This is a genomic window from Lonsdalea iberica, from assembly GCF_002111585.1.
GTDB lineage: Bacteria > Pseudomonadota > Gammaproteobacteria > Enterobacterales > Enterobacteriaceae > Lonsdalea > Lonsdalea iberica.
In genome coordinates, this window is record NZ_LUTP01000015.1 from 1 (window position 1) to 57671 (window position 57671).

General features: G+C 56.4%; 45 protein-coding genes and 1 pseudogene (1 of these 46 running past the window's edge). 23 read left to right on the top strand and 23 right to left on the bottom strand.

Annotation, left to right across the window (positions count from 1 at the left end; genetic code table 11):
• A partial coding sequence (locus AU511_RS07765; protein ID WP_139829358.1) for a hypothetical protein occupies nucleotides 1-185 on the top strand: 185 nt, incomplete at its 5' end.
• Between the two features lie 61 nt (nucleotides 186-246).
• On the opposite strand, the gene rsmS is transcribed toward AU511_RS07765, so the two are convergent.
• From rsmS to miaE, 3 genes are all read right to left on the bottom strand, one after another.
• Nucleotides 247-411: a pleiotropic regulatory protein RsmS gene (gene rsmS / locus AU511_RS07770; protein ID WP_072000193.1), complete on the bottom strand. Its 165-nt coding sequence runs from the start codon at nucleotides 409-411 to the stop codon at nucleotides 247-249.
• 72 nt (nucleotides 412-483) lie between these two features.
• Nucleotides 484-1017 carry a primosomal replication protein PriC gene (gene priC / locus AU511_RS07775; RefSeq protein ID WP_094109307.1) on the bottom strand — a complete coding sequence of 178 codons (534 nt, stop codon included), beginning with the start codon at nucleotides 1015-1017 and terminating at the stop codon, nucleotides 484-486.
• A 47-nt stretch (nucleotides 1018-1064) separates the two neighbouring features.
• Complete coding sequence (gene miaE, locus AU511_RS07780) at nucleotides 1065-1826, bottom strand: tRNA isopentenyl-2-thiomethyl-A-37 hydroxylase MiaE (RefSeq protein WP_094109308.1); 762 nt, start codon at nucleotides 1824-1826, stop codon at nucleotides 1065-1067.
• 155 nt (nucleotides 1827-1981) lie between these two features.
• Between miaE and AU511_RS07785 the strand changes: the two genes are divergently transcribed.
• From AU511_RS07785 to hemH, 8 genes are all read left to right on the top strand, one after another.
• Nucleotides 1982-2350, top strand: coding sequence for a DUF454 family protein (locus AU511_RS07785; protein WP_094109309.1), 369 nt, complete (start codon nucleotides 1982-1984; stop codon nucleotides 2348-2350).
• A gap of 175 nt (nucleotides 2351-2525) precedes the next feature.
• Entirely contained in the window at nucleotides 2526-3071 is a 546-nt protein-coding gene (apt, locus tag AU511_RS07790) for an adenine phosphoribosyltransferase (RefSeq protein WP_094099571.1), read from the top strand.
• A 74-nt stretch (nucleotides 3072-3145) separates the two neighbouring features.
• Nucleotides 3146-5155, top strand: a complete 2010-nt coding sequence (dnaX, locus tag AU511_RS07795) for a DNA polymerase III subunit gamma/tau (RefSeq protein WP_094109310.1) — start codon at nucleotides 3146-3148, stop codon at nucleotides 5153-5155.
• 37 nt (nucleotides 5156-5192) lie between these two features.
• Nucleotides 5193-5522 carry a YbaB/EbfC family nucleoid-associated protein gene (locus AU511_RS07800; protein ID WP_094099573.1) on the top strand — a complete coding sequence of 110 codons (330 nt, stop codon included), beginning with the start codon at nucleotides 5193-5195 and terminating at the stop codon, nucleotides 5520-5522.
• A complete protein-coding gene (recR, locus tag AU511_RS07805) occupies nucleotides 5522-6127 on the top strand; it encodes a recombination mediator RecR (RefSeq protein WP_094099574.1) in 606 nt (201 codons plus the stop codon). The genes AU511_RS07800 and recR overlap by 1 nt, the downstream gene beginning before the upstream one ends.
• A gap of 163 nt (nucleotides 6128-6290) precedes the next feature.
• Nucleotides 6291-8174: a molecular chaperone HtpG gene (gene htpG, locus AU511_RS07810; RefSeq protein WP_167372008.1), complete on the top strand. Its 1884-nt coding sequence runs from the start codon at nucleotides 6291-6293 to the stop codon at nucleotides 8172-8174.
• 172 nt (nucleotides 8175-8346) lie between these two features.
• Nucleotides 8347-8991, top strand: a complete 645-nt coding sequence (adk, locus tag AU511_RS07815) for an adenylate kinase (RefSeq protein ID WP_094099576.1) — start codon at nucleotides 8347-8349, stop codon at nucleotides 8989-8991.
• A 251-nt stretch (nucleotides 8992-9242) separates the two neighbouring features.
• Nucleotides 9243-10214 carry a ferrochelatase gene (gene hemH, locus AU511_RS07820; RefSeq protein WP_094109312.1) on the top strand — a complete coding sequence of 324 codons (972 nt, stop codon included), beginning with the start codon at nucleotides 9243-9245 and terminating at the stop codon, nucleotides 10212-10214.
• A 98-nt stretch (nucleotides 10215-10312) separates the two neighbouring features.
• On the opposite strand, the gene ybaL is transcribed toward hemH, so the two are convergent.
• The gene (gene ybaL, locus AU511_RS07825; RefSeq protein ID WP_094099578.1) at nucleotides 10313-11995 is read right to left on the bottom strand and encodes a YbaL family putative K(+) efflux transporter; all 1683 of its coding nucleotides are present in this window, start codon (nucleotides 11993-11995) and stop codon (nucleotides 10313-10315) included.
• Nucleotides 11996-12642: 647 nt separating this feature from the next.
• On the opposite strand from ybaL, the gene ushA reads away from it, so the two are divergent.
• On the top strand, nucleotides 12643-14295 hold the full coding sequence (gene ushA / locus AU511_RS07830; protein WP_094109313.1) for a bifunctional UDP-sugar hydrolase/5'-nucleotidase UshA: 1653 nt from the start codon (nucleotides 12643-12645) through the stop codon (nucleotides 14293-14295).
• 75 nt (nucleotides 14296-14370) lie between these two features.
• On the opposite strand, the gene ybaK is transcribed toward ushA, so the two are convergent.
• The 8 genes from ybaK to ubiG all read right to left on the bottom strand — a co-directional run bounded on the left by ybaK (nucleotide 14371) and on the right by ubiG (nucleotide 24208).
• Nucleotides 14371-14850, bottom strand: a complete 480-nt coding sequence (gene ybaK / locus AU511_RS07835) for a Cys-tRNA(Pro)/Cys-tRNA(Cys) deacylase YbaK (protein WP_094109314.1) — start codon at nucleotides 14848-14850, stop codon at nucleotides 14371-14373.
• Nucleotides 14851-14871: 21 nt separating this feature from the next.
• A complete protein-coding gene (locus AU511_RS07840) occupies nucleotides 14872-15675 on the bottom strand; it encodes a TraB/GumN family protein (RefSeq protein WP_094099581.1) in 804 nt (267 codons plus the stop codon).
• A 327-nt stretch (nucleotides 15676-16002) separates the two neighbouring features.
• The gene (locus AU511_RS07845; protein WP_094099582.1) at nucleotides 16003-16458 is read right to left on the bottom strand and encodes an NfeD family protein; all 456 of its coding nucleotides are present in this window, start codon (nucleotides 16456-16458) and stop codon (nucleotides 16003-16005) included.
• Entirely contained in the window at nucleotides 16458-17372 is a 915-nt protein-coding gene (locus AU511_RS07850; protein WP_026742827.1) for an SPFH domain-containing protein, read from the bottom strand. The genes AU511_RS07845 and AU511_RS07850 overlap by 1 nt, the downstream gene beginning before the upstream one ends.
• A 456-nt stretch (nucleotides 17373-17828) precedes the next feature.
• A complete protein-coding gene (gene yfaE / locus AU511_RS07855) occupies nucleotides 17829-18092 on the bottom strand; it encodes a class I ribonucleotide reductase maintenance protein YfaE (protein ID WP_094109315.1) in 264 nt (87 codons plus the stop codon).
• Between the two features lie 2 nt (nucleotides 18093-18094).
• Entirely contained in the window at nucleotides 18095-19225 is a 1131-nt protein-coding gene (gene nrdB / locus AU511_RS07860) for a class Ia ribonucleoside-diphosphate reductase subunit beta (protein ID WP_094099724.1), read from the bottom strand.
• A gap of 187 nt (nucleotides 19226-19412) precedes the next feature.
• Nucleotides 19413-21701 (bottom strand): class 1a ribonucleoside-diphosphate reductase subunit alpha, encoded by a 2289-nt coding sequence (gene nrdA, locus AU511_RS07865; RefSeq protein WP_094109316.1) that lies wholly within the window; start codon nucleotides 21699-21701, stop codon nucleotides 19413-19415.
• Nucleotides 21702-23482: 1781 nt separating this feature from the next.
• Nucleotides 23483-24208: a bifunctional 2-polyprenyl-6-hydroxyphenol methylase/3-demethylubiquinol 3-O-methyltransferase UbiG gene (ubiG, locus tag AU511_RS07880; RefSeq protein ID WP_094099586.1), complete on the bottom strand. Its 726-nt coding sequence runs from the start codon at nucleotides 24206-24208 to the stop codon at nucleotides 23483-23485.
• A 244-nt stretch (nucleotides 24209-24452) separates the two neighbouring features.
• Between ubiG and gyrA the strand changes: the two genes are divergently transcribed.
• Both gyrA and rcsC read left to right on the top strand, forming a co-directional pair.
• Nucleotides 24453-27092 carry a DNA topoisomerase (ATP-hydrolyzing) subunit A gene (gyrA, locus tag AU511_RS07885; RefSeq protein ID WP_094099587.1) on the top strand — a complete coding sequence of 880 codons (2640 nt, stop codon included), beginning with the start codon at nucleotides 24453-24455 and terminating at the stop codon, nucleotides 27090-27092.
• Between the two features lie 131 nt (nucleotides 27093-27223).
• A complete protein-coding gene (rcsC, locus tag AU511_RS07890; protein ID WP_094109319.1) occupies nucleotides 27224-30085 on the top strand; it encodes a two-component system sensor histidine kinase RcsC in 2862 nt (953 codons plus the stop codon).
• A gap of 134 nt (nucleotides 30086-30219) precedes the next feature.
• On the opposite strand, the gene rcsB is transcribed toward rcsC, so the two are convergent.
• Genes rcsB through AU511_RS07905 form a run of 3 tightly spaced genes read right to left on the bottom strand, consistent with a single transcriptional unit; the run spans nucleotide 30220 to nucleotide 34733 of the window.
• Entirely contained in the window at nucleotides 30220-30870 is a 651-nt protein-coding gene (gene rcsB, locus AU511_RS07895) for a response regulator transcription factor RcsB (protein ID WP_026738877.1), read from the bottom strand.
• Between the two features lie 6 nt (nucleotides 30871-30876).
• Complete coding sequence (gene rcsD / locus AU511_RS07900) at nucleotides 30877-33546, bottom strand: phosphotransferase RcsD (protein ID WP_094109320.1); 2670 nt, start codon at nucleotides 33544-33546, stop codon at nucleotides 30877-30879.
• A gap of 5 nt (nucleotides 33547-33551) precedes the next feature.
• Nucleotides 33552-34733: an MFS transporter gene (locus tag AU511_RS07905; RefSeq protein WP_094109321.1), complete on the bottom strand. Its 1182-nt coding sequence runs from the start codon at nucleotides 34731-34733 to the stop codon at nucleotides 33552-33554.
• A gap of 281 nt (nucleotides 34734-35014) precedes the next feature.
• Here AU511_RS07905 and menF point away from each other — a divergent pair, with 281 nt between their 5' ends.
• The 6 genes from menF (at nucleotide 35015) to menE (ending at nucleotide 42098) form a co-directional block, all read left to right on the top strand.
• Complete coding sequence (gene menF, locus AU511_RS07915; RefSeq protein WP_094099592.1) at nucleotides 35015-36340, top strand: isochorismate synthase MenF; 1326 nt, start codon at nucleotides 35015-35017, stop codon at nucleotides 36338-36340.
• A gap of 107 nt (nucleotides 36341-36447) precedes the next feature.
• Nucleotides 36448-38130 (top strand): 2-succinyl-5-enolpyruvyl-6-hydroxy-3-cyclohexene-1-carboxylic-acid synthase, encoded by a 1683-nt coding sequence (gene menD / locus AU511_RS07920; RefSeq protein ID WP_094109323.1) that lies wholly within the window; start codon nucleotides 36448-36450, stop codon nucleotides 38128-38130.
• Nucleotides 38130-38900, top strand: coding sequence for a 2-succinyl-6-hydroxy-2,4-cyclohexadiene-1-carboxylate synthase (gene menH, locus AU511_RS07925; protein ID WP_094109349.1), 771 nt, complete (start codon nucleotides 38130-38132; stop codon nucleotides 38898-38900). Before menD ends, menH begins: the two co-directional genes overlap by 1 nt.
• A 5-nt stretch (nucleotides 38901-38905) precedes the next feature.
• Nucleotides 38906-39763, top strand: coding sequence for a 1,4-dihydroxy-2-naphthoyl-CoA synthase (gene menB, locus AU511_RS07930; protein WP_094099594.1), 858 nt, complete (start codon nucleotides 38906-38908; stop codon nucleotides 39761-39763).
• Nucleotides 39763-40731, top strand: coding sequence for an o-succinylbenzoate synthase (gene menC, locus AU511_RS07935; RefSeq protein ID WP_094109324.1), 969 nt, complete (start codon nucleotides 39763-39765; stop codon nucleotides 40729-40731). Before menB ends, menC begins: the two co-directional genes overlap by 1 nt.
• Complete coding sequence (gene menE / locus AU511_RS07940; RefSeq protein ID WP_094109325.1) at nucleotides 40719-42098, top strand: o-succinylbenzoate--CoA ligase; 1380 nt, start codon at nucleotides 40719-40721, stop codon at nucleotides 42096-42098. Before menC ends, menE begins: the two co-directional genes overlap by 13 nt.
• A gap of 53 nt (nucleotides 42099-42151) precedes the next feature.
• On the opposite strand, the gene katA is transcribed toward menE, so the two are convergent.
• Complete coding sequence (gene katA / locus AU511_RS07945) at nucleotides 42152-43591, bottom strand: catalase KatA (protein WP_085653682.1); 1440 nt, start codon at nucleotides 43589-43591, stop codon at nucleotides 42152-42154.
• A 276-nt stretch (nucleotides 43592-43867) separates the two neighbouring features.
• Here katA and AU511_RS07950 point away from each other — a divergent pair, with 276 nt between their 5' ends.
• Both AU511_RS07950 and AU511_RS07955 read left to right on the top strand, forming a co-directional pair.
• Nucleotides 43868-44407: a YfaZ family outer membrane protein gene (locus tag AU511_RS07950; protein ID WP_094109326.1), complete on the top strand. Its 540-nt coding sequence runs from the start codon at nucleotides 43868-43870 to the stop codon at nucleotides 44405-44407.
• 236 nt (nucleotides 44408-44643) lie between these two features.
• Nucleotides 44644-45834: a nicotinamide mononucleotide deamidase-related protein YfaY gene (locus tag AU511_RS07955; RefSeq protein ID WP_094109327.1), complete on the top strand. Its 1191-nt coding sequence runs from the start codon at nucleotides 44644-44646 to the stop codon at nucleotides 45832-45834.
• A 49-nt stretch (nucleotides 45835-45883) separates the two neighbouring features.
• On the opposite strand, the gene AU511_RS07960 is transcribed toward AU511_RS07955, so the two are convergent.
• The 3 genes from AU511_RS07960 to tesA form a co-directional block, all read right to left on the bottom strand.
• Nucleotides 45884-46744 carry a co-chaperone YbbN gene (locus AU511_RS07960; protein WP_094099599.1) on the bottom strand — a complete coding sequence of 287 codons (861 nt, stop codon included), beginning with the start codon at nucleotides 46742-46744 and terminating at the stop codon, nucleotides 45884-45886.
• 62 nt (nucleotides 46745-46806) lie between these two features.
• Entirely contained in the window at nucleotides 46807-47583 is a 777-nt protein-coding gene (locus tag AU511_RS07965) for an SDR family oxidoreductase (RefSeq protein WP_094099600.1), read from the bottom strand.
• 29 nt (nucleotides 47584-47612) lie between these two features.
• Complete coding sequence (gene tesA, locus AU511_RS07970; RefSeq protein WP_139823873.1) at nucleotides 47613-48251, bottom strand: multifunctional acyl-CoA thioesterase I/protease I/lysophospholipase L1; 639 nt, start codon at nucleotides 48249-48251, stop codon at nucleotides 47613-47615.
• Between tesA and ybbA the strand changes: the two genes are divergently transcribed.
• Nucleotides 48219-48905 carry a putative ABC transporter ATP-binding protein YbbA gene (ybbA, locus tag AU511_RS07975; RefSeq protein WP_094109328.1) on the top strand — a complete coding sequence of 229 codons (687 nt, stop codon included), beginning with the start codon at nucleotides 48219-48221 and terminating at the stop codon, nucleotides 48903-48905. The two genes, tesA and ybbA, sit on opposite strands and share 33 nt — an antisense overlap.
• Nucleotides 48902-51334, top strand: coding sequence for a putative ABC transporter permease subunit YbbP (gene ybbP / locus AU511_RS07980; protein ID WP_094109329.1), 2433 nt, complete (start codon nucleotides 48902-48904; stop codon nucleotides 51332-51334). The genes ybbA and ybbP overlap by 4 nt, the downstream gene beginning before the upstream one ends.
• Before the next feature lie 791 nt (nucleotides 51335-52125).
• Here ybbP and speG read toward each other — a convergent pair.
• Entirely contained in the window at nucleotides 52126-52695 is a 570-nt protein-coding gene (gene speG / locus AU511_RS07985) for a spermidine N1-acetyltransferase (RefSeq protein ID WP_094099607.1), read from the bottom strand.
• A gap of 609 nt (nucleotides 52696-53304) precedes the next feature.
• Here speG and AU511_RS07990 point away from each other — a divergent pair.
• Nucleotides 53305-53733, top strand: coding sequence for a hypothetical protein (locus AU511_RS07990; RefSeq protein WP_026738895.1), 429 nt, complete (start codon nucleotides 53305-53307; stop codon nucleotides 53731-53733).
• A gap of 204 nt (nucleotides 53734-53937) precedes the next feature.
• Here AU511_RS07990 and AU511_RS07995 read toward each other — a convergent pair.
• From AU511_RS07995 to AU511_RS08005, 3 genes and pseudogenes are all read right to left on the bottom strand, one after another.
• Nucleotides 53938-56060 (bottom strand): annotated as a pseudogene (locus AU511_RS07995) (TonB-dependent siderophore receptor).
• Entirely contained in the window at nucleotides 56053-57171 is a 1119-nt protein-coding gene (locus AU511_RS08000) for an ABC transporter substrate-binding protein (protein ID WP_094099610.1), read from the bottom strand. The pseudogene AU511_RS07995 and the gene AU511_RS08000 overlap by 8 nt, the downstream one beginning before the upstream one ends.
• 285 nt (nucleotides 57172-57456) lie before the next feature.
• Nucleotides 57457-57671 carry the 3' end of an amino acid ABC transporter permease gene (locus AU511_RS08005; RefSeq protein ID WP_167372007.1) on the bottom strand. Its footprint extends 571 nt past the window's final position, so 215 of the gene's 786 nt are visible here — the last part of the coding sequence; its start codon lies beyond the right edge, outside the window; the stop codon is at nucleotides 57457-57459.

Sequence of the window (57671 nt, forward strand, 5' to 3'; positions counted from 1 at the left end):
ATGTGCGGGAGTTACGCGATCGCAGCTACACAGTGGATGAGCTGAACCGCACGATCGACCGTCTCTGTCGGGAAAATGACATTAATATCGCTTTTAATCAGTTGGACGTGTATTTGCATAACGAGCAGGGGAAGGAAGTGAAAGAAGTGTCGCGTCAGCTGCCGGACAATCCATCGTTTTTGTAAGTTTCGACGGCGGGAATGACCGGAACAGACGTTTAAAACGTCTGTTCCGGCTGCACAACCGCTAATCGGTTGAGAGATCGCCCTGTCCCTGGGTCTTGTGCAGATAGTCCTTACGTACAATGTCGAGTGCGGCGAGTACCACCTCAGGTTCAATCTGGTTGGTCTCAAGCAACATGATGAGATCCACCGCCAGTTTGACTTCGGGCGCTGCATTTTCCAGTGACATAGTGGGTTCACCTTCCCGTTCGCTCGGAATCAACGTGTAGATATAGCAGATATCGCCGCGAGCAACGAGTTTTTAGGAACCTTGTTCCCGTCTTTCAATCTGACGATCCAAACGCGTGAGCGCCTGGCGACAGCGCGCCAACCGGCCTTCCAGCGCCGCCAACTCTTTCTGCAACCGCTGTTTTTCGTCAAACGCCGTCTGCTGGGTAAGTAAACTTTCCCGATCCTGAATCATTGCAATCAAACGGCGTTCATAGCCCTGATGTTCGGCCAGCTTGTGGTAGAGGTCGGGCGGTGTGGGGGCGGCGGGGCTCTGCTGCCGCATTTTCCAGGTCCCCAGCTCACGCTGTAGCGCCGTAATCTGAGCCAGCAGTTTCTCTGCCATAAAGGCTACCCGATCGGTGCGATTCTCGGCGACGTATTGTTGCAGGTGATGATGATTTTGTTTCACTTCGGCCAGATAGTCGCCGAAGCGTGTGCCATAACAGCCAAACAGCTGGCGGTCGAAACGGGAGCGGGCTGTCGTCATCCCGATAACCGGCGCTATTTGCTCGGCCAGGCTGGCGATCTGATGGTCTAGCGCTTGCAACAGCGTAGAGGTGCTCATTCGGTTGCCTCAGTGATTAAGCGGTGAAACAAAGAGTCGGGCTGCCATCAAACACGGGGCTTGCCGCTATGAAATTTAAAATCGTTATCAGGCGAGACGATCAAATTGGCCTCTAAATCAGCAAAGAATGCGATCCTGGGGGAAATGTCCTGGTCGGCAATTTCACGGGCCAGCGTCAGATAGTCCTGATAGTGACGGGCCTCAGATCTCAGTAGGGAGAGATAAAACTTCTGTAATTGCGCGCCCAGGCACGGGGCCAGTTTAGCAAAGCGCTCGCAGGAGCGGGCCTCAATAAATGCGCCGATAATCAGTTTATCGACCAGCATGTTCGGCTCGTGCGTTATGACGTGTTGCAGCATACCTTTGGCATATCGGCTGGCTGGCAGGCGCTGATACACGATCCCCAGCGAACCCATAATTTCCAGCACCTGATGAAAATGGTGCAGCTCTTCTTTTATCAACAACACCATCTTGTCGATCATCTCCTGCCCATAGCGGCAGCCTGCTCGGATACCTATCTGCTTGGACACCGGGCTTTTTGTTTCCAGTTCAGCGAATTCGCCGCGGTGGTGATAAGCGAAGTTTTCATAGGGCGTGAGCCAGTCCATCAGCTGTTGCTGCCCGGGCTCATCGACGGCGTAGCGCCGCAGAAGATGCGCCGCGTTTTGCGCCGCTTTCAGCTCGCACAGCGCATGGTCGCGTAAAATGGTCGGTAGATTATCGACCTTTTGTGCTTCGACAACCCACTCATTAGGCGTTTCAGCCGTCAAAAATTGAGAGATTGGGGTAAGGATAGCGCGATCGAACATGAATTAAGCAAGGAACGACGGTAGGTTGAACGTGACGCCATGATACCTGCTTTGCCGGCATTTGCGATCCTGTTCCGCGATGGTCAAATCAGCGTGATACCCGTTACTATGTACGGGCAAGGGTTCGGCGACATCTATCAGCGGGGGAGTGGTGTATGTATCGTGTGGTCTTGATCGTGTTGGGATGGATTGCCGTCGTGCTGGCAACGCTGGGCGTCGTGCTTCCGCTTTTGCCCACCACGCCGTTTCTGCTGCTGGCCGCCTGGTGCTTCGCCCGATCGTCGCCGCGTTTTCACTATTGGTTGCTGCATCGGTCATGGTTCGGCGGCTATTTGCGGCATTGGCAGCAGCACCGGGCTTTACCGCCGGGCGTCAAAGTCAAAGCGCTCGTGGTGATCGTCGCCACCTTCGCCTTATCAATATGGATGGTCAATATTCCGTGGGTGAGGGGATTATTACTCGTGGTGATGGCCTGCCTGCTGATCTTCATGTGGCGGCTGCCGGTGGTTGATCGGGAGCAATAAAAGTAGGCGACCAGATGCAGGGCTGTTGCATTTGTCAGTCAGTTTGACTAGATTTGAGCGTTTTCGTGCGCGTCCCGCCTCTATTCCTTTCCCGGCGAAGGGCGCGTGATGGCCGCCAGAGCTACAGCGGGCGTCCGTTATTCACTGAACAGATTGTTTTATCAGGCACAGGATTATGACCGTAACACAGCCAGAATTAATTAAAAACAGTATCAAGAGCGTTCCCGACTACCCAAAGCCGGGCATACTGTTCCGTGACGTCACTAGCCTGTTGGAAAATCCGCAGGCCTACGCGGCCAGCATTTCCCTCCTGGCAGAGCGTTATCGTCATGCTGGCATCACCAAAGTCGTTGGAACCGAAGCGCGTGGCTTTCTGTTCGGTGCGCCGGTGGCGCTGGCAATGAACGTAGGCTTCGTACCGGTGCGTAAGCCCGGAAAATTGCCGCGCAAGACGCTGAGCGAAAGCTATGAGCTGGAATACGGCACCGACACGCTGGAAATTCACGAAGACTCCATTACTGCCGGCGACAAAGTGCTGGTTATCGACGATCTGCTGGCGACCGGCGGCACCGTCGAAGCAACAGTAAAACTGATTCGTCGTTTAGGCGGTGAAGTCACTGACGCTGCCTTTGTCATCAACCTGTTTGATCTCGGTGGTCAGCAGCGTCTGGAAGCCATGGGCATCCAGTGTTTCAGCCTGGTCGACTTCCCCGGTCATTAAGCACAACAGTCTCGCCGATGGCGGCGAGACTGTGTTAGCATCACCACCTCAATAACTCAACTGTTGCGGTATTGATGAGCTATCAGGTTCTTGCCCGTAAGTGGCGCCCTCAAACCTTTGCCAATGTCGTCGGTCAGGAGCATGTCCTGGCCGCGCTGGCTAATGGTCTTTCGCTAGGCCGAATTCACCATGCCTACCTGTTTTCCGGCACCCGCGGGGTGGGGAAGACCACTATCGCGCGCCTGCTGGCGAAAGGACTTAACTGTGAGGCTGGCATCACGGCAACGCCCTGCGGTAAATGCGAGAACTGCCTTGAGATCGAGCAAGGCCGCTTCGTCGATCTGATCGAGATCGATGCCGCTTCCCGCACTAAAGTCGAAGACACCCGCGACTTGCTGGATAACGTGCAATATGCGCCGGCGCGGGGCCGCTTCAAAGTGTATCTCATCGATGAAGTGCACATGCTTTCCCGCCACAGCTTCAACGCGCTGCTCAAAACGCTGGAAGAGCCGCCGTCACACGTTAAATTCCTGCTGGCGACCACCGATCCCCAAAAGCTCCCGGTCACGATTCTGTCGCGCTGCCTACAGTTCCATCTCAAAGCGTTGGACGCGGAGCAGATCCGCGCTCATTTGCAGCACGTCTTGCAGGAAGAGCAACTGTCCGCCGAGGCGCGCGCGTTGCAACTGCTGGCGCGTGCGGCGGAAGGCAGCTTGCGCGATGCGCTCTCGCTGGCCGACCAGGCTATAGCCATTGGGCAGGGGCAGGTCACAACCGAAACGGTCAGCCAGATGTTGGGAACGCTGGACGATGAGCAGCCGCTGGCGTTGATAGAGGCGTTGGTGAAAGCCGACAGCGCGCAGGTGATGACCTTGCTGCAACAAGCCGCGTCGCGCGGCGTGGATTGGGAATCACTGTTGGTGGAAACGCTCACCTTGCTGCATCGTATCGCCATGGTGCAAATGCTGCCTTCGGCGCTGGGCGATGAATACAGCAGCGTAGCGCCTCGCCTGCGGGATCTGGCGCGTGCCGTTCCCCCTGCTGAAGTACAGCTCTATTACCAGACCCTATTGATTGGCCGCAAAGAGCTGGCTTATGCGCCCGACCCGCGAATGGGTGTGGAAATGACGTTGCTGCGCGCGCTGGCGTTTCATCCCCGCCAGATCATCGAAGCGCCCACGCCCGTTACCGTCGCTGCACCGATAGCCGCTCCACCAGCGCCGTCAGCACCGACGAGCACGGCGGTGCCTCCGGTACGTCAGTCCACGGCTGTGCCGTCCGATGAGGCGCCTCAAGCGCCTCCACAGCAGGCTGAGCCTCCACGGCCACCGGAGTCCGCTCCGCCGTCGGCGAACCATTTACCGGACACGACCGCACAGCTGTTGCAGGCCCGTAGCCAACTGTTGCAGAAACAGGGATCGTCTCCACCAAAAAAGTCTGAACCGGCAGCGTCAGGAAAAACGCGGCCGGGTACGTCAGCGCTGGAGCGACTGGCCTCAGTGAGCGAGCGCGGTCAGCAGCGGCTGGCGTCTAAGGCGGAAGAGAAGCGTGAACCGAAGAAGCCGGAAGCCTACCGCTGGAAGGCGCAGAATACGGTTCCACAGGAACAAAAAGCGGAAGTCGCGACGCCCAAGGCGCTGCGTTCCGCACTAGAACATGAGAAGACGCCGGAGCTGGTCGCCCGGTTGGCGGAAGAAGCCAAAACGCGCGATGAGTGGGCGGCTGAAATAGACCATCTGCCGCTACCGAAATTAGTGCAGCAGTTGGCGTTGAATGCGTTCAGAGAAAGACCGACGGAGAGCGAGATTCATCTCCATCTGCGTTCTTCTCAACGTCATCTCAACACCAGCGCGGCGCAGCAGGCGCTGGCATCGGCGTTATCAGCTTATCATGGGCGTGATATCGCGCTGACGGTCGCTGAAGATGATAATCCGGCGGTTCGGACGCCGCTGGAGTGGCGACAGGCCATCTATGAAGAAAAACTGGCGCAGGCGCGTCAGTCGATCATGACGGATAATAACATTCAGACGCTGCGCCGATTCTTCGACGCGGAGCTGGATGAAGACAGTATCCGACCCGTTTAACTGCTGCTGTAGCAGCCCGAGTGATAGAGAGAACGATATGTTTGGTAAAGGCGGAATAGGCAATCTGATGAAGCAGGCTCAGCAGATGCAGGAAAAAATGCAGCAGGCTCAGGAAGAAATTGCCAATGTGGAAGTCACTGGGGAATCCGGTGCCGGTCTGGTTAAAGTCACCATCAACGGCGCCCACAACTGCCGTCGCGTCGAGCTGGATCCTAGTCTGCTCGAAGATGACAAAGACATGCTGGAAGATTTGATCGCGGCTGCGTTCAACGATGCGGCGCGTCGCATTGCGGAAACCCAGAAAGAGAAAATGGCGGCGGTTTCCGGCGGGATGCAGCTGCCGCCGGGCTTCAAGATGCCGTTCTGATGCAAACCAGTCCGCTTCTTGAATCATTGATGGAATCCCTGCGCTGTTTACCCGGCGTAGGGCCCAAGTCAGCCCAGCGAATGGCCTTTCATCTGCTGCAACGCGATCGCAGCGGCGGGATGAAACTGGCACAGGCGCTGACCCGAGCCATGTCTGAAATTGGCCATTGCGAAGACTGCCGTACCTTTACCGAACAGGACGTCTGCAACATCTGCGCAAATGCCCGTCGTCAGGAAAACGGTCTGATCTGCGTTGTGGAAAGTCCGGCTGATATTCATGCCATCGAGCAAACCGGTCAGTTCGCCGGGCGCTACTTTGTCTTGATGGGACACCTCTCGCCGCTGGACGGCATTGGTCCGGATGATATCGGTCTGGGGCGGCTGGAAGAGCGTCTAGAAACGGAAAACATCCAGGAAGTGATTTTGGCGACCAACCCGACGGTCGAAGGCGACGCCACCGCGAACTACATCGCCGAGCTGTGCGCCGAGCATGGCGTGATGGCGAGTCGTATCGCCCACGGCGTGCCTGTCGGCGGCGAGTTGGAAATGGTGGACGGCACGACGCTGTCGCATTCACTGGCTGGGCGCCACCCCTTCAAGTTCTGACTCTCTGACTGCCGAAAAATCGGCAGTCGCACCTCATTCCTCTTTTTTTCGCCTATGAGCGCCACCGACTCCCCTTGAAATCTCGGCGTCTGACCCCACATCTTGCTTATCTGAGAATAAAACAGCCTGAATAAAACACGTTTTGAGGTAAGTCATAATGAGTATGAAAGGCCAAGAGACCCGCGGCTTCCAGTCTGAAGTGAAGCAATTACTGCACTTGATGATCCATTCGCTGTATTCCAACAAGGAAGTGTTCCTGCGTGAATTGATCTCCAATGCGTCAGATGCGGCGGACAAACTGCGTTTTCGCGCGTTGTCCACGCCCGATCTGTATGAAGGCGACGGCGACCTGCGTGTACGCGTCTCTACAGATAAAGAAAAACGTACGCTGACCATCTCCGATAACGGTATCGGGATGTCGCGCGAAGACGTTATCGAGAATCTTGGTACTATCGCCAAATCTGGCACCAAAGCGTTTCTGGAATCGCTGGGTTCCGATCAGGTAAAGGACAGCCAGCTAATCGGCCAGTTTGGCGTGGGCTTTTACTCCGCATTTATCGTCGCTGACAAAGTCACCGTGCGTACCCGTGCTGCGGGCGCCAGCGCCGACCAGGGCGTTTTCTGGGAATCCGCGGGGGAAGGCGACTACACCATCGCCGATATCGACAAGCCGGAACGTGGCACTGAGATCACGCTGCACCTGCGCGAAGGCGAAGACGAGTTCCTTGATACCTGGCGCGTACGCTCCATCATCAGCAAATATTCTGACCACATCGCGCTACCGGTAGAAATTGAAACCGAAACGGAAAGCGAAGAAGAGGGCGGGGAAAAAACCGTCGCCTGGGAAAAAATCAATAAGGCGCAGGCGCTGTGGACGCGTAATAAATCCGATATCAGCGACGAAGAGTATGTGGAGTTCTATAAACACATTTCTCACGACTTCGCCGATCCGCTGACCTGGAGCCACAACCGTGTAGAAGGGAAGCAGGAGTACACCAGCCTGCTTTATATCCCTTCTCAGGCCCCGTGGGACATGTGGAACCGCGACCATAAGCACGGTCTGAAACTGTACGTTCAGCGGGTGTTCATCATGGATGACGCAGAGCAGTTTATGCCGAACTACCTGCGTTTCGTGCGCGGTCTTATCGACTCCAACGATCTGCCGCTGAACGTATCGCGTGAAATCCTGCAGGACAACCGCGTCACTCACAGCCTGCGTACCGCGCTGACCAAACGCGTGTTGCAAATGCTGGAACATTTGGCGAAAAGCGACAGCGAAAAATATCAGACGGTGTGGCAGCAGTTCGGTCAGGTTCTGAAGGAAGGTCCTGCGGAAGACGGCGGCAATCGAGAAACAATCGCTAAACTGTTGCGCTTTGCTTCAACCCATACTGACAGCGCGGCGCAGACCGTCTCGCTGGAAGACTATGTCAGCCGTATGGTGGAAGGTCAGGATAAGATCTATTACATCACGGCCGATAGCTATGCCGCTGCGAAGAGCAGCCCGCATCTGGAGCTGTTCCGTAAGAAAGGTATTGAGGTGCTGCTGCTCTCCGATCGTATCGACGAGTGGATGATGAGCTACCTGACCGAGTTCGACGGCAAATCCTTCCAGTCCGTCAGCAAGGCTGACGAAGCACTGGATAAGCTGGCGGATGAAGCCGACGAAAGCCAGAAAGAAGCGGAGAAAGCGCTGGAGCCGTTCGTCGATCGCGTGAAAACGCTGCTGGGCGATCGCGTGAAAGAGGTGCGTCTGACACATCGTCTGACCGATACCCCGGCAATCGTCACCACCGGTGCTGACGAAATGGGAACGCAGATGGCGAAGCTGTTTGCCGCCGCCGGCCAACAGGCCCCGGAAGTGAAATACATCTTCGAACTGAACCCGGACCATGCGCTGGTCAAACGCGCTTCCGACACCACCGATGACGCTCAGTTCGGCGAGTGGGTTGAGCTGCTGCTGGATCAGGCGCTGTTCGCTGAACGCGGCACGCTGGAAGATCCTAACCAGTTCATCCGTCGTATGAACCAGCTACTGACGGCATAATCTCTTATCTTTCCCGCCCCGGTTCTCCGGGGCTTTTTTTTGCAGGCGCGACCGCCATTTATTTCCGTCAGGATGATGGCTGAACCGAGCCCGTTCCTTGAGGATGGCGATACGGAATGGTATGGTTTAGCGTTTTTTCAATTTTGTTCAAATTTTCGAGGGGATCTACGCGATGCGTATTATTCTGCTGGGCGCTCCGGGCGCAGGCAAAGGCACTCAGGCTCAGTTCATCATGGAAAAGTATGGCATTCCGCAGATTTCCACGGGTGACATGCTGCGCGCTGCGGTGAAAGCCGGCAGCGAACTGGGTAAACAGGCCAAAGAGATCATGGATGCGGGTAAACTGGTGACCGATGAATTGGTCATTGCCCTGGTCAAAGAACGCATCGCACAGGACGATTGCCGCAACGGCTTCCTGCTCGACGGATTCCCGCGCACCATCCCTCAGGCCGATGCCATGAAAGACGCCGGCATCAACGTGGACTACGTGCTGGAATTCGCCGTACCGGACGAGCTGATCGTCGAACGCATCGTCGGCCGTCGCGTCCACGCGGCGTCGGGGCGCGTTTACCACGTTAAATTCAACCCGCCGCAGGTGGAAGGCAAAGATGACGTCACCGGTGAAGATCTGACTATCCGCAAAGACGATCAGGAAGATACCGTACGTAAACGTCTGGTCGAGTACCATCAGCAGACGGCTCCGCTGGTGAGCTACTACCAGAAAGAAGCCGATGCTGGACACACTCAGTACCACAAATTGAATGGCACCCGCAGCGTGAGCGAAATCAGCGCGGAGCTGGCTCGCATTCTGGGTTAAGTCGCAGCCTCTGCCAAGGCGAGCGCAAAAAGCACTATGCCAGACTTTGTCTGGCATTTTTTATGCCCGGCGTTCAGCGCGATCTCGCACGTTGCATCGGCTATTTCGTCGGCATCGCTCCCGGCGATTGCTGATATCGGCACGAACCTCGCTACCAGTCCCAATTCAGACTAATTTTTTAGCTACAATAAGCGCCTGATCCAGAATGAATGGCGGAACTTTAGCCCGCCGTCGGAATGAGGAATGCATCAATGAAAGAAGAAAAACACGGTGTGCTGTTGGTCAACCTGGGCACGCCTGATGCGCCCACCCCCCAGGCGGTGAAGCGTTATCTGGCCGAGTTCCTCAGCGACAGGCGCGTTGTGGACGTGAACCCTTTGCTGTGGGCGTTGATCCTGCGAGGCGCTATCCTGCCATTCCGCTCGCCGCGCGTGGCCAAGCTGTATCAGTCCGTATGGATGGAGGGCGGTTCCCCGCTGTTGGTCTTCAGCCGCCGTCAGGAAAAAGCGTTGGCTGAACGTCTGCCTAGCACGCCGGTGGCGTTGGGGATGAGTTACGGTTCCCCCAGTCTACGTTCGGCGTTGGATAGCCTGATGGCGCAAGGGGTGACCTCTCTGACCGTCCTGCCGCTGTACCCGCAATACTCCTGTTCCACGACGGCCGCGGTGTGGGATGGCCTCGCTAACCTGATGAAATCCACTCGCCGGATGCCGGGCATCCGCTTTATCCGTGACTATGCCGAACATCCCGCTTATATCGCGGCGCTGAAACATAGCGTAGAAGCCTCGTTTGCCAAGCACGGCGTGCCTGAGCGGTTGGTCATGTCATACCACGGTATTCCTCAGCGTTATGCTAATGAGGGCGATGATTATCCGCTTCGCTGTGCGGCCACGACGGCGGCGCTGACGGCGGCGTTGGGATTACCTCAGGACAAGGTGATGATGACCTTCCAGTCGCGTTTCGGACGTGAGCCTTGGCTGACGCCGTATACGGATGAAACCATGCAGGCATTGGGCGCTCAGGGCGTGAAGGATATTCAAATCATGTGCCCCGGATTCGCCTCCGACTGTCTGGAAACGTTGGAGGAAATTCAGGGAGAAAACCAGGAGATCTTCCTGCATGCGGGGGGGGAGCGGTTTAACTATATTCCTGCGCTCAACGACGACTCGTTGCATATCGACCTGCTAGCTCAGCTGGTCAGCGCTCCGGAGGATGTTGAATAGGACTTCGTGGGGCGGACATAAAAAATGCCAGACAGAGTCTGGCATTTTTTTTTGCTCTCGTCGGTGTCGTGCGTGGGCTAGCGCCGACATCATATCCGTCAAATCGGGCATTCTCTCGCGGGCATATCCGGGGTGATGTTCAGCATGGTAATCATGGAGTCTGCGATTTCCCTTTCTCCCATCACCACATGATCGGCGCCGTGTTCGGCAATGTAGCTGACTTCATCGTCGTAGTGCGCGCGCGCGATGATTTCAAGATCCGGACGCCGGGCGCGGGCGGTGGCGACGATTTCACCGGCCTCGTAGCCGTTGGGAATGGTTAGCAGCAGCCAACGTGCGCAGTCGAGACGAGCGATGTCCATAATCTCCGGCTTGGTGGCGTTGCCCAATACCGCTTTGATGCCCTGTTCTCGCAGGGCGTCGACGCGTGCGCGGGAGGTTTCAATCACCACCATCGGTATACCGGCCTCATGCAGTTGTGCGCCGATCAGGCTGCCGACGCGGCCGTAGCCCACGAGGCAGGCGTGGTCGCACAGGTCCACCGGGATCTGTTTTTCCTCCTCGATAGCCTCTTCCACAATCTGTTCTTCGATGGTTTCGTTCTTGGCCAGATAGCGCTCCAGCAGCGAGAACAAGAGCGGGTTGAGCATGATGGACAGAATCGCCCCGGCCAGCACCAAATGGCGGCCGTCTTCAGTGAGCAGCCCGAGGTAGATCCCCAATCCCGCGAGAATAAAGGCGAACTCGCCGATTTGAGCCAGGCTGACGGAAATGGTTAGCGCCGTGCGTTTCGAATGACCGAACAGTCTAACGATGGCGAAGGCCGCCAGCGATTTGCCGAAGACGACGATCAGGAGCGTACACAGGACGGCCAGCGGTTCGTTTATCAGGATCATCGGGTCGAACAGCATCCCAACGGAGACGAAGAACAGCACGGCAAAGGCGTCCCGCAGGGGCAGGGTATCATGGGCGGCGCGCTGACTCAGTTCGGATTCGTTCAGCACGACGCCGGCGAAGAAGGCACCGAGAGCAAAGGAGACATCGAACAGTTTGACTGCGCCGAAAGCGATACCCAGCGCCATAGCCAGCACGGCTAGCGTAAACAGCTCGCGGGAACCGGTACTGGCGCTTTTCGCCAGCACCCAAGGGACCAGGCGACGACCGACGACCACCATCAAGGTAATGAAGGCAACGACTTTACCCAGAGTGAAAGCCAGATCCTTGAGTAGCTTGTTGGTATTGGCCGTTTCCGAACCCAGCATATCGCTGAAGGCGGGCAATAGTACCAGCGTCAGCACCATCGCCAGGTCTTCTACTATCAGCCAACCGATGGCAATCTGACCGCGCTGACTGTCGATAAGCTGGCGCTCTTCCAGCGCGCGCAGCAGCACCACGGTGCTGGCGGTGGACAGGCACAGCCCGAACACGAGCCCGCTTTGCAGGCTCCATCCCAGCAGCGAGGAGAGTCCTAGCCCGAGCAGCGTCGCGACGACGATCTGGACGATAGCGCCGGGGATGGCGATCGATTTGACGGCCATCAGATCGCGCAGGGAGAAGTGCAGGCCAACACCGAACATCAATAGAATTACGCCCAGCTCTGCGATTTCCGGCGCCAGCTTGGTGTCCGCAACGAAACCGGGTGTGAAAGGGCCCAACAGAACGCCCGCCAGCAGGTAGCCGACCAAGGGGGAAATACGCAGGCGATGAGCCAAAATACCCAAAAGAAAGGCTAGGACCAGTCCTGCGGCCATTGTGGAGATTAACGGGGTGGTATCATGCATTCCGACTCCTTTGCTAGGGTAAAGTGAGTGAGCGGATGTTCCTGAGCCTTGCTTGGTCAGGGCGGGAGCCTGCGACTCTTGAACTCTGGCGGCCCTTATTATCGTGGGCTCTACCTCTATACTTATGCGCTTGTGTGACAAGCAGATAACTCAATTTATATAAATAAAGCCAGCGTGAGGCAATGAGTATGTCTGTGAAAATATCGGGCCCCGTCCTCTTATGAAGCGGAATGTGCCTTTTTTTATGATAGTTATGTTTTATATTTGATATAAAAGAATAAAAATCACGATAAAAAGCATAAATGTCGGGTTTGAGGCTAATGGGTGCGGCGATCAGCCTGTTTATATTTGCCTGATGTATCTACTATGCCACAAAATAGTCACTTATGGGGGGCGACGGAGAAAATTTCATCTAAAACGTCTTTTTTGCAAAATACAAAACTGACGGGTGCTACTCCCACAACGTCTCACCACCGACATCAACGACTGTTATAACGAGTATTTCCTTAGCAAATGACGAAGGTCAAAAGCTAAAACTTAACTTATGTTAATGTATTTATCGGCTGTTAGCAGTAAATAACGTCAAAATGACGATAAGTACACTTTTGTTATAAGTATTTTTAATGTTTAAATTGTGGAGATTTGCCATGGATTTTTCTAAAAAGGCATTGGGCTGTGCGATCGCACTGACGCTGGCGCTAACGTCGCCTTTTGCTCAGGCATGGGAAAAAGATAAAACCTATAACATCACTATTCTGCATACCAACGATCATCATGGTCGCTTCTGGCAAAATGATGCCGGGGAATACGGGTTGGCCGCGCAAAAAACGGCGGTGGACGCTATCCGCCGCGAAGTACAGCGCAAAGGCGGCAGCCTGCTGTTATTGTCCGGCGGCGATATCAACACCGGCGTGCCGGAGTCCGATCTGCAAGACGCCGAGCCCGATTTTCGCGGTATGAACCTGGTCGGCTACGATGCGATGGCCATCGGCAACCATGAATTCGATAATCCGCTTTCCGTCCTGCGTCAGCAGGAAAAATGGGCGAATTTCCCGCTCCTATCCGCCAACATTTACCAGAAAAGCACCCAGCAGCGTTTGTTTACGCCTTATCGTCTATTCGACAAACAAGGTGTGAAAATCGCGGTTATCGGCCTGACGACTGACGATACCGCCAAAATCGGCAACCCGGCGTTCTTTACCGATATGGAATTCCACAAACCGGCCGCAGAAGCCAAGCAGTTGGTGGAAGAACTACGCAGCCAAGAGAAACCGGATGTCATTATCGCCACAACGCATATGGGCCACTACGACAATGGCGAACACGGCAACAACGCGCCTGGCGATGTTGAAATGGCGCGCAGCCTGCCAGCCGGTTACCTGGATATGATCGTCGGAGGACACTCACAAAACCCCGTGTGCATGGCGAGCAGAAACAAGAAAAACTGGGATTATGTGCCAGGCACATCTTGCACGCCGGATCGTCAGAATGGCGTATGGATCGTGCAGGCGCATGAGTGGGGGAAATATGTGGGTCGCGCCGATTTCACGTTCCGCAACGGCAAACTGACGCTGAAACACTATCAACTGGTCCCGATCAACCTGAAAAAGACCGTGACGCAAGAAGACGGTTCGACCCAAAGTGAGTACTACACCCAGGAAATCAAGCAAAGTCCTGAAATGCTGCAGCTGTTGACGCCGTTCCAGGAAAAAGGTCATGCCCAGCTGGAAGTGAAAGTCGGCAGTACGCTGGGACGTCTGGAAGGGGATCGCAGCAAAGTCCGTTTTGAACAGACCGATTTGGCCCACGTGGTGCTTTCCGGCATCGTGGACCGTACAAACGCTGATTTCGCCGTGATGAGCGGCGGCGGCATCCGGGATTCCATCGAAGCGGGGGATATCACCTATAAATCGATTCTGCAGGTACAGCCCTTCGGCAACACGGTCGTGTATGTCGAGATGAAAGGCAGCGACGTCGAGCAGTATCTGGCGACGGTGGCGAACTTCAAGGTGGATGCCGGCGCTTACGCCCAGTTCCTTAACGTGAGCCTGGAAGCCGACGGCACCAGCGTTAAAAACGTCAAGATCAAAGGCGAACCGTTGCAGGCGGAAAAGGTCTATCGTATCGCGATGCTGAGCTTTAATGCGGACGGTGGGGATGGCTACCCGGTAGTGAGTAAGCGCTCGGATTACGTGAATACCGGCTTTGTCGACGCTGAGGTGCTTAAAGAGTACATCACGCAACATTCACCGTTGAATCCGGCGGACTATGCGCCGAAAGGCGAGATCGTTTATCACTAAGACCGTGATGCGTTAGAAGACGGGCGACGTGGGTGAAACCGGCGTCGCCCGTTTTGTTATGACTTTTTGCGGATGTCAGTCTCGTTTGGCGATATCGGCGAAGTCGGCGTTGAGCAGCGAAGCCAAATCCGAGGCCGCCAGTTCAATGTCCAGTCCACGTTTGCCGCCGGAGATAAAAATGGTGTCGAAAGGCTCTGCGGCGATGTCGATGGTCGTCGGCAGGCGCTTTTTCTGTCCGAGCGGGCTGATGCCGCCGACCAGATAGCCGGTCACACGTTGGGCAAGCTGAGGATCGGCCATCTCCGCTTTTTTGGCGCCGAACGCCTTAGCGATTTTTTTCAGATCCAATTGTCCCGCCACCGGGGTCACGGCAACGGCCAGATTTTTAGCGTCGCCGTTTAGCGCCACGAGCAGCGTTTTGTAGATTTGCTGCTTATCGACTCCAAGTTTACGCGCCGCTTCCTCGCCGAAATTGGTTTCATCGGCATCGTGATGATAGCTGTGCAAAGTGAAGGTGATCTTGTGCTTTTCAAGCAGCTTGACTGCGGGTGTCATGATTTCTGTCCTTACGTACTGTCAAAATGCGTGCGCCCGCAATAAGGCGGGCAAATTATCATCCCCAAACAGGTGCAGCGCGCCTACCGAGATGACGTAGTTTCCCTCCGGTAATGACGTTAGCTGTTGCCGCCAGCGTCGATTGCGCTGCTGCATCAATATTTCCGACATGACGTTGCCGAAGCTGTCGGGCAAATGGTCGATGCACAGGGTTTTATAATCCAGCCATCCGTTAATCATGGTTTGCAGCAGGCGTGCGTTGCTGTGCCAGTGGGTCAGGGTATCTTCAAGCAGCGGCAGTCCGCCGCGGGGCAGTTGCTGGAGGAGCTCCACCTGTGCCTGCTGACCCTCGAGTTCAATGATGGGCAAGCCTCGCTGCCGTGCGATGTTAATCAGCTGATAATCGATACCGTACTGAGGGCGCAGGCCCAGCGACGTCGCCTGTTTGGCCTGCAACACCAACGCGATCTGCCAGGCAGGGAGGCGGTCGAGGCTGTCATAGCTGAGCGCCAGTGAACGGCAACACTGTTGCAGTTGAGTGAGCGCGTTGGCGTCCAGTCGTTCAGACAGCGGCGGCGCCTCTTCCAGCGGAGGGAAGGGCGAGCGGCTGTCTGAAATATCCGCCTCCACGACCAGCGCCGTCGCCGTGTCCATCTGCTTGAGCAGCGCGTCCGGCAGCGGCGACATGTCCACCGTCCCCATGTGAATACTGCCGACCAGATGATAGCGATGACCTGCGAGTTCGATATCGACCGCGGGATAGCAGTAGCTGCGCGGAGAGATCAAGCCGAGGAACGTAGCGATGCGGCGTAATATAGGCTTCATAGCGTCATCTCCGGGGATCAATACGTTATGCTAAACGCTTCGCGGGCAAAGTTGTATCGGTAATTGCGGTGAGCGATGGCATGCGACGTGAAGCCGAAGGTGGATGTAGCGCGGGGGCGTAAGTTTCCTCAGAATTGGAATGAAAGGCAGTTCACAACCTGCGGAACCTGTGGGGAACCGCGGGGGATTACGCGCAGGCTGCGTGGGATAAGGGGGGAGGATCAATATCATCGCCGATAGACGAGGGCGGCGGTTTTCAAGAGCGTCTGACGTCCTCTTGTCGCGCGGCTAGCCTATAAGCGACCGCACGATAAGAGGAGCGTAACGTCAATGATTCTGCGGACGAACGCGAAGCGTAATCCCTTCTATTGCGATGATCTCGACCGGCGTTCCTGCGGGCAGGTCGCCGTCAGCTGTGACTCGCCAACTGCTATCGCCAAGGGTGATGCGACCGAGGCCATTGACGACCGGCTCGCTCAGGTAAGCCTTGCGCCCCACCAGCTGTAGCCCGCGCTGATTGAGCGTCGAAACCGGGCTGCGCAGCGTACGCTGACGCAGCCAATACCACCACAAACACGCCGTCAGCACGGTGAGGAGTGCGAAAGCCACACCTTGCGCCGGTAGCCCCAATGGCAGCAGCCAGACCAGCACGCCAACCAACAGCGCAGACACGCCGCTCCACAACAGATAACCGCCTGCGCCCAGCATTTCCGCCGCGAGCAGCAGTCCGCCGAGCGTCAGCCAGAACCAGCGTGCATAGGTCATCAGTAGATCGGTCATCATTATGCTTTCCGGCCGGACTGGCTTTCTTTAATCAGTTCGCTAATTCCGCCAATGGCGCCCATCAGGTTGCTGGCATCCAGCGGCATCATGATGACTTTACTGTTACTGGCTGAACCGATGTTTTGCAATGCGTCGGTATATTTCTGCGCGACGAAGTAGTTGATAGCCTGGATATTCCCGGCGGCGATAGCTTCAGACACCATCTGGGTCGCGCGGGCTTCGGCTTCGGCGGAACGTTCGCGGGCTTCCGCTTCCAAAAAGGCAGACTGACGCTGTCCTTCAGACTTCAGGATCTGCGACTGCTTTTCCCCTTCCGCTTTCAAAATGGCGGCCTGACGCACGCCTTCGGCTTCCAGAATATCGGCGCGTTTGTTCCGTTCGGCTTTCATCTGCGCATTCATGGCTTCAATTAGCTCTGCAGGCGGACGAACGTCGCGGATCTCGATACGGGTGACCTTGATTCCCCAAGGGTTGGTGGCTTCATCCACGATGTGCAGCAGACGCGTGTTAATGCTGTCGCGCTGAGACAACATTTCGTCCAGCTCCATCGACCCCAATACGGTACGAATATTAGTCATCGTCAGGTTGATGATGGCCAGTTCCAGGTTGCTGACTTCATAGGCGGCCTGCGCGGCGTCGATGACCTGAATGAAGCATACGGCGTCGATGGTCACGTTGGCGTTGTCTTTAGAAATGATCTCCTGCGACGGGATTTCCAGCACCTGTTCCATCATGTTGATCTTACGACCCACTCGGTCCATGAACGGCACCATCAGGTTGAGGCCGGGCATCAATGTGCGGGTATAACGACCAAAGCGTTCTACCGTCCATTGGTAGCCCTGAGGAACGATTTTGATGCCTGACCAAACGATGATCAGCGCAACGAGAATAATGACAGAAATAAAAGTTAGCATTGAGTTCACTCTCCCTGATGTTTTATCCGAACAGTGTAACCCATGTTATCTGGCGATATAGGGGATGAGGCGTGATTCACGTCGCTTTATCATGGACCCGACGGAGCTGGTCATGAGGTTGAAGCCGATCGTCGTGAGCGGGGCGATAAGACGAGGTTATCGAGTGACTATGCACATTTTCGAGGTGATGTAATGAGATGGGTAGGCTGGCCGCTATAGCTGTGCGGAGCTGGTTTTATGATATCGCGGCGTCACGCTGAAGCCAGAGTAAATGGCCGCGAAGGCCGAACGACTGACGGAGTGGGGTGAAGCGTCACGCATCCATCCCTGGAAAGTGTGCGTCGGTCTGGCGCTAACCATCAGGAACAAAAACATCAGGAACAGAAGGGGACGAACGCGATAACAAGGCTGGGAGGGCTGGTGGGGGGGAAAGAGCCAGCGGCTCGAGCCGGCTGGCTAGATGTCTAACTCTACATCGCTGAGCGGTTTGCAGCAGCAGGGCAGAATTTCGCCCGGCAGAAAGAATGCCAAGGGCGTCTGCGCATAGCTGACCTCGCCTTTGAGAAGGCGCATGCGACAGGCGCCGCAGTACCCGGAACGGCAGTGGAACTCCACGTTGACCCGCTGGGTTTCTAACGCCTCGAGCAAGGTGGCGTCTCCCTCTTCGCTGTACTCAAACTGCGCACCGGACGTGCGCAGGGTAATGGTGGGCGTACTCATGATTACAGCTGGAAGTCGCTCAGGTCGTCAGCATTGATTTCCGAGTCGATTTGTCCGACCAGATAGGAGCTGACTTCCACTTCCTGCGGGGCGACCTGCACGTTGTCCGAAACGAGCCAGGCGTTAATCCACGGAATCGGGTTGGTGCGGGTTTCAAACGGCAGCGGCAGTCCGACAGCCTGCATGCGGATATTGGTGATGTACTCAATGTACTGGCACAGAATATCTTTGTTGAGTCCGATCATGGAGCCGTCGCGGAACAGGTATTCCGCCCACTCTTTTTCTTGCTGCGCGGCCAGTACGAACAGGTCGTAGCTCTGTTGCTGGCACTCTTCCGCCACCTTCGCCATTTCCGGGTCATCGTGGCCCGAGCGCAGCAGATTCAGCATGTGCTGCGTTCCGGTCAGGTGCAGCGCCTCATCGCGGGCGATCAGCTTGATGATTTTGGCGTTGCCTTCCATCAGCTCGCGCTCCGCGAAAGCGAAAGAGCATGCGAAGCTGACGTAGAAGCGGATCGCTTCCAGCGCGTTGACGCTCATCAGGCACAGATACAGCTGTTTCTTCAACTGGTACAGGCTGATCTCGATGGTTTTACCGTTCACCTGATGCGTGCCTTCACCCAGCAGATGGTAGTAATTGGTCATTTCGATCAGATCGTCATAGAACCCGGAGATGTCTTTGGCGCGCTTAAGGATCTCGTCGTTGGTAACGATATCGTCAAATACCAGAGAGGGATCGTTGACAATATTTCGGATGATATGGGTGTAAGAGCGGGAGTGAATTGTTTCGGAAAATGCCCAGGTTTCCACCCAGGTCTCCAGCTCGGGAATTGAAATCAGCGGCAGCAGCGCCACGTTCGGGCTGCGGCCCTGAATGGAGTCCAGCAACGTCTGATACTTCAGGTTGCTGATGAAAATATGCTTCTCGTGATCCGGCAGCGCCTGATAATCGATACGATCGCGAGAGACGTCGACTTCCTCCGGACGCCAGAAAAAGGAGAGCTGTTTTTCGATCAGTTTTTCGAAAATCTCGTATTTCTGCTGGTCGTAACGCGCCACGTTAACCGGCTGGCCGAAGAACATCGGCTCCAGCAGCTGATTATTTTTGTTCTGTGAAAAAGTGGTATAGGCCATGGTATCTCCAAAAAAATGCCGAAGCATTTTTCAACGCCGTTTGCGGCGACCTCGGACGGAGTGCGTATCCGTCATAGAAAAATCAGAAAACTGCCGTCCCGAAGACGGCAGTTTCTATTGAGTTTACTGATAACTCGGCGATGACGAAACGGTCATTCGACAGAATGAAAATCCTTTCGCGCGCGGTTTAGATTTTGCAGGCGCCGCCCTCACAGCCATCATCCTGCGCGGCGACGTCCAGCAGGTCGTCCTGAGAGTCCTCGGCGCCGTCACGGGTATTTTGATAATAGAGCGTTTTAACGCCGAGCTTATAGGCTGTCAGCAAATCTTTCAGCAGCTGTTTCATCGGCACTTTGCCTGATGGGAAACGCGACGGATCGTAGTTGGTGTTGGACGAAATCGCCTGATCGACGAATTTCTGCATCAGTCCCACCAATTGCAGATAGCCATCATTGTTCGGCATTTCCCACAGCAGTTCGTACTGACCTTTCAGGCGCTCATATTCCGGCACGACCTGACGGAGAATCCCATCCTTCGACGCTTTCACGCTGATATGACCACGCGGCGGCTCGATGCCGTTGGTGGCGTTGGAAATCTGCGACGACGTTTCGGACGGCATCAGCGCGGACAGCGTGGAGTTACGCAGACCGTGGGTTTTGATGTCCTGGCGCAGCGTTTCCCAGTCGAAATGCAGCGGTTCGTTACTGATGTTGTCCAGATCGCGTTTGTAGGTATCGATCGGCAGCATGCCCTGTGAGTATGTGGTTTCATTGAACCACGGGCAGGCGCCCTGTTCGCGCGCCAGCACGTTGGAGGCCTTCAACAGATAGTACTGAATGGCTTCAAAGGTGCGGTGCGTCAGATTATTGGCGCTGCCGTCGGAGTAACGGACGCCGTTTTTCGCCAGATAGTAGGCGAAGTTGATCACGCCAATGCCGAGAGTTCGACGTCCCATCGCGCCACGTTCCGCCGCGGGGATAGGGTAGTCCTGATAGTCCAGCAGCGCATCCAGTGCGCGTACGGCCAGTGTCGCCAGCTCTTCCAGATCGTCGAGGCTATCAATCGCGCCAAGGTTAAAGGCGGACAGCGTACACAGCGCGATTTCGCCGTTCTCGTCATTCACGTCGTTCAGCGGTTTGGTCGGCAGCGCGATTTCGAGACACAGGTTTGACTGGCGTACCGGCGCGATCTGCGGATCGAACGGGCTGTGGGTGTTGCAGTGATCGACATTCTGAATGTAAATACGGCCGGTGGACGCGCGCTCTTGCATCATTAGCGAGAACAGTTCGACCGCTTTGATACGCTGCTTGCGAATGTTGTCGTCCTGCTCGTACTTAACGTACAGACGTTCGAACTCTTCCTGATTGACGAAGAAGGCGTCGTACAGGCCGGGAACGTCGGACGGGCTAAACAGAGTGATGTCTTCACCCTTGAGCAGGCGCTGATACATCAGCTTGTTGAGCTGCACGCCGTAGTCGAGATGGCGAACACGGTTGCCTTCAACGCCACGGTTGTTTTTGAGTACCAGCAGGCTTTCGACTTCCAAATGCCATAGCGGGTAGAACAGCGTCGCCGCGCCGCCGCGAACGCCACCCTGAGAGCAGGACTTCACCGCGGTCTGGAAGTGTTTGTAGAACGGAACGCAGCCGGTATGGAACGCTTCGCCGCCGCGAATCGGGCTGCCCAACGCACGGATGCGCCCGGCATTGATGCCGATGCCCGCACGCTGAGACACGTATTTCACGATAGCGCTGGAGGTGGCATTGATGGAATCCAGACTGTCGCCGCATTCGATCAGTACGCAGGAGCTGAACTGGCGGGTAGGAGTGCGGACGCCGGACATGATTGGGGTCGGCAGAGAAATCTTGAAAGATGATACCGCATCATAGAAGCGTCTGACGTAATCCAGTCGCGTCTCACGGGGGTAGCCGGAAAACAGGCAGGCTGCCACCAGCATGTACAGGAACTGGGCGCTTTCATAGATCTCGCCGGTCACACGGTTCTGTACCAGATATTTGCCTTCCAGCTGTTTCACGGCGGCATACGAGAAGTTCATATCGCGCCAGTGATCGATGAAGTCGTTCATCTGGGCAAACTCTTCCGGCGTGTAGTCGTCAAGCAGATGGCGGTCATATTTGCCCATGTCGACCATTTTCACGACGTGGTCGTACAGCTTGGGCGGCTCGAACTGGCCATACGCTTTTTTGCGCAGATGGAAGATAGCCAGGCGGGCGGCCAGATATTGATAATCCGGGCTTTCTTTAGAGATCAGGTCTGCTGCGGCCTTGATGATGGTCTCATGAATGTCGGCGGTTTTGATGCCGTCGTAAAACTGGATATGGGAGCGCAGCTCAACCTGTGAAACCGACACATTGTGCAACCCTTCGGCGGCCCAAGTGATAACCCGGTGAATCTTATCCAGATTGATACGTTCTTTACTGCCATCGCGTTTGGTAACGAGCAGACTCTGGTTCATGTGGAGGAGTACCTATTTGAGTTCTTGGCAGCCCATCGCCTGCATTTTCGCATGCGGAAAATAGTGTCTGACACATAAGGTAAACACTATATGTAGGGGGCTGGGTTGGTTTTGATAACAAGATAGTGAGAAATACATGTTAATGCAAGTAAGCGCATCGTGCAGAATTTGACCCGGACATTGAGATGGAATGGAGTGAAACCAGCCGCAATGCGGCTTTGTTTTATGTCAACCGCTTCCACAAAAAATAAAAAAAATTGATCGACCGCTGGATTCTTATTCGAACGGAAAAAACAACTTTTTGATCTGGTCCTGTGTTTGGTTGTTTGGCCGCCAGGAGACGCGCTTTTGTAAAGTGCTTCTTTTCCCTTCCGCTCCGCTCTTTGCTGTTTACCTGTTTCTGGCTTGCAGGAAAGTCTGTTTCCATGGCGATCGCTGGTCGTAAACGGGGGGCTGACGCTGTGGGGCATGGGGGACTTAACATGGGGCGCGTGAGCAAGATCCGCCGTGCAGGAAAATCAATGGCGCGCGTAGGGTGGCATTGTCTGGTTATTGTGCGGGAATGGTATTTGGTGAACCTGTCTTTATTAATGGAATGTATAATAAATGTTTACATCTCGATGAGTGATTAAGAGATGGACTTTATTTTAAACGTTGATTTCTTGGTTTTGGTTGGGAGTAATAAATAAATAACCAAATACACGCTAGGTTATTTTTTATTCCAACAAAAAATAGAACTAAGTAATAATGGGTTGTTGTAATTATCTCGGTAAGAATAAGTTTGGGTCGTTTGTTTTACTCATATCGCGTTACATTTATTACGCTATGTTTATTTTTTATTATTTCCTATTGGGTTAATGTTTAAATGGTTTTATTAAATCCATGAATAAGGAAAATTCAATATGCAATATAGAAAAGTCTCTATTTTACTGAGTTCCATTACTGGTTTGGTAATGTCTATGGCGTCTTTAAGTGCCTATTCCGGCACTGATGTTATTGATTACGCGCCTGTGAATAACGATAGCCACGTCAGAGCGGCCGGCCATCAGCCTCATTGGGTGCTGGCGTCTAGTTCGGCAAGCAGCCGCAGCGCGAGTCCTTCGCAGGGCAGTACGAGCGGCAAATCAACCGGACGTAGTAGCAAAGGAAGTAATGACAATAGAAATGGTCGATTCTAAAAGAAGCAGGCTAATTTTCCTGAAGGGATAATTACCTTTCCGGAACCGCTCGCCGTATTCAATAATCCTCTGCGTTAAAAACCATTGGTCATAGCTACGCTATTATGGGAATGGTTTTTGTGCATATGGATTAATTTTAGTGGTTACCTAAGGGGTACCCATTTGTTATGGCGGTAGCGATGTACAGGGGCGAATTTTTCGCCCCTATATTTTAAGGGGAACGGGTGCGGTATTAAATAAAAAACTTTTTAGGAATAATCTGGAAGAAATAATGAGGATATCGAAAATACTTCTACTGCATTTAGGTATTAAAAATAGTGAATATTGAAGGCGGCATCATATTCATCTGCCGTGGACAGACATCAAGTTAGCGATCAAGTTATCGATAGTTTTGCCTTGTCCTCGACTGAATGATGGCGCCACCATCAGTCAACGAGGAGGAAGGGCAGTGGTAGCGGCAAGTTGGAAAGCAGTACTCAGGCAAGAACAGGAGGGACGGCGTGGTTTTCCCCCCAATCATGCCGTCCTCCCGAATCGATGATGAGAGCGTATGCGATGCGGAAGGAACAAGGAGAGCTCAAACGCCTGGCCTGGCTCGTCAGTCTATTCGGCGTTTTCACGCTGTGTATGCAGCATATAGTTAACGTCTACACTCCCGCCCAGTCTGAATGTGTCGAACAGCGGATTATAGTGCAGCCCAGTGATGTGCTTTTCCCGCAATGGCGTCGAATCAAGCCATCCCAGCAGTTCGGCAGGGCGTATAAACTTCTTGATGTCGTGCGTTCCTCGCGGCACCATCTTCGCGACATATTCGGCACCCACGATCATCATCAGCCACGCTTTAGCGTTACGGTTAATCGTGGAGAAAAATACCTGGCCTCCAGGCCTAACCAAACGGGCGCAGGCTTCGACTATGGAGCGCGGGTCGGGCACGTGTTCGAGCATTTCCATGCAGGTCACCACGTCGTATTCTCCAGCGTGAGCCTCGGCATGGGCTTCTACGGTTTCCTGAACGTAGTGCACGTCGACCCCGCTTTCCAGAGCATGAAGGCGCGCAACCTGCAAAGGTTCGCCCCCCATATCCAGACCCGTGACCATGGCCCCTTCGCGCGCCATGCTTTCGGACAAGATACCGCCCCCGCAGCCGACATCCAGGATTTTCTTGCCGTACAGACCTTCGGCGTGGCGGGAGATATATCCCAAACGCAGCGGATTAATGCGGTGTAGGGGTTTGAATTCGCCTTCCAGGTCCCACCAGCGTGAGGCGACGGCTTCGAATTTGGCGATCTCGTCGTGGTCGACGTTTTGGGTATGGGAATCAGCCTTCATGTGCATGTCTAACCTTATCGTCAATTTTCGCTGTTAGTGAGTATATCCGCCCTGCCGCGGTTGTTGTAGTAAAGCCGACCATTGGGGACCACCGTGTGTCGGCGCAGGCAATAAAAATCAGTATCCTGACTGGGCGGTAAAAACCCGGCGCGGGGCGCGGAGTTTTCCCCGAAACGCCGCTTTGTGATATACTTTTTCACCTTTTGAACTCGGGTAGATGCATTAATAGAGGGATAGCGGCTCCATGAGCGACCTTGCCAGAGAAATTACACCGGTTAACATCGAAGAGGAGCTGAAAAGCTCGTATCTGGACTATGCCATGTCTGTTATTGTCGGACGTGCGTTGCCAGATGTTCGCGATGGCCTGAAGCCGGTACACCGTCGCGTACTGTTCGCGATGAACGTACTCGGGAATGACTGGAACAAACCTTATAAAAAATCGGCCCGTGTGGTCGGGGACGTCATCGGTAAATACCACCCTCACGGTGACAGTGCGGTTTACGACACCATCGTGCGTATGGCGCAGCCATTCTCGCTGCGTTACATGCTGGTGGATGGACAGGGTAACTTTGGCTCGATCGACGGAGATTCCGCTGCCGCCATGCGTTACACCGAAGTTCGCATGTCGAAAATCGCCCATGAATTGCTGTCCGACCTGGACAAAGAAACGGTCGATTTCGTGCCGAACTACGACGGCACGGAACAGATTCCAGACGTCATGCCGACGCGCATCCCCAACCTGCTGGTCAACGGATCTTCCGGTATCGCGGTGGGGATGGCGACCAACATTCCACCTCACAACCTGTCTGAAGTGATTGACGGCTGTCTAGCCTACATCAACGATGAAAACATCAGCCTTGAAGGCTTGATGGAGCATATCAAGGGACCTGATTTCCCTACCGCCGCCATCATCAATGGCAAGCGCGGCATCGAAGAAGCGTATCGCACAGGCCGCGGCAAGGTGTATATCCGCGCTCGCGCCGAGGTCGAGGCGGATGCGAAAACCGGCCGTGAAACCATCATCGTCCATGAAATTCCTTATCAGGTGAACAAAGCCCGCCTGATAGAAAAAATGGCCGAGTTGGTGAAAGACAAGCGTATCGAAGGCATCAGCGCGCTGCGCGATGAGTCCGATAAGGACGGGATGCGCATCGTTATTGAAATTAAACGCGATGCGGTCGGGGAAGTGGTCCTGAACCACCTCTACTCCCAGACGCAGATGCAGGTATCGTTCGGCATCAACATGGTGGCGCTGCATCAGGGCCAGCCTCGTTTAATGACGCTGAAAGAGATCCTGTCCGCATTTGTTCGTCACCGCCGTGAAGTGGTGACGCGCCGCACGATTTATGAGCTGCGCAAAGCGCGCGAACGCGCCCACATTTTGGAAGGTCTCGCCATTGCGCTGGCGAACATCGACCCGATCATCGAGATGATTCGTCAGGCGCCGACGCCTGCGGAAGCGAAAGCCGCGCTGGTGTCGCATGCCTGGGAGCTGGGTTCCGTCGCCGCCATGCTGGAACGCGCCGGTGACGATGCCGCGCGTCCGGAGTGGCTGGAGCCGGAATTCGGTATTCGGGATGGTCACTACTACCTGACCGAGCAGCAGGCTCAGGCCATTCTGGATCTGCGTCTGCAGAAACTGACCGGTCTGGAACATGAAAAACTGCTGGACGAATACAAGTCGTTGCTGGAACAAATCGCTGAACTGCTGTTCATTCTTAATAGCCCGGATCGCCTGATGGAAGTCATTCGCGAAGAGCTTGAAGCGATTAAGGAACAGTACAACGATCCGCGTCGCACCGAAATCACCGCGAATAGCGCCGACATCAACATCGAAGACCTGATCAACCAGGAAGATGTGGTTGTGACGCTGTCTCATCAGGGTTACGTGAAGTACCAGCCGTTGACCGACTATGAGGCGCAACGTCGCGGCGGACGCGGCAAGTCTGCCGCCCGCATCAAGGAAGAGGACTTCATCGATCGTCTGCTGGTGGCGAACACCCACGATACGATCCTGTGCTTCTCCAGCCGTGGTCGTCTGTACTGGATGAAGGTCTACCAGCTGCCGGAAGCCAGCCGAGGCGCCCGTGGACGTCCAATCGTCAACCTGCTCCCGCTGGAGCCGAATGAACGTATCACCGCCATTCTGCCGGTACGTGAATACGAAGAAGGGCTGAACATCTTTATGGCGACGGCGAGCGGTACGGTGAAGAAAACCGCGTTGACCGAGTTTAGCCGCCCGCGCAGCGCCGGCATCATCGCCGTCAACCTGAACGACGGCGACGAACTGATTGGCGTCGACCTGACGGATGGCAGCAACGAAGTCATGTTGTTCTCCGCTTCAGGAAAAGTCGTACGCTTCTCCGAGCAGGCGGTACGTGCGATGGGTCGTACCGCGACCGGTGTACGCGGTATCAACCTACAGGACGACGACCGTGTGGTTTCGCTGATTGTGCCTCGCGGCGACGGCGATATCCTAACCGTCACGCAGAACGGCTTCGGTAAGCGTACTGCGGTGGGTGAATATCCGGTGAAATCTCGCGCCACCAAAGGGGTGATCTCCATCAAGGTGAGCGAGCGTAACGGACAGGTCGTCGGCGCGGTGCAGGTCGATACAGCCGATCAGATCATGATGATTACTGATGCCGGAACGCTGGTGCGTACCCGTGTATCCGAGGTGAGCATCGTGGGTCGTAACACCCAGGGCGTCACGCTGATCCGTACTGCTGAAGACGAAAATGTCGTCGGTTTGCAGCGCGTCGCCGAACCGGTGGAAGATGAAGAACTGGACGGCGTCGTTGATGTCGACGGTGAGATCATTGAAGAGGAAGGCGATGAGCACGAATCTGACAATGACGATGATGAAGCTGTAGACGACGAGTAATCCGAGGAAATTTCTCCGGATGCGATAACTAAGCCAGCGTGTGATGCGCTGGCTTTTTTTATGCGGGATCGGTACTGTGGTAGCCGCTGGTTCAGCGGCAGTTTGTTATCCCATAACCTGACGGTATTCCCTTGAAATTTGTAGCTTCATTTCAGACTACACTGAAATTTTCCCGGTATTTGTTCCGGGCGCTGGCTCTGGCGCTGTGGCTCCTGGGAGCGCTGATCTCATTGTTTTATATCAGCAAGGCGCTCAACGAACGCGAGTCTCAGCTGAGACATCTGTTTACCCTGAACGCCGACCAGTCTTTGGGATATATTCGCCGCGCGACCGATGTGGCCCGCGAGCTTAAATATATGGCGACCAACCGGCTGAGCGTGACCAATCCTGGCCGGGAGCATCTTACGGAAGTGCAGGAGAAGGCCTACTCGATTTACGGTATGTCGTCGTCGGTCAACTGTGCCGCAGAGTATGAAAAAAATGTCTCCCAGCTGACGCCTCTCATCCACTTCTTTGAGCAGTGGCACCACGATTTCTCTTCCGTCTACGATCTGAACCGTATCTTCTTTGTCGACCGACGCCAGCAATGTCTGGTGGATTTCGGCATCCGTAACCAGTCGCTGGACAGTGAGAGTCTGGTGAGAAACGTGCAGGAACGCCTGCAGGGACAGCGCAACAGCAAACTGTCGACCCGCCGCGACGACAGCCTGTTCTGGGTCAGCTCCGGCCTGACCTCTGAGACCGGCTACTTCTATGCATTGATGCCGATCTATGTGGAGAACCAGCTGGTGGCGGTGATGGGAATCGAACAGCCTATCCGGTTGGATGATTTCATGCTGAGCAGCGATCTGCCGTTCAGTGTCAAACTGCTCGACCAAAACAATCGCACGTTGATGCAGTTCAGCGATGCGGCGCGCAATAATATCAACGGGCCTTACCCAGACACCAGCGCCTACTTCGGTTACATCAATAACTACAAAGCCTTAATTCTGAAGAAGACGTTGCAGCCGACCACGCTGAGCGTCGTGTACGCGCTGCCGCTGGAGGTCATTCTGGCGGCGCTCAACTCCTTGATCATGAACATGGCGCTGCTGAATTTGCTGTCGGCCATCGCGTTGTTTGTCATTACCCGCGTGCTGGAGCAGCGCATGTTTTTGCCCGCGGAACGAAACGCGTTTCAGCTGGAGGAGAACGAACAGTTCAACCGCAAGATCGTGGCCTCTGCGCCGGTGGGAATCTGTATCCTGCGGATTAGCGACGGCGCCAATATTCTGAGTAACGAGCTGGCCCATAACTACCTTAGCCTGCTGACCTACGAAGACCGTATCCGTGTAACCAAGATTATCTGCGAACAGCAGTCCAAGTCCGTGGATGTATTGACTAGCCGTAACCACCATCTGCAAATCAGCTTCGTACATTCACGTTATCGCAACGAAAACGTCGCGATCTGCGTCCTGTTAGACGTCAGCGCCCGCGTCAGAATGGAAGAGTCGTTGCAGGAAATGGCCAATGCGGCCGAGCAGGCCAGCCAGTCCAAATCGATGTTCCTGGCGACGGTCAGTCATGAATTACGCACGCCGCTATACGGCATCATTGGCAACCTGGATTTGCTACAGACCAAGACACTGCCGAAAGATGCGAACCGGCTGGTGACGGCAATGCACAATTCGTCTGAACTGCTGCTGAAAATCATTAGCGACATTCTCGACTTCTCCAAAATCGAGTCCGAGCAGTTGAAGATCGAAAACTGCCAGTTTATCCCGCGCGAAGTGATCAGCCATGTGGTGAGCAACTATCTGCCGTTGGTGGTTAAAAAGCGCCTGACGCTCTACTGTTTTATCGAACCCAAAGTGCCGTTGAGCCTGTCGGGCGATCCGGTGCGTTTGCAGCAGGTGCTGTCCAACCTGCTGAGCAACGCCATCAAGTTCACTGATACCGGCTGTATTGTGTTTCAGGTGCGCTGTCGCGACGGGTATATCGAGTTTCTGGTGCGGGATACCGGCGTCGGGATCAATACGCGCGAAGTGATGAAACTGTTCGATCCCTTCTTCCAGGCGGGAACCGGCGTGCAGCGGCATTTTCAGGGCACCGGTCTGGGGCTGGCGATTTGTGAGAAGCTGGTCAACCTGATGGATGGCGACATCACCATCGAGTCGGCTCCGGGGCTGGGCAGCCAGTTCGGCATTCGTATCCCGCTGTATCAGGCCCAGTATCCGCTCACGGTGATTAATCCACTATTGCAGGGGAAAAACGCCTGGCTACGTATTCGCAACGCGTATATGGGAAATTACCTGCGTGCGTTCCTGCAGGAGCACGGCCTGAATGTGCAGGACTATAGCGGGCAGGCGGTGGCGGCCGATGAGATCGTCATCAGCGACTATCCGTTGAGTCAGAACCTCGGCGCGCGAGCGCACATTCTGATCAGCGGTTCGCATACGGGGTCGGCGCAGGAAGTGTCGCCCGGATGCTGGGAGCACAGCACTTCTGCCCCGCAGGATCTCCCGCAACTGCTGCAACGCATTTATCGCGGCAAAGACGCGTTGCCGGCCCCAACGTCCGCCGCTCCGGCTTCGGTGAGCTATAGCCGCGACAACGACGATATCCACATTCTGGTCGTGGACGATCACCCGATTAACCGCCGTTTGCTGGCGGATCAGCTGGGGTCGTTGGGTTATGAAGTCGTTACGGCTAACGACGGGTTGGACGCGCTCGACGTGTTAAGCAAACTATCCGTAGATATCGTGCTGACGGACGTCAATATGCCGAATCTGGATGGGTACGGATTTACTCGCCGGATGCGCGAGATGGCAATGACGCTGCCGGTAATTGGGGTGACCGCAAACGCGTTGGCGGAAGAACGGCAGCGCTGTTTAGAAGCCGGTATGGATAACTGCCTGTCGAAACCGGTCACGCTGGATACGCTGCAACAGTCTTTGGCGTATTACGCCAATCTGGTACGGCAAAACAACGCTGCGCAGCCCAAGGATCGCTGACCCTCGTCCTTGCCTCGATATCGGTGGGTTGCAAGTCAGACTTGCGATGAGTCGGGGGAGTGGAAACGAAAAAAAAGGCTCTGAAAAGAGCCTGAGTGCGGAATGCCCGCCGAGATCATCGGCGGGGGACGGCATTACTCTTTTTCTGTCGACGCCACGCCGACGGAGGAGAGGTAGTTCAACAGCGCAATATCGTTATCAACCCCGAGTTTGGTCATGGCTGATTTCTTTTGGCTGCTAATGGTCTTGATGCTGCGGTTAAGCTTTCTGGCAATCTCTGTTACCAGGAAACCTTCCGCGAACAGGCGCAGCACTTCGCTTTCCTTCGGCGACAGGCGTTTGTCGCCATAGCCGCTGGCGCTGATTTTTTCCAACACCTTGCTCACGCTTTCCGGCGTGAATTTCTTGCCTTTCTGCAACGCGGCCAATGCCTTAGGCAGATCCGTCGGCGCGCCTTGTTTAAGTACGATCCCTTCGATGTCCAGCTCCAGTACGGCGCTAAGAATCGCTGGGTTGTTGTTCATGGTCAGAACAATAATTGACAGCTGCGGAAAGTGACGCTTGATATATTTGATCAGCGTAATTCCGTCGCCGTATTTATCCCCTGGCATGGATAAATCAGTAATAAGAACGTTGGCGTTGAGCTTTGGTAAATTATTGATTAACGCTGTTGAGTCTTCAAATTCCCCAACGACGTTCACCCACTCGATTTGTTCCAGCGATTTTCTGATGCCGAAAAGAACGATTGGATGGTCGTCTGCAATAATTACATTAATGTTGTTCATTGTTGTTTACTCATATTGTTGGCCACCTTGCTGTAGTAATGCACTGACAAAACGTTCAATCTGTTGAAGGTTATCCTTTATCTGCACACTATCCTGCGAGGTTATTAGTTGTTCCAGGACTTCACACAATTGTTTGCCCGGATGCAGATTCAGCATGGCAAACACGCCTTTGAGCCGGTGGGCTGTCTGAGCCAGTGACACAAAATCGCCACCTTGGATTTCAGTATACAGCCTGTTCATATCCTCCGGTACTGTCTCTACGAACAGTGAAAAGTAATCGCTGCTGCGCAGTTGGCGAGCGTAAAAACCGATGTCGTCATCCGTTGCCGGATGGCTGTCGTCGGTTGACGTTTCCAACTGCTGTTCGATCAGTTTTAGCAGAGCATCCAGCATCAGCGGGCTGATGTTGTAGCTGGTGCGCAGCCGCCGCTTGCCCAGAGAAACGCATTGGGTATCTTCTCCGGTCACTAACAGCGTGTCGTCTGCGACTTTTCCTGCGTTGTCCGTAATCGTAAGGTCCGCTTCCTGATTAATCAGTCGTTCGTCATAAATGACGAAGTCCGCACCCCACTGGCTGACCATGCGGCTAACTATCTGCCGTACTTCATCCGAGGTGATATCCAGTAACACCGTAATACCATCCAGCAGCTTTTCCTCTTCCTCCTTCGGAAGCTCGACGGGGTCCATTTTCAGCGTCAGCGTATATTGCGTACCTAAATCCGGCAGTCGGTTGATTTGCAATTGACCGCCCAGTTTGTGGCAAAGCTGCTGACATAAAAATAAGGTTAATCCGGAATTTTGGCTGAATCGATCAGAAAGCGCCGGCGCGGCGAACGGATGCTGTACATTATCGAGTTCTTCGACGGAAACATCTGTACCCGTATCGTTAATTTGTATGACCAATTGTCCTGAAGACTTTCCAGGGTGTTTTAGCGTCAGCGTAATTTTGCCGTAGTCCGTATTGGTAACGGTATAATCCATTAATAAAGAAAGCGTTTTCTTTAATAACTCACCGTCGCCAAGATAGGTCTGTCGAATATCCAGCTGGTAATGATTAAACAGGCTGATTCCTTTCTGCTGGATGCGAGGCAATATTGTCAGCAGTAAATCGTCGACGAGCGCGAGCGGCGAAAAAGGCGCGTACGCCATTTCCCACTCGTCGGTTTCCAACTGAGCCTGCAGAGCGATATTTTCCATCAGGCTCAGGGCGCAGGCGGCCTCGCTGATCAGCAGTTGCAGCGACTGCTGCCGTTCGTCCTGCGTCTGCTCGTTGCGCAACGACAGCGCCAGCTGATGCACGGCGCTGAGCGGTTGTTTGAACTCTTCGCTCAGGTTATGGAACAACTGCTTACGCACGGCGATGTTCTTGTCAAACTCCTGCTGCGCCAGCTGTAGTTTCTTGTTGATGACGATTTCCTGCTCTTGTTCGCGTAGTAAAAACAGGCAGTAGTCCGGCACGAACAGGCTGTAGAACAGCCTCACTTCATACATCTCGTTATCGACGGTCGCCTGAATCACGCCCTGATGCTCTTCCGCCAGCGTCGCAATTTTCTTCAGACTCAGGTGAGGATACAGGCGTTCCGCCAGCGCGTTCGCCACCACCACTTTATTGACGCTGAAGTCATAGACCAACACGCCCACCGGCAGGTGACCGATGATTTCGGTGTACATGTTCTGCTGCTTCTTCAGCCGGTACGACAGGTCTTCCCGGGGACGGGAAAAGTGGCGTCGAAAAGCGTAAAAACCCATCAGTGCGATTAGCAGCAGCGCCAGATTGAGCAATATCATCCAGACATTGGTGCGCAGCATGTCTGCTACGAGACGGTCCAGCGGGATGCTATAGACCATTTTCAGCGGCGCGTTAGTCAGCTGGGCGGACACTTCCACCATCGTGCCTTCCAGGCGGACATCGGTCGGCGTTTCATTATCGGTGCCGGTTTCCATGCTCATCGGCAGCGTTTGCTGACGCAGCATGAGATTTTCCCGCTCCATGTTGCGCGGGATTAAATCATTGATCGACAGGTCGAAGGCAATCACGGTCGCGAGATGCCCCGGTTGGTTGAAGGTAGTGCGCAGGGTGAAATAGTAGTTGTTATAAAAGCGCAGCTTGCGCAACGGCGAGAAGCTTTCGCGTTCATCCAGCGCATTCGCCTGCTGTAGCATTTCCGCCTTGCGGGCTTCAATCAGCGCGGCGATATAGCTGCCGCGAAACTGGGAAGAGACGTCCTTCAGCGGTTGGGTGGAGATCATCGTCAGGCTGTTATCGGTGCCGTTGAGATAGTACATCGAAAATACGTCGGTCTTCGCGCCCCACAGTATGTCCAGGTACTGCGAAATTTTGTGCATCGAGTAGAGGGTGCTCTTCTCGTGCTGGCCGAAGATCAACGTATCGGTTTTCTGACCGCGCTGCTCGACGTAAAACACGTTCGGCACCAGCGTAATGACGTTTAACGCGCCTTCGGTCGGGGGCGGGGCGTCCACGAGCAGATTTTTATAAATCTGGTCGGTAAAAAAGCGATAAGTGTCGATCCGCTTCTGCATGCTTTCAGCGATATCGGTCAGAGCATACTTCTTCTCCGTCATCCAGCCGTTGATGTAGTTGTAGCTGAACGCCCCGAACACCAGCAGCAGCAGTAAAACAAACAGAGAGAAATAACGCATGATGATGGCGGGCATGTCAATCAATCTCCAGACGAACGGATGATGGCGCGAGAGCTGGCGCAGACGGCCAGCAACAACATAACGATCACGCCCAGCGCCAGCGACAGGCTGCTGACCTGGGCGACAAATCCTAACAGCGTCGGACCAAGCAGAGAACCGGCATAGCCCATCGTGGTAATGGATGCGAGAGCCAGATGCGGCGGCATCATCGTCTGATTACCGGCGGTAGTAAACAGGATGGGCACGACGTTGGCCGCGCCAAGACCGACTAACGCAAAGCCGCCGATGGCGGTGAAGGGATTATCGATGGTAATCGTCATCAGCAGTCCCGCCGCGGCGCATAGGCTTCCGCCGGCGATGACGGCAAAGCGGCCAAGACGGTTGACCACCCGATCGCCATAGAGCCGCCCCAGCGTCATCGTAATGGAAAAGGCGGCGAAGCCGATACCCGCCTGACGCGCATCGATGCCGCGAAATGCAGTCAGATACAGCGCGCCCCAGTCCAGAACGGCGCCCTCAGTCAGAAACATGATGAAGCACAGAATGCCGATGAACAGCACCCATCCTCGAGGTATCGCCAGTAAAGGCCCCCCGCCGGCCCGCGACGTGGCGCGCACCATATGGCGCTGGGACCAGAACAGCGGGAGCCAGATCAGTAACGCCATCGCCACTGTCGCCAGCAAGGGCGACAGTCCTAGCCACAGCAGCAGGCTGATGCAGCCAGCGCCGACGATCCCGCCAACGCTATAAAAGCCGTGAAAGCTGGACATCAGGGCCCGTTGACAGGCGCGCTCCACCTCAACGGCCTGGACGTTGATGGCGACATCCATCAATCCCAGCATCGCGCCCAGCAAAGCCAGCATCAGCGCCATCACCGGAAACGTTTCAGGCAAAGTTAATATCGGCAGCAGCACGCACAGCGCCGTGCCGGAGGCGAAAATGACCCGTCGGCAGCTAAACCGGGCCGTCAGAAACCCGGCCATCGGCATGGAGATGAGCGAGCCGATGCCGATGCACAATAGCAGCACGCCGAGCGTGGCGTCGTTGATATCCAGCCGATGCTTGGTATAAGGCACTAGCGGCGCCCAACAGGATATGGCCGTGCCGGAGATCAAAAAACCAATTCGTGTGGCGACCTGAACGGCTTTATCCGCCAGGGGAGAATCGAGGGAACAGGGCTTGGTGCCGACGGTTGAATGCATGAGAGACAGAGACCGCGTCTGGAATCAGAAATATGGGTTACTTTTACCATAACTCGGGCCTTTTATCGAAAGGGGATCTGCTTTTCCTCTCTGATATGTCGTCTTTTTCAGGTGGCGATTACGCGCCTAAATAGGTTCAACGGCAGCCTGCCTCAGGGGGACGTTAGGGCGATAAAAACGGGCGAGCAGCAGACAATCTTCGTCCAAAAGGCTCCCGGCGTTTTTTTTCCAGAACTGCCCCCGTATAATCCCACACTTTCAGTTAGGATACCGGGGGCGACGTGAAGCAACTTTCAGGCCTGTTGCAGCGTATGGAACGGGCGCTCGGAGCGCCGTTGCCAGATAAGGCGGGCTTTCGCACTTTCACGCTGTCGGCGGAAAGAAGGGAAGATGCAGAACTGACGGCCTGGCTGGCCGCTCAGACGTTGTATCCGCAGTTTTACTGGCAGCACCGGCGAGATCCGGAAGAGGCCGCTGCATGCGGCGCTGTCTGTACCTTTGCTTCCGCCTCTGAAGCTGAAGCCTTTCTGCAACGCGAGGATCTCGATGATGACGTGCGGCTGTGGGGGTTGAACGCTTTCGGTTACCCCACCTTGGCTCAGGCGGAGCCTCTCGACGGCTATCTGTTTTTACCGCGGATTACGCTGTTGCGTCAGAGCGAACGCATCGTGCTGCGTGTCAATCTTTTCAGCGCCGTCTCGTTGCGTCAGGATGCTGACAACGCGTTGAAGGCGCTGCGTCAGTTGTCAATGGCGCATCCGTTGCCGCCGTTAGCGGCGACCGTCAAACTCACGGCGCACCATCCCGAAAAACAGCCATGGACCGATCTTATCGCGCAGGCGTTGGCGGAGATTGAGGCCGGAGCTTTGCAAAAGGTGGTCTTGGCGAGGACGACCCGGTTGACGCTGGATCGTCCGCTGGCGGCAGCTGCCCTGATGGCGGCCAGCCGCGCGATCAATCATGACTGCTACCACTTCATGCTGGTTTTCACGCCGCAACGCGCCTTCCTGGGCTCCAGCCCCGAGCGACTCTACCGCCGTGAGGGAAATCGTCTGGAGACCGAAGCGTTGGCCGGCACCGTCGCCAACGATCTCGACGATCGGCGTGCCGACGAGCTGGCGCAGTGGCTCATGCAGGACGCCAAAAATCAGAACGAGAACCAGCTGGTGGTAGACGATATCCGCCAGCGTTTATCTCAGGCCGCGACGGCGTTGGAAGTCATGCCGCTGGAAACCATCCGTTTGCGTAAGGTGCAACATCTGCGCCGATCGATCCGCGCGGAACTGCACGAAGCTAAAGATCGTGCTTGTTTGCAGCTGTTACAGCCGACGGCGGCGGTGGCGGGGCTGCCTCGCGCCGCCGCCCGAGACTATCTCGCGTGCTACGAACCGTTCGATCGCGGCTGGTACGCCGGATCGGCCGGTTACCTGTCACGTCAGATATCGGAGTTCTGCGTTTCCCTGCGTTCGGCGGATGTCGAAGGGGATCGCCTGACGTTATATGCCGGCGCGGGAATTGTCGCCGGTTCGGATCCACAGCAAGAGTGGCAGGAGCTGGATACCAAGGCGGCGGGCCTCAAATCGCTGCTGGACAGCGACATGTCATAGTTTTGTTTTATGTTTGTTGTGCCTGCTAAGGGTTTACATCAAAGTTGTCGACATAAAACAAAATATAATTATTGCTACAACCCGCAACCAGAGTTGTTGAGTCGACCATGTCCACGAATGTATTTAATCGCCGCTGGGCGACAGTTCTGCTGGAAACGCTAACCCGGCATGGCGTATGCCATGTCTGCATCGCGCCCGGCTCCCGCTCGACGCCGCTCACGCTCGCCGCGGCGGAGCACCCGGCGCTCACCTGCCATACCCACTTCGATGAACGCGGACTCGGGCATCTGGCGTTGGGGCTGGCAAAGTCCTCCAGACAGGCGGTTGCGGTGATCGTGACGTCGGGAACGGCGGCGGCGAACCTGTATCCGGCGATCATTGAAGCCGGTCTGACCGGCGAAAAACTGGTGGTGCTGACGGCCGATCGTCCGCCGGAGCTCATCGACTGCGGCGCAAATCAGGCTATTCGCCAACCCGGTATGTTCGCCTCTCACCCTACACTTACGCTGGCGCTTCCCCGGCCGACCCCGGATATCTCAGCTCGCTGGCTGGTCTCCGCCGTTGACGATGTGGTCGGACGCTTGACACATGGCGCGCTGCATATCAATTGTCCGTTCGCCGAGCCGTTGTACGGCGCGGATGATCCTGAGGCGTATCAATCCTGGTTGCAGACGTTGGGCTCATGGTGGCGTGAATCATCGCCGTGGCTGCTGACGGATCAATCTGCATCGCGCAGCGAGGCGCAGCCCGACTGGTCGGCATGGCGTCAAAAACGCGGCGTGGTCATCGCCGGTCGCGTACCGGCCGAGAGCGGGGAGGCCATCGCTCGATGGGCTGAACAACTGGGCTGGCCATTGCTTGGCGACGTGCTCTCCCAAACCGGTCAGCCATTGCCCCACGCGGATCTGTGGCTGGCGCATCCCGAGGCTGGTGGCCTGCTGCAGGCCGAGATTGTCATCCAGTTCGGCGCCGGTTTGACTGGTAAGCGGCTCTTGCAGTGGCAGGCGGCCATTCAGCCGCAGGCGTATTGGCTGGTAGACCCGCTGCCCGGCCGTCTGGACCCGGCCCAACATCGCGGGCGTCGGTTGGTTGCGTCTATCGCCGACTGGCTCATCGCGCATCCTCCAGAGCCTGAAGCTACCCAACCGTGGGCTGCTGAATTGTCCGCGTGCGTTGACCGCATTGGCGCGCAGGTGGATGCCCGACTGGCGGTCGGATTTGGCGAAGCGCAGCTGGCTCACCGGCTGCCCGTGCTGTTGCCTAAAGAAGGGCAGCTTTTTCTGGGCAACAGTCTGACGATCCGCCTGGTGGATGCGTTGGCCCGGTTGCCTGCGGGCTATCCGGTGTACGCCAATCGCGGCGCCAGCGGCATCGACGGTCTGGTGTCCACGCTGGCCGGCGTGCAGCGCGCTAACGCGCGTCCCATGCTGGCGGTGATTGGCGATCTGTCCGCGCTCTATGACGTCAATGCGCTCGCGCTTCTGCGTCAACCTCCCGCGCCGTTGGTACTGATCGTGGTGAATAATAACGGCGGCCAGATTTTCTCTTTGTTGCCGACGCCCGAGCAGGCGCGCGAAACATTCTATTGTATGCCGCAGCAGGTGGAGTTTAGCCACGCCGCCGCGCTGTTCGGCCTGCGTTTCGTCCGTGCGACGAACTGGCGCAAAGTGGTTGATGCCGCATCCGATGGGTTTAAGCAGCCGGGGACGACGCTGTTGGAAGTGGCGGTGTCGCCGAAAGCCGGGGCGGAGTGCCTGCAACGGCTGTTGTCCGAGGTCGCCACATGGTGATGCGCGCGCGCTGCCTTCCACAAGGCGAGCCGGGGCTGCCGTGGCTGGTGTTACTCCACGGTCTGCTCGGCAGCGGCGAAGACTGGCTCCCCATCCTTCCTTTCCTCAACGATCGCCCTGTGTTGCTGGTCGATCTGCCGGGCCACGGTGACGCCCGTCATCAGTCCGCCGAGGGATTCGACGATGTCAGCCATCAGCTCACTGCACTGCTGGCGGAGAAGGGCATCCGCGACTACTGGCTGCTGGGCTATTCGCTCGGTGGTCGTATCGCCATGTTCCATGCCTGTCACGGCGAGACCTCGGGGCTACGTGGTTTGCTGGTGGAAGGCGGGCATCCTGGCCTGGCTGCGGCGGGTGAGCGTGAGGCGCGGGCGCTGCATGATGCCCGCTGGGCGCGCCGTTTTAGGGAGGAGCCGCTGGCACAGGCGTTGGCGGACTGGTATCAACAGCCCGTCTTCGCGGACCTGACCACCGCGCAGCGGCAGGCGTTGATACAGCGGCGCAGCAATAACGACGGCGAGGCGGTAGCCAGAATGCTGATCGCGACTTCGTTGGCGCGTCAGCCGAACCTTACCGCGCCGCTGCAACAACTGTCGGTGCCGTTTGGCTATTTGTGCGGCGAGCGCGACATCAAGTTTCAGACGCTAGCGCGGCAGGCTGCTTTGCCGCTGCTGAGCGTGGCCGACTGCGGCCATAATGCCCATCAGGCGAATCCGGCCGGCTATGCGGCGCGGATCCGTTCATTGATTTCCCATCCCGTAAAGGAATAAACCCTATGCTGTATCCGAATGAAGACCTGCTGTACGCCCCCACCGAATGGCACGATTGCAGCGGTGATTTTGTCGATATTCTTTACCACAAGTCGGCTGACGGCATTGCCAAAATCACCATCAACCGTCCCCAGGTACGTAACGCCTTTCGCCCGCTGACGGTCAAGGAGATGCTTCAGGCGCTGGATAACGCGCGCCATGATGACGGCATCGGCGTGATCATCCTGACGGGCGCAGGCGACAAGGCGTTCTGCTCCGGCGGCGACCAAAAAGTCCGCGGCGACTACGGCGGCTATCAGGACGACAGCGGCGTACACCACCTGAACGTGCTCGACTTCCAGCGTCAGATCCGTACCTGTCCGAAACCGGTGATCGCGATGGTGGCGGGTTACTCCATCGGCGGCGGCCATGTGCTGCATATGATGTGCGACCTGACCGTGGCGGCGGAAAATGCCATCTTCGGTCAGACCGGTCCGCGTGTCGGCTCCTTCGACGGCGGCTGGGGCGCTTCTTACATGGCGCGCATCGTCGGTCAGAAAAAAGCGCGGGAAATTTGGTTCCTGTGCCGCCAGTACGACGCGCAGCAGGCGCTGGATATGGGGTTGGTTAACACCGTCGTCCCGCTGGCAGATCTGGAAAAAGAGACGGTGCGCTGGTGCCGCGAAATGTTGCAAAACAGCCCAATGGCGCTGCGTTGCCTGAAAGCGGCGCTCAACGCCGACTGCGACGGCCAGGCGGGATTGCAGGAACTGGCGGGCAACGCCACCATGCTGTTCTACATGACCGACGAAGGGCAGGAAGGGCGCAACGCCTTCAATGAAAAACGCCAGCCTGACTTCAGCAAGTTCCGGCGGAATCCGTAATGCGCCGGGCGAGGCTCTACCGTTACAGCGTTCCTATGGACGCCGGGGTGGTGCTGCGCAATCAGCGGCTCAAAACCCGCGATGGTCTGATCGTACAGCTGTGCGACGGCGAACGCGTGGGGTGGGGCGAGATCGCCCCCCTGCCGCAGTTCAGCGTTGAAACGCTGGGCGACGCGGAGACGGTCGTCCGTGAGTCATTGCGGCGCTGGGTGAACGGTGATGCGCTTGAGGAAACCGGCGTGCCGTCGGTCGACTTCGGCCTCAGCTTCGCCGACGCGGAGCTCTCCGGTTTGCTGCCACAGGACGCCGACTACCGTAAAGCGCCGCTGTGCAGCGGCGATCCGGATGAGCTGTTCGCGATGTTGCAGGGGCTGCCGAATCCGGTGGCGAAAGTGAAGGTCGGGCTGTACGAAGCCGTGCGGGACGGCATGATCGTCAACCTGTTGCTGGATGCTCTGCCGCAGCTCTCCCTGCGTCTGGACGCCAACCGCAGCTGGACGCGGGCCAAAGCCGATGGTTTTGCGCGCTACGTCGATCCGGCGGTGCGATCCCGCATCGCTTTTCTGGAAGAACCGTGCAAAACCCGCGAGGAATCGCGGGCCTTCGCGCGTGATACCGGTATCGCTATCGCCTGGGACGAGAGTGTGCGTGAGCCGGACTTCCGCGTGGAATCCGAGCCGGGGGTGAGCGCCATCATCATCAAACCGACGCTGGTCGGCAGCCTGAGTCGCTGTCGACAACTGGTCGCAGAGACGCATCGGGCAGGTCTGACGGCCGTAATCAGCTCCAGCATTGAATCGAGTCTTGGCCTGACGCAGCTGGCGCGACTGGCGCATTGGCTAACGCCAGAGGCAATCCCCGGCTTGGATACGCTGGATTTGATGCAGGCGCAGGTATTAAGGGCATGGCCGGACAGCCCGTTGCCGCAGCTCCACGCTGAACAGTTGGACGAACTATGGCGGTCATAGCCGACTGGCCGTGGCGGCACTGGGCGCGGCGGCAGCCGCACGCGACGGCGTTCATCCGCGACGATGAAGGCTGGAGCTGGTGCAAGTTGGCCAATGAAGTCGACGCGCGCGCTAACGTGTTTATTCGTCAGGGCGTCACGGAGGGGAGCGGTGTGGCGCTGCGCGGGCGTAATAGCGGCGAGATGCTGCTGAGCTATCTTGCGTTGCTACAGTGCGGCGTGCGTTTGCTGCCGCTCAATCCGCAACTGCCCGTCACGCAGACGGATGTGCTGTTGCCCTCGCTGGATATCCGCTTCGGTCTGTGTTTCAGCGAGACGCCTTGGCCTGATACGATCGTCCCCCTCTCTACCGGGAGCGACGAAGCCGTGGGGTCTCAACCGCATACCGCATGGGAACAGGGGCGGCTGGCGACGATGACGCTGACTTCCGGCTCCAGCGGCCTGCCAAAAGCGGCGGTGCATACTTTCGCCGCGCATCTGGCGAGCGCGGAGGGCGTCTGCGGACTCATGCCTTACACGCAGGGTGACAGCTGGCTGCTTTCATTACCGCTGTTTCACGTTTCCGGGCAGGGCATCGTTTGGCGCTGGCTGGCGGCGGGCGCGACGCTGGTGGTGCGGCCGGGTCGTCCTTTGGATGTGGCGTTGCGGGGTTGTACGCATGCCTCGCTGGTGCCCACGCAGCTGTGGCGGCTGCTATCGCAGGGAGACGTGCCGACCTCGCTGACCTCAGTACTGCTGGGTGGGGCGATGATCCCGCTGACGTTGACGCAACAGGCCGAAACGGTCGGCATTCGCTGCTGGTGCGGATACGGACTGACGGAGTTGGCTTCCACCGTGTGCGCCAAGCGCGCGGACGGACGCCCCGGCGTCGGTATGCCGCTCGCCGGACGGCATATCAAAGCTGTGGATGAGGAAATTTGGCTGCGCGGCAATAGCCTGGCGGCCGGATACTGGCGCGACGGCGCGCTGAACCCGTTAACCGACGATCAGGGCTGGTTTCATACGCGCGATCGCGGCTGCTGGGACGGCAGTGAGTGGCGCATTATGGGGCGGTTGGATAATCAATTTTTCAGCGGGGGGGAAGGCGTTCAGCCGGAAGATGTGGAAGCGGTTTTACTGCAACATCCGGCGGTCGAGTTTGCCTGTGTCGTGCCGGTGGATGACGTGGAGTTTGGGCAGCGCCCGGTTGTGGTGGTGGAAACGGCGGGGGAGTGCGATCTGACGAAGCTTCGCGACTGGCTCGCTCCGCAGCTGGCGGGATATCAGCGTCCCGTGGCGTTCTATCATTTGCCCGGGACACTGAAAAACGGCGGGATAAAAATTTCCCGTCAGCAGGTCGCAGCCTGGGTACGGCAGCAGCGCGGCTGACTCACCTGCGAGCGGAGTGTCCGTGAAAGACAATACCGTCCGCAGGCGGGAAATTAGCGTCCCAACGCTTTGGCGACGCCCTCGCCGTAGGCCGGATCAACCAGGTTGAACAGCGCGATCTGACGGTCCTGGATAAATTCAGGCACCTGAGACAGCTCGCCGGCGATTCGCTGGAACATCCGCTGATGCTCTTCTTCGCTCAGCAGCTGGAACAGTGCGCGCGGCTGGCTGAAGTAATCATCGTCTTCGCGGTGGTTCCAGTGGTCGGCGGCGCCTTCCAGCGACAGTGGCGGCTCGCTGAAATCAGGCTGTTCCTGGAATACATTGAAGCTGTTCGGCTCATACGTTGCGCCGTTTCCGCTATTGCCGTCCACGCGCATCGCGCCGTCGCGGTGATAGCTATGGAATGGGCAGCGCGGTTTGTTGACCGGGATCTGGTGGTGGTTAACACCCAGACGGTAACGCTCGGCATCGCCGTATGAGAACAGACGGCCTTGCAGCATTCTGTCCGGAGAGAAGCTGACGCCAGGGACGACGTTCGCCGGGCTGAAGGCGGACTGTTCTACTTCGGCAAAGTAGTTTTCCGGGTTGCGATTCAGTTCGAAATAACCGACATCGATCAGCGGATAGTCGCCGTGCGGCCAGACTTTAGTCAGGTCGAACGGGTTGTACGGCACCTGGGAGGCCTCCGCTTCCGGCATGATCTGCACTTGCAGGTTCCAGCGCGGGAAGTCGCCGCGGTCGATGGCGTCGAACAGATCGCGCTGAGAGCTTTCACGATCTTTACCGATCAGCTGTTCCGCTTCGTCGTCCATCAGGTTTTCGATGCCCTGCTGGCAACGGAAGTGGAATTTCACCCAGAAACGTTCGTTATCGGCGTTGATAAAGCTGTAGGTGTGACTACCAAAACCGTGGATGTGGCGGTAGGATTTCGGCAGGCCGCGGTCACTGAAGTCGATAGTCAACTGGTGCAGCGCTTCCGGCAACTGAGAGAAGAAGTCCCACTTGTAGACCGGGTTACGCAGGTTAGTGCGCGGGTCGCGTTTTACCACGTGGTTCAGGTCCGGGAATTTCAGCGGGTCGCGCAGGTAGAAGACCGGCGTGTTGTTACCGACCAGATCCCAGTTCCCTTCTTCGGTGTAGAATTTCATGGCGAAACCACGAATATCGCGCTCAGCGTCGGCGCCGCCACGTTCGCCCGCGACGGTGGAGAAACGCAGGAACATGTCCGTCTGTTTACCGACTTCGGAGAAGATTTTAGCGCGAGTGTAGCGGGTGATGTCGTGGGTGACGGTGAAAGTACCGTAAGCGCCGGAGCCTTTAGCGTGCATACGTCGCTCAGGGATCACTTCACGGTCAAAATGAGCCAGCTTTTCCAGGAACCAGACGTCCTGCAGCAGCATAGGGCCTCGGGGACCCGCGGTCATTACGTTGTTATTGCTGACGACCGGCGCGCCGGAGGCGGTGGTCAGCTTTTGTTTTTCATTGCTCATGTTTACTTCCTTACGGTTTGACTCGACTGATGAGAACTATCAGCCAGAGCAGTTAAATAGGCAAATCGGTGGCGCTTATCATTGGTATCGCCAGCACTGAAAAATGCGAATTTGTCGCATTTCCCCAGATGAAACCCGTATTTTTAGCCCTATTCTGGCTCCCACCGCCGCGAACATGACGTAGAATCATTCCGTTTTTACAACGTCTATAAGGACTGCGTGCCAGACGTTAGGCACGGGTCGATATAACTACACTCCGATTTAAGGACGATAACGATGAAAAAATTGATGACTGCGTGCCTGGGCAGCCTTTTGCTGGCCTCGGCGGGCGCTCAAGCTGTCGGCATTTCGGCGGAAGCGGGAAATGACTATGTCGGCGGCGGCGCCAGCATTGGCTTACCCTTCCCGGGGTTGTCCGCCAACGCGGGTTGGGGTCACGATAATGACAACAACAACGATGCCTACACTCTTGGGGTGGACTACGGCTTCGGCCTGGGCCGCGCGTCCGTCAAAGCGGGCGTCAAAGGTGTTTATCTGCAACCCGATCATGGCGACGACGGCTATGGCTTGGCCGTAGGCGGTGGCGTACAGTTCCCGCTGACTTCGTCTTTCTCGCTGTTCGGGGAAGGCTACTACTCACCGGATGCGTTCACTAGTCATCTGGATCGGTACGTTGAAGCGAAAGGCGGCGTGCGCTGGCAACCGCTGCGTCCGCTCTCCGTGGACGTAGGCTACCGCTACATTACGATGGGCTCGTCCAACGACGATCGCAGAATTGCCGACGGTTTCTATCTGGGCGCGGGGCTAAGCTTCTAACGCCTGCCACAGGGCGCGGTTTTCCGCGCCTTCGTCTCTGGATCTTCAATCCCTCGTTTACCCGCAGCGTCATTCCTTTATTATCTAAGTATCATAAATTGTGATGACTTCGTGCCGACAGGCGCTCGATCGCTCGTCGCCCACGGGTGGAAGCCGCTTGTCGACCGAGCGGCTGATAAGCCTCGCTAAGAGCAATCAGACGGCGGCCCGACGATTCACGAATGGAGAAAGTAAACATGCTTAGGGTTGAGATGCTTTGCACCGGTGATGAGGTGTTGCACGGCCAGATTGTTGACACCAATGCCGCCTGGCTGGCGGATTATCTGTTTCAGCAAGGCGCGCCGATGGCCAGCCGCATGACGGTGGGCGACGAACTCGATGCGCTGGTAACGGCACTGACTGAACGCAGTCACGTCGCGGACGTACTGATCGTTAACGGCGGACTGGGGCCGACCAGCGACGATTTAAGTTCACTCGCCGCGGCGACGGCGGCGGGCGTACCGCTGGTGGAGCATGCGGAGTGGCTGGCGAAGATGACGGCCTACTTCGCCGACCGCGGGCGTCCCATGTCGGCGCTGAACCGGAAGCAGGCGCTGATCCCGGACGGCGCGGAGATCCTCGACAATCCGGTCGGCACCGCCTGCGGTTTTGCGCTGAAGTTGAACCGTTGCATGCTGTTTTTCACGCCCGGCGTGCCGTCTGAGTTCAAGGTGATGGTTGAGCAGCAAATTATGCCGCGTTTACGTCAGCGTTTTACGCTTGGCGAAGCGCCGCTCTGTCTGCGTCTGACGACCTTCGGTCGTGGAGAAAGCGATCTGGCGAGCGCGCTGGCGCCGCTCACCCTGCCGAAGGACGTGGTGCTGGGATACCGCTGCGCCGTGCCTATCGTCGAGATTAAGCTGACCGGTCCCGCATCGCAGCAGGACGCCATGCATGCGTTGTGGCGACAGGTGAAGGAGATCGTCGCCGACAGTACGGTGTTTGAAGGGACCGCGGGTCTGCCTGCGCAGCTGGCGCAGGCGCTATCTGAACGCCAACTGCGGTTGGCGATCGCCGAAGCCTTCACCGCCGGTTTGGTTCACTGGCAGTTGCGTGGCGCCAATGCACCGTTAGCCGGGGGCGACCTGTTGACGACGTCTTCCAGTGCCTTAACGACGGTGACGCAACAGGCGCGCGAACTGGCGCAGCGATGTTCGGCGCAGGTGGCTCTGGTGGTAAGCGGATTGAGCGAGGGCAGGCTGTCTCTGGCGTTGCATACGCCTTCGCAAACGCTGGCTCAGACTCTTCAGTTCAATACGGCGCGCTACGCGTTGTCGACGCAACAGGAAATCGTCGCTATGGCGGCGTTGAATATGCTGCGGCGTTGGTTGAGCGGGGTCTCGCCTTACGGCGGAAACGGCTGGATTGAAACGGTCGAAACCTGCTAGCGGGATAGCACGACGACGGGCCGTGGCGGCCCGTCGAAAAGCGCGGTAATCAGTAAAGCAGAGCGTAAAGCTGGCGACGATAGCGCGCGGCCAGCGCGTCACCGGTGCCCAACGCGGACATGATGTCCATCATCGTCTTGCGCGCGCTGCCGTTGGCGGCCGCCAGATCTTTCTTCAGCATGCCCATCAGCAGTTCCAGCGCCTCTTCGTTACGGCCCACCTGATGCAGTTGCAGACTCAGCTTAACCGCCAGCTCCGCATTGTCCGGATCCGCGTCCAGCTCCTGTTGCAACTGCTTGATTTCCGGTGTGTCGGCGGCCTGCTTCAGCAATTCAATCTGCGCCACCAGACCGTGGTAGCGGCTGTCCTGATCCTGGATCGGAAGGGTGCTCAGCACGGCTTCGGCGTCGTCCGCGCGATTCAGCTCAATCTGCACTTCCGCCAGCAACAGAGCGATATCGCTGCGTTTGCTATCCAACTGCCAGGCGTCTTTCAACAGCGGCAGGGCCTCCTGCAGTTGGCCATCCTGAATCAAACGCTCGGCTTCCGCTGTTTTGAGATCTTCCGCTTTGGGCAGAACGCGCTGCAACAGTTCGCGGATCGCTTCTTCCGGCTGAGGCCCCTGGAAGCCGTCCAACGGCTGGCCGTCTTTGAACAGATAGACGGTGGGGATCGCGCGCAGGCCAAATTGCGCGGCGACGCGTTGCTCGGCGTCGCAGTCTACTTTCGCCAGCAAGAATTGTCCTGCGTATTCGGCGGCCAGCCGGTCTAGCACTGGGCCTAATTCCTGACAGTGTTGGCTGCGCTCCGACCAGAAGTAGATCAGCACTGGGGCAGTCATCGACTGCTCCAGCACCTGCTGCAAATTCGTTTCGTTAATGTCAATCACATTGGCGTGTTGTTCTAGCATGGAATTCTCTCTTATCCGTTTCAGCGAGTTATGGGGGCAAATTCCCTCTGCTTCAACCCCTGTCAGGAGCGAGTGCGTAATAAGCCGTCGAGCGCGCGTCCGGGAAGCAGACGGCGAAGTATCGACAGCGCATGGGTCATCAGCGTGACCGGATAGCGTAATTTGGGGCGCGGACTCTCCAGAGCATGGCGCAGTTTGGGCAATATCGCCTCTGGCGTCAGGGTGAATCGCTTGGCGATGCCGGGATTCGTGACGGGACGATCGCGCTGCGTTTGGTTCACGTTAGCGGAAAACTGCGTGCTAATCGGCCCAGGTTCTATCAACGAAACGTGTATCCCGCTGCCGTGCAGCTCCATACGCAGCGCGTCTGACCAGGCTTCAAGGGCATACTTGCTGGCGGCATAGGCGCCGCGTCCCGGCGTGACGACCAGCCCCATGACGGAGCTGGTCTGGATGATACGCCCTTCGCCGTGCGCAAGCATGGCGGGCAGCAGTCGCTGCGTCAGTTGATGCGTGCCGAACAGATTACTGGAGAACTGTTGTTCCAACTGCTGGCGAGAGATCGTATTCAGCGGGCCGTACACGCCGTAGCCGGCGTTGTTGAATAGCCCGTACAGACGGTTGCCGGTGAGCGAAATCACATGGTCGGCGGCGCGATCCACACTGTCGCTGTCGTCCAGATCCAGCTCGACGCCTTCCAGCCCCAGCGTGTTCATTCTTTCCACATCTTCCACACGACGGCAGGCCGCCAAAACCCGGTAGCCGCGTTGCTTGAGATCTTGTGCGGCGATCAGGCCGATACCGCTGGAACAGCCGGTGATTAAAATCGCTTTTTGCATAACTTTACCTAACTATAAAGCCCTGAATATCAAGAGTCGTGGTTAACTAGAGGGCCGAGTTTTTGCGCCATCCAGTCGGCGATAAACGGCTGGGCGTCGCGGTTCGGATGGATGCCGTCATCCTGCATCCACTCGGGTTTGAGATAGACCTCTTCCATAAAAAACGGCAGCAGCGGAATGGCGAACTGCGTGGCGAGTTTCGGATACACGGCCGCAAAGGTCTCAGTATAGCGCCGGCCGTAGTTGGTCGGCAGTCGGATCTGCATCAGCAGCGGCTGTGCGCCGGCCTTTTTGACCTGCGTGATGATTTTTGTCAGATCCTGTTCCAGACTGGACGGAGGGAAACCGCGCAGGCCATCGTTGCCGCCCAGTTCGATCAGCACCCAGCGCGGCTGATGCTGTTGCAGTAAAGCAGGTACACGGGCCAGCCCCTGGGCGGCGGTGTCGCCGCTGATGCTGGCGTTGACGACGTTAACGCCGCCGGGGGCTGACTGCCAGCGACTATTCAGCAAGGCAGGCCAGGCCTGCGTCGCCGACATGCGATAGCCCGCGCTCAGACTGTCGCCCAGCACCAGCAGCGTATCCGCTGCGATAGCACGTAAACTTACTATTCCCAGCAGTAAAAGGACCAGAAAATGCCAGCGGAAAACATTCTTGAAGTTCATCATCTTAGTAAACACGTTGGTCAAGGGGAACATGAGCTGTCCATCCTTACCGGAGTTGAGCTGGTTGTCAAACCTGCCCAGACCCTGGCATTAATCGGCGAGTCGGGGTCGGGTAAGTCGACGTTGCTGGGGATCTTGGCCGGACTGGACGACGGGAGCAGCGGCGAAGTCGCGCTGTTAGGAGAGCCGCTCAACCGATTGGATGAAGAAGGGCGTGCGGCGCTGCGGGCGCGCGACGTCGGCTTTGTATTTCAATCCTTTATGCTGGTGCCGACGCTAAACGCGTTGGAAAACGTACAGTTACCTGCGCTGCTGCGGGGGGAGAGCGACCGTGACAGCCGCCAACAGGCGGAACAACTGCTACAGCAGCTCGGTCTGGGGGCGCGTCTCCAGCATCTGCCTGCTCAACTGTCCGGCGGCGAACAGCAGCGCGTGGCGCTGGCGCGCGCGTTCAGCGGTCGTCCCAAAGTGTTGTTTGCCGATGAGCCGACCGGCAATCTCGATCGCCAGACCGGCGAACGTATCGTGGACCTGCTGTTCGCGATGAACCGCGACCATGCCACCACCCTGATTCTGGTTACCCATGACGAACAGTTGGCCGTGCGCTGCGAGCGGCGTTTGCGTCTGCGTGACGGCAAACTGTGGGAGGAGTCATGATCTGGCGTTGGTTTTGGCGTGAATGGCGTTCCCCTTCGCTGCTGATTGTCTGGCTGGCGCTGACGTTGGCCGTGGCCTGCGTGCTGGCGCTCGGCACCATCAGCGATCGTATGGAGCAGGGACTCAGCCAGCAGAGTCGCGACTTTCTGGCGGGCGATCGGGTTCTGCGGGCCTCGCGGCCGGTAGATGAAACGGTGCTGCAACGGGCGGCGCAAGACGGCCTCACCGTCAGCCGACAGGTGTCGTTTATGACGATGACCTACGCCGGAGAACATGCGCAGCTGGCGCAGGTGAAAGCCACCGACGATCGCTATCCGCTATATGGGAATTTACAGACCCGGCCCGCGCAACTGCGCGCCGCACCCGGCACGATTCTGGTCGCCCCGCGGCTGCTGGCGCTATTGGGGGCGCGAGTCGGAGAGCAACTCGATATCGGCGATACCACGCTGCGCATCGCGGGCGAGCTGATTCAGGAGCCGGATAACGGCTTCAATCCCTTTGAAACCGCGCCGCGTGTGTTGATGAACATGGCCGATGTCGCCAGTACCGGCGCGATCCAGCCCGGAGGCCGAATCACCTGGCGCTACATGTTTGCGGGAGAGCCTCAAGCCATCGCGCAGTACGGCGACTGGATTAAACCTCAATTGAAAGCGGATCAGCGCTGGTACGGCATGGAAGATTCGTCGGGCGCGTTAAGCAAATCTCTCCAACGCTCACAGCAGTTCCTGTTGTTGTCCGCGCTATTGACGCTGCTGTTGGCCATCGCCGCGGTAACCGTGGCAATGAGCCATTACTGCCGCACGCGTTACGATTTAGTCGCCGTGCTGAAAACGTTAGGCGCCGGTCGCGGCGCGCTGCGTCGCTTGATTGTCGGCCAATGGCTGTCGGTGCTGGCGCTGGCGGCCGTCAGCGGAAGCGTGCTGGGGCTGGGCTTCGAGGCAGTATTGATGCGAGCTTTGGCCCCCGTCCTGCCCGCTACGCTGCCGCCTGCCGGACTCTGGCCTTGGATATGGGCGCTCGGGTCGCTGGTGTTGATTTCGCTGTTGGTCGGCCTGCGGCCCTATCGCCTTCTGCTGGCGACCCAGCCGTTGCGCGTGCTGCGGCAGGACGTGACGGCCAACGTCTGGCCACTGCGCTACTACCTGCCTGCCGTCGGGGGAGTTGTGATTGGGTTGCTGTTCGTGCTGTCTGGCGGCGGTTCGTTGCTGTGGTCGCTGCTAGGGGGGATGGTGGTGTTGGCGCTGCTGTTGGGGACGATTGGCTGGGGCAGCCTGCTGGTACTGCGGCGCCTCACGCTGAAACGGTTATCCCTGCGTCTGGCGATCAACCGACTCCTGCGTCAGCCGTGGTCAACCATCGGCCAGCTGGCGGCGTTTGCGCTGTCGTTTATGCTGCTGGCGCTGCTACTGCTCTTACGCGGGGACCTGCTGGATCGCTGGCAGCAGCAGCTGCCGCCGGATAGTCCGAACTACTTCGTACTGAATATCGCCGGCGATCAGATCCCTGCGGTGAAAGAGTTTATGCTCCAACATCAGGTGCAGCCGGATCTGTTTTATCCGATCGTCCGGGCGCGACTGACGGAGATTAACGGGCGTGTCGCCACCGAGCTGATCCCCGAGGATGCGCCCGGCGGCGGTACGGTAAACCGGGAGCTGAATCTGACCTGGCTGCCGGATCTGCCGTCGCATAACGTGTTGGTGTCCGGACCATGGCCGCCGAAGCCGGGCGAGGTCTCGATAGAGCAGGGGGTGGCGGAGCGTCTTGGGGTTTCGCTGGGCGACATGCTGACCTTTACCGGCGACACGCAGCCGTTCAGCGCCAAAATCACCAGTCTCCGTAAGGTGGATTGGGAGAGCCTGCGGCCGAACTTCTTCTTTATCTTTCCGCTGGGTGCGCTGGAGCATCAGCCGCAGTCGTGGCTGACCAGCTTCCGACACATCGGGCAGGACAATGTGATCACCCAGCTTAACCGCCAGTTCCCCACGCTGAGCGTGCTGGATATCGGCACGATCCTCAAGCAAGTGGGGCAGGTATTGCAACAGGTCAGTCGTGCGCTGGAGGTGATGGTGGTGTTGGTCATCTTCTGTGGCGTATTGCTGTTGCTGGCGCAGATTCAGGTCGGGATGGGGCAGCGTCGTCAGGAGTTGATGGTCTACCGGACGTTGGGAGCCAGCAAGAAGTTGTTGCGAACCACGCTCTGGTGCGAGTTCGCCGTGATGGGGCTTGCCGCCGGGCTGGCGGCGGCACTGGGCGCGGAGGCAGCGCTGTGGATGCTGCAGCGTAAGGTGTTCGACTTCCCGTGGGAGCCTAACTGGCTGTTATGGATTGGCCTGCCGCCGCTGAGCGCTCTGTTGCTGTCCCTCTGCGGTGGCTGGTTAGGGTTGCGGTTGCTGCGTGGCAGGGCGCTGTTCCGGCGCTACGACGCATGACGACATGGGAAATTTGAAGCGCTGAAATAAGATAGCGTAAAATTCGCGCGTACCCGCAGTGGAAAAGGGTGCGCGCGAATCTTACGCCTCTCTTGACTTGGGCGCGCGATATGCGGCGGCGGGGGTGAAAATGGATAAGATTTCCGGTTAGCCCGCTTCCTGCCGCAGATCCACTTGATGGTGTCGAGAGGCGAAATTAATTTTTTCAGCGTATGTTGACTATTCTAAATACCGATGTCTGTCCTTCAAAAATAGCTGTCTGAATAATAAGCCGGTGAGGTCGAAATTTCGTGGATAAAGAGTGTGCAGTTTAGAATATTGACCACGCAGCCCTTATATTATCTCGCCAATTTCGTTTAGTGTGGGATTAATTTGGTGTTTAAGTCATATTTGATTTTGATAAGCCAATATAACCTTTGATTGATGCATCAGGAATAAACACTATCACCAGGAAATATCGATGCTACATCAAGCCTTTTATTTCAGACGTGACTTCAGGGGAGGAGGTATAAATAGCACATCGCATTATCTTTGAAGTGTCGTGAGCTTTTCGGCAATGAAATTGTGCGAGGGTCTTATTTTTGGGTGACTCTAATTTTTGTGCGAAGAGGGGGGAATGAAAGCCCAATTATCGTCGGGTGGCAGGTTTAATCACGATGTGGATAAGGGGGGCGGATACACCTTGTTCAGCATTCATCAGTGAACCCTCGCGAACGGGAATGGGAGCGCCTTGAAGACAGGCGGCGCGGGTTCGGAAAAACACGCATTGCCTGAGCGGCAACGCGTATCGCTTAGCGGGTGATATCCGCTTCGGGAGAAGGGGCGCCGCTGGGTTTTTTGTGCCGAGATAGATAATCATGCTGGAAAATGCACATCCGAATGGCGTTGCGGTACTCCCCATTGATAAAAAATTCGTGGATCAACTCACCTTCCACATCGAACCCTAGCTTGCTGTAAATGTGGATGGCCTTCTGGTTCTCCTTGTCCACTATCAAATACAGTTTGTTGAGGTTGAGAATGGCGAAGCCGTAGTCCATCGCCAGCTGTGCGGCGGCGCTGGCGTAGCCATACCCTTGATGCGCCGGGTCGATGATGATTTGAAACTCAGCGCGGCGGTGGATGTGGTTGATATCGACGAGTTCCACCAGTCCGACTTTGACCCGCTCGTGTTCAATGATAAAGCGGCGTTCGCTTTGGTCATGAATGTGTTTGTCATACAGATCGCTCAATTCCACGAAGGCTTCATAAGGTTCTTCGAACCAGTAGCGCATCACGCTGGCGTTGTTATCCAATTGATGAACGAAGGGTAAATCATCTCGCTCCAGTGGTCTCAGGCGAACAATGTGATTCAAATCAGACATGGTAAATCCTCTATTATCAGTATCTTATCGGGAATTTTGCTTTCTTGTCTTTCTTTATAGTGCCCGATATTCGCTATTTGGCTAACGATTTTTCGCGTCTCACTGAAGTTTAATCAGTGTAATGCCCTATTTAAAATAATATTTTCCACTGGAAATAAGTCATTTTTATTTTAATAAAAGATTAGAACCTGTCTAATATGATTCGGTCTCATAAAGAGCATTTATTCTCTTTGGTTTCATTGCTATTGTGGCGGTTTGTTTTTCGTTCAAATAACCTTTATCTATGTGAGTAATAGGCAGTAAATATATCCTTTTTTCTTTTCATTGATCTTATTTTTATTTGATATTGAATTATCGACTGTGTTGTTGATTATTTAATCATTAATAACAGGGTAATATTTACAGGAAATAAGGGTTAGCTCAGATAGGACGGTGCCTGCGCCTCTGTGCTAAATGTCATTATGGCTGAAATGAGAAAGTACCTGCAGTTTGTGGATGCTTTATTAATGCGTTAGAGCTGTGTTCTAGTAATTAAAACTAAAAGTAAATAATATTCCCTGACTTCGAACTGCGAAGTTTTTTTCATTTTAAGTAAAGGGATTACACACCATGAATAAAAAATTTAAATTAGCCGCAGCGGCGTTTGCGGTATCTCTGCTGGCGGGCTGTTCCTCTTATAATACTAGTCAGCCGACTGCGGGTCTGGAAGCTCGCGTTGAATCTTCCGTTAAAGCGGACATCACTGTGGGCGAGAAAATCAGCGGCGAAGCGTCTGCAAACGTCCTGTTCGGTGTGATCAAATGGGGTGAAGGCGACAAATATATCGACGGCGTAAACTACGGTACCGGCGGCGCGCTGTCTTTTATCGACCTCGCGGGTTCTGTTAAATCTGCTGCAGCCTACAACGCGGTTAAAGCCTCCGGCGCCGATCTGATCGTTGCTCCGCGTTACGAAGTCACCACCAAAGACTACGGCGTGTTCAAACAGCTGCACGTGGTTGTTACCGGTTATAAAGGCACCATCGCCAGCGTTAAATAATAACGTTACCCGTTTGCCTGGCGCTCAGCGCCGGGCAGTTTTCCTCTCAGAATATCTCCCCACCTTTTCGCTCTAAAAATACCTCAACATCCCAGTATCGCGCTATCCGCCGGATGGCAGACAGTGACGCTGAAACTTCGCGATGAATAAAGTGAAGAGAAAAAGCACTGCCCCGTTTCCGGAGCAGTGACGGCCGAGCAGAAATTAGAAGTCTACGCTGGCGCGCAGTACCACTTCCCGAGGTTCACCCACGGATACGCGCAGGTTGCTGCCGCTGGAGGGATAGTATGTTTTGTCGAACAGGTTTTTCACGTTCAGCTGCCATTTCACCGCATAGCCGTTGATGGGCAGGCTGTAGGAGACAAAGGCATCGGCGACGGTGTATTCGTCCAGCGTGAAGCTATTGGCGGCATCACCCGCACGGCGGCCGACGTAGCGCGCGCCAGCGCCGACGCGCAGGTTGTCTCCCGCATGCAGCCCAAGGTTGCCAAAGTCCTGCGTCAGGAACAGCGATGCGGTGTGACGTGCCGCGTTCGGCATCCGGTTACCGTTGTTGTCCGGGTCGGAGGTGACACGTGCATCCGTATAGGCGTAGGAGCCAATCAGGCTGAGCGAATCGGTCAGCTTGCCGGCCATATCCAGCTCAACCCCTTGCGAACGGACCTTGCCAGCGGTGCGCGTGACGGTTTCGCCGCCCACGTCTTCGCTGACCATCACGTTGCTTTTGTGAATATCAAACAGCGCGATGTTGGCGGTGATACGATTCGGCAAATCCAGTTTGGCGCCGATTTCATACGATTTGCCCAGTTCTGGCGGCAGCGCGCCAATCTGGGTGGCAATCGACGTGTTGGGCTTGAAGGACTCGCTATAGCTGGCGTACAGCGACGAGTAGGACGTCAGGTTGTAAACGACGCCAGCGCGCGGAACGAGCCGTCCATATGAGCCATCGGTGTTGGTGACGAAGGGACGCCCTTTGCCGGACATCACGTCGAAGTGGTCGTAGCGCAGCCCGCCGAGCAGCATCCAGTTGGCGTTAAGGCGGATGGCATCCTGCATAAACACGCCGGTGCTGTCGACGTTTTCACGCTGGTCGCTGTCTGCGGCGCTGACGGACGTCGACGCGGGCAGCAGGCCGTAGACCGGGTTGTAGACGTTGAAATTAGTGACGGCGGTGCCGCGGATCATATCGCCGCGGTAGGTTCGGTCAGCTTCATGATCAACGCCGAACAGCAGCTGATGGTTGGTCTGTCCCCAGTCAATATCGCCATTCAGCGTTAGCTGTACGGCCTGCGACTGACTGTGCGCGTAGCCGGTCGAGTCGGCCTGACGGGTCAGATCGCCGGTCGTCGCGTTGTATTTGGTGGCGCGCGCTGGTTATCGTTGTAGCGGTTGCGGCTATAAGCATAAGTCAGGCTGGTTTTCCAGCGGTCGGACAGGTTGTGATCCGCCTGGAAAGTCAGGGTGTCCTGATCGCCTCGGGTGGCGTTGTAAGTTTCATCAAAGCGGCGGTCGCGCGGCACATCAACCGGTTTGCCGGTACGGCTGTCAATCACCGTGCCCCGATCAAACGGCGTCAGGTACTCCTGGTGCTCGTAGGCGACGCGCAGAGTTGTGTCATCGCCGTACCACATCAGCGATGGCGCGATGGTCGTTTGGCGGTTGCGACCGAAGTTGCGCCAGTAGTCGGTTTCATCGTGATCGACGATCATGCGATAGGCGAGTCCGGAGTCGCTGATCGGGCCGGTGACGTCCAGCTGTCCGCCGCCGCCGTTGAAGCTGCTGTTCCAGCCTTCTATATGAGTTTTCTGCACCAACTCGGGCTTTTTGGTGATGACGTTAATCACGCCGCCGGGTTCGCCCATGCCGAACAGCATGGAGGCAGGCCCTTTCAGGACTTCGACACGTTCGCTGGTCGGCGTAAAGTTACGCGCCTGAATGGAACGCACGCCGTCATGGAAAATCGACCCGTCACGGTTATCCCCGAAGCCGCGCTTAATCAATGCATCCTGCGTTCCGCCCAGCGTGTTGGCCTGGGTAATGCCGCTGACATTGTAGAGCGCTTCGTCGATGTTGGTCGCCGACCAATCCTGAAGCACTTGCTGCGGGACGACGTTAACGGCCTGAGGGACGTCCAGCAGGCGGCTTTCGGTACGCGTACCCGTTACCGTCTTGTGAGGCTGATAGCCGCTCTCCTTGGCGCTGGAGGGCGTCGTGTCGCGAGTCACGACCAGCGTCTCTTCTTGCTGTGCTTGTTGTGTCGCCGCGTGCGTGGTGAAAGGCATGACGGCCAACAACGGCCAGCCTTTGCGCCATAAGTGATTATTCATGTGATAACTGACTCCAATAGGTCCCTGAAAAATCGATCGGTAAAAACTGCTGATAGAGTTGTTGTAAGGTGTGTTGTGGGTCGATATCGCTAAACAGCGATGGGTAGAGCGCCCTGGCGAACATTTCCACCATCACGACGTGATAAGGGCTGAGGTAAAAGTTGTGCCACATGCTCCACGCTCTGCCGGATTGCACCGCGGTCAGATGAGACAGCAACGGCTGTTGCCGCAGCAGCGTGTTAAAGCTGTCGTTCGCCTCTTGCGGCGTGACGTCCGGGCCGAGCATCAGGTTGGAGACGCGTTTTCCTTCCGGTCCGGCCATCCCGGTGGCGATGTAGACTTCAGGTCTGGCGGCCAGCGCCTGTTCCGGGTTGAGTTCGCCATACACGCTGTGGATGGTGCCTTTGGCGATGTTGTCCCCGCCGGCGAAGTCCAGCAACTCGCCTAAATTACCGTTGACCGCGGTGGTGCAACAGGTGTCGCGCCGCCCCAGATGCAGGTGCAGCATGACGGTGGTTCTTTTGCCCTGATAGCGGCTGAGACGGTCGCGGATGACGTCCATATGCTGCTGATAAAACGTGCTGAAGGCGGCCGCGCGTTCGGGACGATTTAGGGCCTCTCCCAGTAACTTGAGGCTGGGCAGGGTGTTTTTAATCAGTTCGATGCGTAGATCGACATAGATGTAGGGAATACCCGCTTCCGTCAGGATGTGCTGCAAGCGCTGCTCGTTATCCGATCCTTTCGCCAGACGCGGCAGGATCACCAGATCGGGTTTCAGCGGCAGCAGCATTTCGGCATTGATCGTGTTGAGGTTGCCGTTGCCCAGAATCGGGATTTGGGCGATGGCCGGGAATTTCTGGGTGTACTGATGCCAGCTCTGGGCGTCGTAGCGAGCGAGATCGTTGGGCCAGCCCACGACGCGCTGCGCGGGATTGCCGGGTTCCAGCAGCGCGAGCGTGTACAGCATGCGGCTTTCGCCCAGTATGATGCGCTGGGGGTTATCCGGGATGCTAACCTGGCGTCCCAGGATGTCGGTGACGGTTTTTGCAGGAGAAAGCGAACTGAACAAGCTGCAAATCAGCAAAGCGATGTAAGGAAATACTGGGCGCATGTAAAGTATCCGTGTCAATCAAGCAGCGAAAGATAATAATTATTATTGGGATTTTCAATACAGATAATGCAGGGGTATCGGGGGAGAAATAAAAAACCTGCTATCTCAAAGACATTTAGCGTGTTTCGTAAATAAATAAAATGCGCTCAGGCGCGGGAGCCAGGCATTGAAGGGGAGGTTAGGCGATAGCGTCCGTTTCGCCTTGAGCGAATCGACACGCTATCGGATAAGTGCGGCGGCTCGCCGAGGGCCGAGGGCTGAGCGCCCGGCAATCGGCGAGCGTACTCAGGAGGCGTCTTTGCGATCGTGGCGTTCGTAGCCGCGAGCGAAATGGCGCTCAAGGCGGGTCTGCAACAGCTCTAGAACCATCGACATCAGCCAATAGATCGCGGCGGCGGAGGTCAGCATTTCCATGTAGTGATAGGTGCTTCGGCCGTAAGACTGCGCCAAAAAGTTCAACTCCCATAGGCCCATCAGAGAGACCAGCGACGAATCTTTGA

Excerpts from the sequence above, each read along its gene's own strand:
- rsmS (WP_072000193.1), bottom strand. The coding sequence starts at position 411 with ATGTCACTGGAAAATGCAGCGCCCGAAGTCAAACTGGCGGTGGATCTC.
- priC (WP_094109307.1), bottom strand. The coding sequence starts at position 1,017 with ATGAGCACCTCTACGCTGTTGCAAGCGCTAGACCATCAGATCGCCAGC.
- miaE (WP_094109308.1), bottom strand. The coding sequence starts at position 1,826 with ATGTTCGATCGCGCTATCCTTACCCCAATCTCTCAATTTTTGACGGCT.
- AU511_RS07785 (WP_094109309.1), top strand. The coding sequence starts at position 1,982 with ATGTATCGTGTGGTCTTGATCGTGTTGGGATGGATTGCCGTCGTGCTG.
- apt (WP_094099571.1), top strand. The coding sequence starts at position 2,526 with ATGACCGTAACACAGCCAGAATTAATTAAAAACAGTATCAAGAGCGTT.
- dnaX (WP_094109310.1), top strand. The coding sequence starts at position 3,146 with ATGAGCTATCAGGTTCTTGCCCGTAAGTGGCGCCCTCAAACCTTTGCC.
- AU511_RS07800 (WP_094099573.1), top strand. The coding sequence starts at position 5,193 with ATGTTTGGTAAAGGCGGAATAGGCAATCTGATGAAGCAGGCTCAGCAG.
- recR (WP_094099574.1), top strand. The coding sequence starts at position 5,522 with ATGCAAACCAGTCCGCTTCTTGAATCATTGATGGAATCCCTGCGCTGT.
- htpG (WP_167372008.1), top strand. The coding sequence starts at position 6,291 with ATGAAAGGCCAAGAGACCCGCGGCTTCCAGTCTGAAGTGAAGCAATTA.
- adk (WP_094099576.1), top strand. The coding sequence starts at position 8,347 with ATGCGTATTATTCTGCTGGGCGCTCCGGGCGCAGGCAAAGGCACTCAG.
- hemH (WP_094109312.1), top strand. The coding sequence starts at position 9,243 with ATGAAAGAAGAAAAACACGGTGTGCTGTTGGTCAACCTGGGCACGCCT.
- ybaL (WP_094099578.1), bottom strand. The coding sequence starts at position 11,995 with ATGCATGATACCACCCCGTTAATCTCCACAATGGCCGCAGGACTGGTC.
- ushA (WP_094109313.1), top strand. The coding sequence starts at position 12,643 with ATGGATTTTTCTAAAAAGGCATTGGGCTGTGCGATCGCACTGACGCTG.
- ybaK (WP_094109314.1), bottom strand. The coding sequence starts at position 14,850 with ATGACACCCGCAGTCAAGCTGCTTGAAAAGCACAAGATCACCTTCACT.
- AU511_RS07840 (WP_094099581.1), bottom strand. The coding sequence starts at position 15,675 with ATGAAGCCTATATTACGCCGCATCGCTACGTTCCTCGGCTTGATCTCT.
- AU511_RS07845 (WP_094099582.1), bottom strand. The coding sequence starts at position 16,458 with ATGATGACCGATCTACTGATGACCTATGCACGCTGGTTCTGGCTGACG.
- AU511_RS07850 (WP_026742827.1), bottom strand. The coding sequence starts at position 17,372 with ATGCTAACTTTTATTTCTGTCATTATTCTCGTTGCGCTGATCATCGTT.
- yfaE (WP_094109315.1), bottom strand. The coding sequence starts at position 18,092 with ATGAGTACGCCCACCATTACCCTGCGCACGTCCGGTGCGCAGTTTGAG.
- nrdB (WP_094099724.1), bottom strand. The coding sequence starts at position 19,225 with ATGGCCTATACCACTTTTTCACAGAACAAAAATAATCAGCTGCTGGAG.
- nrdA (WP_094109316.1), bottom strand. The coding sequence starts at position 21,701 with ATGAACCAGAGTCTGCTCGTTACCAAACGCGATGGCAGTAAAGAACGT.
- ubiG (WP_094099586.1), bottom strand. The coding sequence starts at position 24,208 with ATGAAGGCTGATTCCCATACCCAAAACGTCGACCACGACGAGATCGCC.
- gyrA (WP_094099587.1), top strand. The coding sequence starts at position 24,453 with ATGAGCGACCTTGCCAGAGAAATTACACCGGTTAACATCGAAGAGGAG.
- rcsB (WP_026738877.1), bottom strand. The coding sequence starts at position 30,870 with ATGAACAACATTAATGTAATTATTGCAGACGACCATCCAATCGTTCTT.
- rcsD (WP_094109320.1), bottom strand. The coding sequence starts at position 33,546 with ATGCCCGCCATCATCATGCGTTATTTCTCTCTGTTTGTTTTACTGCTG.
- AU511_RS07905 (WP_094109321.1), bottom strand. The coding sequence starts at position 34,733 with ATGCATTCAACCGTCGGCACCAAGCCCTGTTCCCTCGATTCTCCCCTG.
- menD (WP_094109323.1), top strand. The coding sequence starts at position 36,448 with ATGTCCACGAATGTATTTAATCGCCGCTGGGCGACAGTTCTGCTGGAA.
- menH (WP_094109349.1), top strand. The coding sequence starts at position 38,130 with ATGCGCGCGCGCTGCCTTCCACAAGGCGAGCCGGGGCTGCCGTGGCTG.
- menB (WP_094099594.1), top strand. The coding sequence starts at position 38,906 with ATGCTGTATCCGAATGAAGACCTGCTGTACGCCCCCACCGAATGGCAC.
- menC (WP_094109324.1), top strand. The coding sequence starts at position 39,763 with ATGCGCCGGGCGAGGCTCTACCGTTACAGCGTTCCTATGGACGCCGGG.
- menE (WP_094109325.1), top strand. The coding sequence starts at position 40,719 with ATGGCGGTCATAGCCGACTGGCCGTGGCGGCACTGGGCGCGGCGGCAG.
- katA (WP_085653682.1), bottom strand. The coding sequence starts at position 43,591 with ATGAGCAATGAAAAACAAAAGCTGACCACCGCCTCCGGCGCGCCGGTC.
- AU511_RS07950 (WP_094109326.1), top strand. The coding sequence starts at position 43,868 with ATGAAAAAATTGATGACTGCGTGCCTGGGCAGCCTTTTGCTGGCCTCG.
- AU511_RS07955 (WP_094109327.1), top strand. The coding sequence starts at position 44,644 with ATGCTTAGGGTTGAGATGCTTTGCACCGGTGATGAGGTGTTGCACGGC.
- AU511_RS07960 (WP_094099599.1), bottom strand. The coding sequence starts at position 46,744 with ATGCTAGAACAACACGCCAATGTGATTGACATTAACGAAACGAATTTG.
- AU511_RS07965 (WP_094099600.1), bottom strand. The coding sequence starts at position 47,583 with ATGCAAAAAGCGATTTTAATCACCGGCTGTTCCAGCGGTATCGGCCTG.
- ybbA (WP_094109328.1), top strand. The coding sequence starts at position 48,219 with ATGCCAGCGGAAAACATTCTTGAAGTTCATCATCTTAGTAAACACGTT.
- tesA (WP_139823873.1), bottom strand. The coding sequence starts at position 48,251 with ATGATGAACTTCAAGAATGTTTTCCGCTGGCATTTTCTGGTCCTTTTA.
- ybbP (WP_094109329.1), top strand. The coding sequence starts at position 48,902 with ATGATCTGGCGTTGGTTTTGGCGTGAATGGCGTTCCCCTTCGCTGCTG.
- speG (WP_094099607.1), bottom strand. The coding sequence starts at position 52,695 with ATGTCTGATTTGAATCACATTGTTCGCCTGAGACCACTGGAGCGAGAT.
- AU511_RS07990 (WP_026738895.1), top strand. The coding sequence starts at position 53,305 with ATGAATAAAAAATTTAAATTAGCCGCAGCGGCGTTTGCGGTATCTCTG.
- AU511_RS08000 (WP_094099610.1), bottom strand. The coding sequence starts at position 57,171 with ATGCGCCCAGTATTTCCTTACATCGCTTTGCTGATTTGCAGCTTGTTC.